Origin of the sequence: Nocardia sp. NBC_01730 (genome assembly GCF_035920445.1) — a bacterium.
Lineage (GTDB): Bacteria > Actinomycetota > Actinomycetes > Mycobacteriales > Mycobacteriaceae > Nocardia.
This window is the reverse complement of record NZ_CP109162.1, coordinates 57672-115342: the sequence shown is the minus strand read 5'-3', so window position 1 is coordinate 115342 and position 57671 is coordinate 57672. Positions and strand designations below refer to the sequence as shown.

Sequence of the window (57671 nt, the reverse complement as noted above, 5' to 3'; positions counted from 1 at the left end):
GTCGTCGTCGCAGGTCACTTGCCGCGTCGGAGTGGGCCGACGGGCGAGTTATCGACCGATGAACGAGGCATCATGCGCACCGGTTCGCATTCGACTGACAGACCCGGAACGCCACGGAACTACACATGTATCGCCGGCGCCGCGTTGGCGGCCTCCGGGTTCTTCGCCTTGGTCCGCGGCAGGAAGAATGCGGGGACCAAGGTGAGCACGATCAGCACCAACGCCACGATGTAGGTGTGACTGAACGCATGCGCGGCCTGCTGCAGACCCGCTTCGACCGCACCCAGCGGCAGCTTGCTCGCCAGCGAGGGGTCGAAGTTCGCCGCGATCGCCGGGCGGGCGAGCGGCTCGTTGTTCAGCAGGTTGGTCAGTACGACCGACATCGTCGCGGTGCCGATCGACCCCGCGGTCTGGTTGACAATGTTCATCAGCGTCGAGCCACGGGCGACCTGCTGGTGGGTCAGGGTCTGGATCGCGGCGGTCATGATCGGCATCATCGTGCAGCCCATGCCCATACCCATCACGAACAGGGCGGTGAGCAGGAGGACGTAGGAGCTGTCCGCGTCGAGCTGCACGAAGTAGGCCGTACCGATCGCGATCAGCGCTATACCGAAGATCACGATCTTGCCGGGACCGATCTTGTCGACCAGGCGACCGGCGATCGGCATGGTGAGCATCGCGCCCAAGCCCTGCGGCGCGATCAGCAGGCCGGCCTGCAGCGCCGATTCACCGCGCACCTGCTGCAGATAGGTCGGCAGTAGCAGACCCGCGCCGAAGAACGCGACCGCGAACAGCACCATGGTGAGCACCGCGAAGGTCAGTGCGCGGTTGCGGAACAGGTGCAGATCGATCAGCGGATGCTCGGTGCGCAGCGCGTGGAACACGAACGCGATCATGAGCAGTGCGCCGATAATCGCGGGAATCAGTACCTTCGCCGCCGCAACCGTCCCCTCGCCCGGGATGGAGGAGACACCGAACAGGAACAGTGCGAGGCCGGGTGAGGCCAGCAGCATTCCGAGGAAGTCGAACGATTCCGACGGCTCTGGCTTGTCGGCGGGGAACACGATGACCGCGAGCACCAGCGCGACCGCGCCGATCGGCACGTTGATCAGGAAGATCCAGTGCCAACTGAAGTTCTCGATCAGCCAGCCGCCCAGGATGGGACCGCCGATCGGGCCGAGCAGCATCGGAACACCAAGCACCGCCATCACCCGGCCAACCCGTTGCGGGCCCGCCGCGTGCGTCATGATGGTCATGCCGAGCGGCATGAGCATGCCGCCGCCGATGCCCTGTATCACGCGAAACGCGATGAGCGACTCGATGTTCCACGCCGTGCTGCACAGCACCGAGCCGAGCACGAAGAAGGTCAACGCCATGATGTACAGGCGTTTGGTGCCGAAACGGTCGGCGGCCCAGCCGGTCAGCGGGATCACGCTGGCCAGCGCCAGCGTGTAGCCCGTCATCGTCCACGCCGCGATGGCGTAGCTCGTGTCGAACTCGCGCTGGAAGGTGGGGATCGCGACGCTGACGACGGTGATGTCGAGGATGGACATGATCGCGCCGAGCACGACTACGCCCGCCACCTTGAAGACGGCCGCGTCCAGCTTGTCGGCCGACGGGTCAGGCCGAACTGCCTGGGTATCCGGAGGTTGTGTCACCGCTTCAGCGTTGCATCTCGGCGGTCTTCGCACCAGCTGTTTGCGGTTCCTCGTGCCGAGAATTCATCGAGTGCGGCGAGGGCAGTCGCGCCCACGCCCACGCTCGCGGGTAGGAGAGCTCGCGGGTAGGAGAGGCAGTCGGACTGCGGAACTTGGAATGCGACCCTGCGCCGCGAGGACCGATGTTCGACAGACCCGGCGAACGCACCAGCGGAGCGACGACCCCGTACGAAGCGCAAGCCACGTTGAAGACGAGGCGCCGCAAGCATGCGCCACTCATTCACCTGCGACTCAGCCAACTCCTTGCGGCGTCGGAGGCCGTGATCGGGCCGACCGGCGGTGCGGATCCGCGCCATGACCAGTGGTCAGTTCTGGATCAGGTCGGCAGTCGATGTTCGGGTCCGAGGCGGACCGATGGGCCATGACGTCGGCCCACCATGGGCTGAGCGGGCTCGGGTCGGGCCAGACCACGGGATCTCGTTCCTGATCGGCGGTACGCACACTCGGGTTCTCGATCATGATGCCGTTCCTCTGCGGTGGAGCAGATGCCGCGGAGGACCCTCGTGTTCCTGGGTGTCGGCCGTTCGCGACGTGTCGCCACCGAATTTCGGCGTCTCGTCGAGCAGCGCGGGTTCTCGCGGTTCCGGGCGGTACGACCGCGCTGTCGGCCCGATATGTACGGCGGGTACCACCGGAAAGGCAGAACAAACATATCGGTCGGTAAATGACTTCCCGGTGACGCACCTCCTCACCCGCACCGACAGCGTCTTCCCCCCGCCGCGGCCTGCGCGCCCGGGCGCAGCCAGACACCCCGCAACGAGGAAAGCGGGCGTTTCTCGTCCACTACGCAGGGCAATCAGTCCCATGCACGCAACGGGTAGGAATCGATAACCAGGTAGCCGACCCATGGAGGGCGCAAGATGGAACAGCACACCCAAGTCACCACCGACGATCTTCGCCGGCTGCTCGGCGCCGGGCCTACCGCCCGCCTCGTCCTTGTCGAGGGACACGTCTCCATCGCCCCTGGCGCAGATGATGGGGGCGGCCTCATCATCGTGACCCGCGAAGAGCTGGCAGACACTACGCGGGACGACTCAGGCGATCGGGCGCTCGCGGAAAAGGCCGCCATTTTTAATGCCGATATTCGCCTCCGAGGCGCCTGAGTGGCTTCCGCCGTAGTCGGCGAAAAGCCGGTCATGCGATGTTCGCACGCCGCCGGCCCGAGGCCGGATGGTTGTCCTGGGTGGTCGGTCGGGTCTACCACGGGTAGCTCAGGAAGGGATCGAAAAGAATCGCATTGCGACAAACCGTACGGTCCGACGGGTGAATACTCGGGATCATGACGAACGACGGCGATCTCTCGACAGACGAAGTAGTGGAACTCGAGCGTGCGATCGGCGTAGGTAGTCCGCAGGAGATCGGCAGCTTCCGCTTCTGGTTCGCGACCAAGCGCTGGGAGTGGTCCGCGGAGGTCGCGCGTCTGCACGGTTATGAGCCCGATGCGGTCGAGCCCACCACCGAGCTGCTGCTTTCGCACAAGCATCCCGAGGATCGCGATCGGTTGGAGGCGATGATCACCTCGGTCGAAGACGGCGGTCCGTTCTCCAGCCGCCACCGCATCATCGACACCGGTGGTCGCGTGCATGAGGTTATGGTGGTCTCCGATCGGATGACCGACGACAACGGTGACGTCATCGGCACGTGGGGCTACTACGTCGATCTGACCGACACGCTCGCCGAATGTCGCCGGGAAACTCTCGACGACACCTTGCCGCAGTTGGTCGAAGCCCGGGACGTGATCGAGCAGGCCAAGGGAGCACTCATGCTGGCCTATGGCATCAACGCCGAGCAGGCGTTCCGGGTACTCAAATGGCGCTCCCAAGACACCAACACCAAACTGCGAACACTCGCCGTCCGGGTGATCACCGGGTTACCCACAGTCGCCCGTGACGAGATAGGACTTCGGACACGACTCGACCACCTGCTGCTGACCGCACATGAAAGCAACGAACCAGTGGCGGGGCATGGAAGTCGGTAATCCGGTTCCCGGGTGCGGAATGACCCGTTTCATCGCGCCGAAACACAAACAGGCTGGACACCCGGGCGTAGGCCTTTTCAATCCGGTTTGACGCCAACTGGACCGGGTAGTCGCGCCGGGGAACACCCCTACCAGTGGAGAGGTTCCACACCATGATGATTACCCGCGGTGCGAAGCTCATCCGACTCGACAACAACGACGTGGCAATTCAAGTCGCGGCGATCCGGCGCGGCCCAGTCCCCTACGCGGAGATCGAGCCCCGTGGCGGAGGACGTCGCCGCGCGATCTTGCTGCAGGAACTCGAACGGGACTATCGGCTCGAACCCGGGCTGGCAAGGGATATGTAGCTGCCGGCGGTCCCGAGGGACTGGTTCAGCGGTTCGGGCCCGGGTACTGCGTGAGTGTGGGGCCGAGCGGGAACTCCCGCTCGGCCCAGGTGGTGCCGTCAGGCAACTGCGGTGGGCCTTCGCGCGGGTTCGGCCGAGACTTGCTGACGCAGCATGGCCAGCGTCCGAGACAAGATACGGGAAATCTGCATCTGCGATACCCCCAGTAACTCCGCGATCTGGGACTGGGTCTTGGACTCGAAGAACCGCCAGATCAGCACTCGGCGTTCACGGTCGGGCAGCGCCGCGATCAACGGACGCACCGCCATGGCGTCTTCCATCAGCCGATAGCACGGTTCGTCGGCGCCGAGGCGGTCGAGGACCGACGGTGGCGTGTCGTCCTCCTCGTCGCCGAACACCGCATCGAATGAGTTCGCCTGGTAAGCGTTGCGAGCGATGAACGCTCGGGTGACTTCGTCCAGATCGAGGTCGAGCTCGGCAGCGATCTCACGAGCGGTGGGCACATGTCCGAGCCGATGCGACAGCATTTCGGTGGCCGGGCCGATCAGCGCTTGTACCTCTTTCGCGCGCCGCGGCACCTGGACCGCCCACGTGTGGTCTCGAAAATGGCGACGGACCTCGCCCATGATCGTCGGAATCGCGAAGCCCAGGAATGGCGCACCCAAGGAGACGTCGAAGCGGTCCACCGCGTGCACCAACCCGAGCCGCGCGCTCTGAAGCAGGTCATCCACCGGCTCGCCGCGGCCACTGAATCGATGCGCGATATGGTCGGCCAGCGGCAAGCACATCCCGATGATGTCATCGCGCACCAGTCGCCGGTGCGAATCATCGGCTTCGAGGGTAGACAGCTTCTCGAACCACGGCTCGATGTCGTCGTAGGTCTCCCCGGGGCAGGGCCGATGTGGGGACTGTCGCTTCCAGGCCGCGGACTCGCTCATCAAGGACCTCCTCGCTGCCGACCAGCTTGCCAATGCACCCGCGGTACCCGACCGGTAGTGGCCGAAACCCGAAGACTCGGGGCGACCAAGAACGGTGCCGGGGCGTTTCTGCAGCTCGGCGCCATCGTTCCTGCTGAGAGTGGAATCCGCCGTCGGCTCCTTCCCGTGATTGGTTTCGAGCAACTGCCTACGGGTAGGCGGCATACGCCGTACGGGTTTTCGGCACTCGCGATCTCAGCTGCTTGCCCCGCGGACAAGCAATTCGCGCTGGTGCCGCGCAATCGGAAATCGTCTATACGAGAGGGACGCAGCAATGAGCGAACCGCATGACACCTACGACCCACCCCAGGACACCGGGCCCCCCGACTCCGTCGAGACCGACCCGGCGGCGCTCAGCAGCGCCGAGGACCTCGACGAAGACCGACTGTGCGAGGACCCACTCGAGCGAGGAATGGATCCGCCCGAACACTGGTCCGGGGCAACGAAGTACGGCATGACCCCCTGGGAGGAAGGACATCCGCGGCCACTCGACGAGCGTCTCGCTGAGGAAGAGCCCGACACTCCGATCGAGCCTTCGCAGCCGAAGCCGCCTTCCGACCGTTACGAGGAAGGACTCGGGATCTTCGCCGACATCGCGGGCGCCTCGGTGCCCCAGGATGCACGCACGCCGGAACCACCCGAGTGAGACACCGCGCACCGAACCGACAGCCGCGAGCACGATGGGCCACCGGGCGGGCAGCTGATGGCTGCCCGCGCTGCATGGTGCGCTACTGCGCCGCGAATTCGCCGATGCTGTGACCGATCAGCCATGCGGGTCGGACACCCGCCTCGGCGAGTGCCTCGGCGAGCGCGTACTCCATCGCGAAGATCGCGGGTTGCGCGAGTTCGGTGCGATCGATGTCGATACTTCCGTCGCGCAGCAGGTCGCGCACCGAGCGGCCGAGGTGGGCCGTCATGGTGTGGTCGACCCTCCCGAGGGCGCGCCGGAACGATGGGCTCGCCGAGTCCAACGCCCGTGCCATTCCGGTGCCACGGCATCCGCGGCCGCGGGTCATCGAGGCGCACGGCACCGGAACGGTGCTCGGCGACATGATCGAGGTCAAGGCGCTCGGCCGGCTGCACGCGAACAACCGTGTGCGCCCCTGTGGAATCGGTTCCATCAAGGGCAATCTCGGCCAGAGTCGACGTCCTCGGGCCGTACCCCAGCCCGCTCGCACGCCTCCCCGATCACCTGCTGCTGCGCCCACCGGTTCGGTGCGGTGATGCCGTTGCTCCGCCCATCGGAGTTGACCGCGCTGCCCTTGATCACCGCGTAGATCGGCAGGCCCGCGGCCTGCGCGTCGGCCAGGCGCCGCAGCACGATCACGGCGACACCCTCGCCGCGGACGATTCCGTCGGCGTTGCCGCTGAACGGTTTGCACCGGGCATCCGGCGCGGAGAGACCGGCCCGGGTGTAGAACACGCCGACAGCCGGGGCAGCACGAGGTTCACACCACCGGCGACGGCTTGGTCGCACTCGCCGGAAGCCAGTGCGGCACAGGCGAGGTGGATCGCGACCAGCGAGGACGAGCAGGCGGTGTCGACCGCCATGCTCGGGCCCTTCAGGTCGAACTGGTAGGACAGCCGGTTGGCGGTCATGAAGTATCCGTTGCCCGAGCCGTGCTGCGGTGTGATCGCGGCATAGTCGCTCATCTGCAGGTTGGCCCATTCATTGGCCATCACGCCGACGAAAACTCCGGTCCGCGAACCGGACTAGGCGCGCGGGTCGAGCGTGGCGTCCTCGAAGGCACGCCAGGTGGTTTGCAGCAGCATCCGCTGTTGCGGATCCATCGCCTCCGCCTCGCGCGGGGTGATACCGAAGAGCTCGGCGTCGAACGCATCCGCATCGTCGATGAACCCGCCGCTGCGGGTGTTGATCGTGCCGGGTGCACCGGCCGGGTCGTGGAAATCGTCGGCGTTCCAGCGATTCGCCGGAACCTCCGAAATGACGTCTCGTCCGTCGATCAGCAGCTGCCACAGCGCAGCTGGATCGGTTGCCTGCGGAAATCGGCAGTCCAAGCCGACGATGGCGATATCGGTCAGGCGGCGAGGGCGGACTCGGCGGCGAGGTAGCCGGCGATATCGACGATGGTGGGGTAATCGAAGACCTGCGTCGGATCGATGTCGAGCGACCACCGGTCCTCGATCTCGCCGCACAGGTTCACCGCCGACACGGAGTCGAGGCCGAGCTCGGCGAGCGGTACCGCCGGATCCACCTGGTGCGGTGCACGTTCGGTGTAGTCGGCGACTCGGCCCACGAGCCATCCCTGGATCGTCGTCGGGCAGATGACGGCTGTGCTGAACATGTTCGGCTCCTCGGCTGGTACAGGTCGGTCAGACGGTTATCGATCGGCTCAGTGCCGGTTCGAGATCCTCGTGCAGGACACCCTCGACGCGATCGTGCAGGAACGACTCCCGCATCGAGCACGGCCCCACCCTTGGTGTGCGATCGACACGGTCAGCGGACCAGCATGACGTCCACGACTGCCAATGCAGGCAGCCACAGCCGGGCGTTGCCCGGCGTCGAGTGCGTAGGCGGTGTTGCCGGTCCCACAGGCAGGTGCCCCGACGTTCGCTGCGCGAGCGCCGGGGCACCGGATTGTTCGGTTGTCGGTTCTGCTATCCGGTCGGCCGAAGCCCGGCTTCGGCTTCCATTTCCGCCAGGTGCAGGCGTTTGACGGGCCCGACGACGAACACGTAGGAGACCACCGACGCCAATGCGCACCCTCCGACGAAGACGAGCGCCCAGTCGTAGGAACCGGTGGAGTCGACGAGGTAACCGATGATGATCGGTGTGGTAATTGCCGCGACGGCGCCGAACGTGTTGAAGACACCGCCGCCGAGGCCGGATATTTCCTTGGGCACGGCATCGGACATGACTGCCCATCCGAGAGCGCCGAATCCCTTGCCGAAGAAAGAGAGTGACATCAGCGCGACGACCACCCAGGAAGCGTCGACGTAGTTGCAGAGAATGATCGAGCTGGCGAGCAGCAGTCCGACGATTATCGGGATCTTGCGGGCCGCGGTCAGCGACACTCCGCGGCGCAGCAGAAAATCGGAGACCACGCCGCCACCGAGGCCGCCGACGAACGCGCAGATGGCGGGAAGCACCGCGATGAAACCCGCTTTGAGAATGGACATTCCGCGTTCCTGGACGAGATATACCGGAAACCAAGTCAGGAAGAACCAGGTAATGGTGGTGATGAAGAACTGCCCGAAGAAGACACCGAGGAGCATGCGGTTGGACAGCAGCAGCGTCATGTAGCGCAGTTGGTCGCCACCACCCGCCTGAGGCGCGGCATCGGGCTGGTCCATGTCGACCAGAGCGCCGCCGTCCTCGATATAGGCGAGTTCTTCTTCGGACAGGCGGGGGTGCTGTTTGGGGCTGTAGACGACCTTGGTCCAGATCAACGCGAACAGGATGCCGATCCCGCCGATCACGGTGAACACGTGTTCCCAACCAAGGGCTGTGACCAGCCAACCCATGAGTGGTGCGAAGACGATGGTCGAGAAGTACTGAGCGGAGTTGAACACCGAAGAGGCGAAGCCGCGCTCCTCGGCGGGAAACCACGCAGCGACGACGCGAGCATTACCGGGAAACGCGGGCGCTTCGGTGAGACCGACCATGAACCGCAGGAAGAAGAGCAGCCCGATGGCCGTGCCCATCGAGAAGTTGCCGAGAAAGCCTTGCAAGAATGTGAAGGTCGACCACGTGAGAACTGCGTAGCCGTAGACCTTCTTGGAGCCGTAGCGATCCAGCAGCCAGCCACCCGGGATCTGCCCGATCAGGTATGACCAGCCGAAGGCCGAGAAAACGTAACCGAGTGCGATGGAGCTGATTCCGAACTCGGACTGAATGGCGTCGCCGGCAATCGAGATGGTGGCACGGTCGGCGTAGTTGATCACGGTAACCGCGAAGATCATCGCAAGGATCGTGTATCGAACTTTGCCTGTCTTCACGATCGAGGCGCTGGTCGGTGTGGCGACCGTCGGGGCGGTAGTCATGGACTGGTCTCCTTGAAGCATTTGGTGCCGCGCGTGCAGTGGTTCAAGTCACAACGGCGAACAAAAGCGACTGTACGCACGCCCATATATGCGAGTCCAAGCCCGATTTCGGATCATACGATACCGAATAGGAATTGATCAGCTGGTTGCCGCACAGGTCTATCCGCAGCACGCGGCAATGACGGATCAGTCCGGATACAGCGCTGGTAGCAGTCGGTCCCAAGGAGGGCTACGCGGTCAGCATCATCAAAGGCGGTATGAAAGTCATCGGCCGCGATGCCGGCCCGGTCCGGTCCCCCTTGACCGACCTCGAGGATGTCGAACTCGCCGAACTGGCCGATCTCGTGAAGAAGGTGAGCTGAATGACCATCACACCGACCGTCGAGATCACCGGCGCCAATCTCATCGGCGGCGACGACGTCATCGCCACCGGCGCAGCGTTTCAAGCGACCGATCCGACACAGGGAGCCACCCTCGAGCCCGTCTACCATCAGGCCACCGCCGCCGACGTCGACCGCGCCGCCGCGCTCGCATGGGAGGCGTTCGCCACCTACCGGCACACCGACCTCGACCGGCGAGCCGCGTTTCTCGACTCCATCGCCGAGGAAATCGAAGCACTCGGTTCGGTATTGACCGAGCGGGTACACGCCGAAACCGGGATTCCAATCGGCCGCGTCCAGGGTGAAACCGCCCGCACTACAGGACAATTGCGGATGTTTGCCGATGTGGTGCGCGAGGGTGGTTGGATCCGTGCACGCCTGGACACCGCCGACCCCGGCCGCACGCCCGTGCCGAAGCCCGACCTGCGTCAACGCGAAGTTCCGCTCGGACCGGTCGCCGTGTTCGCGGCCAGTAATTTTCCACTCGCGTTCTCCGTCGCCGGCGGCGACACAGCCTCTGCTCTGGCCGCCGGAGCACCGGTGATCGTCAAAGCACACCCTGCCCACCCGGGCACTTCCGAGCTGGTCGGCCGCGCAGTCCGCAACGCTGTCCGCACCCACGGGCTTCCTGAAGGAACATTCTCCCTGATCCATGGGCCCGGAAACGAAGTCGGCACCGCCCTGGTCACCGACCCGCGGGTTCGTGCCGTCGGCTTCACCGGTTCCCGGCAAGGTGGGCTCGCGTTGCTGTCGGCCGCGGCAGCCCGGCCGGTTCCGATCCCGGTCTATGCGGAGATGTCGAGCATCAATCCGGTCTTCGTGCTGCCGGGATCGCTCGCCGAGCATGGCAGCGAACTCGGCGTGGCGTACATCGCATCGATGAACACCGGCGTCGGGCAGCTGTGCACCAGTCCGGGACTGCTGTTCCTCGTCGACGGCCCGGGTGCGGACGACTTCATCCGCGCCGCCACCGACGCCGTTACCGCTACCGCGGCCGCTACGATGCTCTCCCCCGGCCTCGCTGCGTCATTCGCGAAGGGCGTCGATCGCCGAACCGACGACACCAATGTCACCATTGCTGCCCGCGGCTCAGACGACGATTCCCTTGCCTACCGAGGCATCGCGCAACTGTTCGTCACGACCGCCGACCGCTTCCTGGACGATCAGGGCTTGCAGGACGAAATGTTCGGACCGGCTTCGGTGATTGTGCGAGTCGATGACGCGGCGCTGCTCTCGCGGATAGTCGATCACTTGGAAGGTCAGTTGACCGCGACCGTGCACGCCGCACCGTCCGACTACCCGGTGGCGCGGCCGCTCGTCGACAAGCTCGAATTGCTCGCGGGCCGAGTGCTGTTCAACGGTTGGCCGACCGGCGTAGAGGTCGGCCATGCGGTGATCCACGGCGGCCCGTTCCCCGCCACATCGGCGCCGGCGACCACCTCGGTGGGAAGTCGCGCCATCGAACGCTTCCTTCGGCCGGTCGCCTACCAGAACGTTCCCGAAGAACTGCTGCCCGTCGAGCTCCGCACCGACAACCCTCTCGGAATCTGGCGCCGAGTCGACGGCTCGCTGCGCAGAACCGACTAGTCTCATGCCCCCGCAAGCGCCCTCGTGCCATCGCGCGGCATCGACGCCGACCAACCAGGAGCACACCATGCCCTCCTCGACCCTCTCGACAAAGCCGACCAGCGCGCTGTCGGCACCCGACGCAGCACTGAAGGCAGTGGCGGCGGGCGCGGCAACGATCGACCGGATCGCCCATGTGAAGCTGTCCTCGATCGTGCTCCCGCTCTCGAACCCGATCAGCGATGCGAAAGTGCTTGCCGGCCGCCAGAAACCGATGACCGAGGTGGTGTTCCTTTTCGCCGAGATCCACACCGACGGCGGCCACGAAGGCATCGGATTCAGCTACTCCAAACGCGCCGGTGGGCCCGCACAGTTCGCCCACGCCAACGAGATCGCGCCCGTCCTGATCGGCGAGGATCCCAGCGATATCGGCAAAATCTGGACCAAACTCCAGTGGGCAGGCGCCTCGGTGGGCCGCAGCGGGGTCGCCACACAAGCCATCGCCGCCATGGATATCGCACTCTGGGATCTCAAAGCCAAGCGTGCCGGTCTGCCGATGGCGAAATTGCTCGGCTCCCACCGCGACTCGGTCAAGACCTACAACACCTCCGGCGGATTTCTGCACACCCCGATCGAACAGGTCATCGAAAACGCCGCACGTTCGCTCGCAGAGGGCATCGGCGGCATCAAACTCAAAGTCGGTCAGCCCGACTGGAAACTCGACATCGCCAGAGTGACCGCGGTTCGCGAGCATCTCGGTGACAACGTGCCACTGATGATCGACGCCAACCAGCAATGGGATCGCCCCACCGCACAGCGGATGGGCCGGATCTTCGAGGAGTTCAACCTCGTCTGGATCGAAGAACCCCTCGACGCCTACGACGCCGAAGGACACGCCCAACTCGCCCGCAGCCTCGACACCTCGATCGCGACCGGGGAGATGCTGGCCAGCGTCGGCGAGCATGTCCGGCTGATCGAGGCGGGCTCGGTCGACATCATCCAGCCCGACGCACCCCGCATCGGCGGGTTCACCCAGTTCATCGAGCTCGCGGCACTCGCCAAGCACAACCACCTCCAGCTCGCTCCGCACTTCGCGATGGAAATCCATCTGCACCTGGCCGCCGCCTACCCGCTCGAAGCATGGGTCGAGCACTTCGACTGGCTCGACCCGCTGTTCGACGAACACCTCGAGACCCGCGACGGACGCATGCACGTGTCCAACCGTCCAGGACTCGGCTTCACCCTCAGCGACCAAGCCCGCGCCTGGACCGTTGCGACGGCCGAGTTCCACGGCTAGAACATTGGGTCCGCCGATCGGTGGGGAGTCCGGAGAGCCGGTCTGCCAGTTCCGCAAGCGGCCTCCGATGGACGCGGCAGATGACGGCGGCCGAATCCGGACAGCAAGTCGCGACTCTTCGACGTCGTCGCGCAGTCATCTCGGTCACCGCAGGCCAGAAAGTCCCGACGGATCTACAAACCTGGCGAAATAGCCTCCGAGCTCGGCGCGACCAACTGCGGGGCCTGGCTTCCACGGCGGCAAGGCGACCAGCCGGATCGATCCCGACATTCACACTTGTCGAGTTCGCCGATCGTGTCGGACGACGCCACCAGTCCGGTCAGTAGCTGCGGCCGCTCGGGCTCCCGCGCTGACCAACCTGCAGACGCGGCGGAACCCGCTGGTTTGGCCGCAGCCCGCGCGGCAATGCTCGAAGACGACGCTCCGTCAGGTGACCGGGACAGCCGCCGAATCCCACCCCTCGGAGCGGCGAAAGGAAATGTCCACACCGCGATCGACAGGAGCAATCATGCCAGATCCTGGCAGCCACCGCGACGACGTGCGCCGAACCCGCCTGCGCACGGAGGACGACGACACTGGGGTGCCCGATCAGCCCGCCCACCGAGGCGGGAACGAAGACCTACAGCAGCGACACCCGCCGTCCGCGGCGGGCGACCCCGAGCGCGCCGCGGGCACCCATGACCCCAGCCGGGGCGACCCTGCGCCCGGCGAATCGCCCACCGCGAAATCCGGAAGTCCGATCGAACTGCACAGCACCGCCTTCAGCGACCGCACCCTCATCCCGAAGCGTCACTCCTACGACGGCGAGAATATCGCTCCACCGCTCGACTGGAGCGGAATCCCCAGTGGCACCGAGGAAATCGTCCTGCTCTGCGAGGACCCGGACGCCCCGACCGGGCTGTTCACCCACTGGGTACTCACGGGCATGGCGCCGACCGCGACCGGAGTCAGCGCGGACGCAACACCCCCGGGAGCTGTCGCCAGCCGAAACGACTTCGGCGAGGTTGGGTGGAGCGGCCCGCGCCCACCGGTCGGGGACGACCCGCACAGATACTTCTTCCGGCTCTACGCGATCGACCGACGACTGGGATGCCGCGAGGCAGCGACGGGCGACGAGGTCCGCAACGTGCTCTCCAACCATGTTCTAGCAACCGGCACCCTCGTAGGACTGTTCCGTCGCTGACCCACCCGGTGTGCCCCGATCCACGACGCCGTGTTCCTCGTGACCCACAGGAGTAGCCGAGGACGGAATCCGGAGACCGATGATGCTAAGTCATCCGAACGCCGCATGCCCGGGTATACCGGGCGTAGAAGCTCGGCGGACCTGCCCGCACGCCCGAACTCGGCGCCGCGCCCGGCCCCGCATACTCGGCGAGAGGACGTTCACCACGATTCGCCTCTCCCGCACTGCATCCGCGACCGGGCGCCCTCGCCGCTCACCCCTCCCCACCACGCCCTGACTAGGCGATTAGCTCCCTCGCAGGATCGTGCGGTAATCTCTTCGAGCGCCCGCACGACGGACGCAATCGGGCTGTGGCGCAGTTTGGTAGCGCACTTGACTGGGGGTCAAGTGGTCGCAGGTTCAAATCCTGTCAGCCCGACCATCAAGAAAGCCCCTCCGACCAGCACCGGAGGGGCTTTCTTCATCATCCGACTACACGCAGAGCGGGACCAGAACGGGACCGCAAGTGCTCAGAGAGCTTGTCACCAGCCCCGGTGATCTCCCGGCGGTCCGGGTGCAGGTACCGCTCCGTGGTTCGGCTATCGGCGTGCCCGGCGATCTTCTGAAGCACGTGCAGGCTCACCCCGGCATCGGCCATCCAGGTGAGTCCGGTATGCCGGAGATCGTGCCGCCGCAGGTGCTCGTAACCGAGCTTCGTGACGACCTCGTCCCAGTGGGTCGCATCGCGCAACACACCCGTAGCGATCCGTCCGCCACGCGGACCCCGAAACAATCGCGCGCCCGGGTTGTCGCGGCCGACGATGTCGAGGCGCTGTGTGACCAGTTGCCGAACTTCTTCGATCAGCGGCACGTACCGAGCCCGTTGCCCTTGGTGCCCTTATCGGCCATACCGCCCGGTGAGGGTGTTGTCTGCCAACGTACTTCCCACGTCCATGTCTTGGTGTCGATGTCACCGACCCGGCAGCCGGATACCTCGCCGATGCGCGAGGCTGTGCACGCGGCGAAGATCACCACATCGCCCCAGCCCTGATAGCGATCCGCCGAACGTTTCACCAGGGCATCGGCGAGGGTGACCAACGCCGACCAGTCGGACAGTGCCAGCGATCGCGGGTCGTCGAGTTCGTCTTCGATCTGCTGATACAGCTTCTGCCAGCCACGCACCCGAGCCGGGTTCGATTGCCGAATATCCTCGCGCACAGCTTGTTCCATCACCCGAACCAAGACCGCGAGACTGTTCTTGACCGTCGATTTCCCGGCACCGTCGCTGATCCAGCCGACCACCGCTCGGTCCACTGCGCCATTGGTCAACATCGCCACCGGCAGATGCCCCAGCGTCGGCACCACCCGTTTGCGCCAACCCGCCATATAGGGATCGGTGGTCTTCTTCTCCAAGCCGCGCAGCGCCAAGTCCATATTCGCATCGCCGTACTCGACCAACCGCATCGTCGCAGTCTTCGGGTCGATCCCCTGCGCGGCTTTGCGTTCCAGACGCGCTATCCACGCTTCGGCTTCCTCACGGGTCTCGAACGGCATCGACACCGAAGGCCGCTTCTTCGTACCCGGTTCGGTCCACCGCACCCGCGCCTTGAACGGCCGCCGACCGTAGTCTGAGCGTTCCTCGATATCCGACGAAAGACGCACGCCCACAGGACGCCGTAATCGCCTGTTGCACCCCGGCGCGCAACTGCGGTCCACCGACCGCGACGGTCTGCGGTTGACCGCGTTCGCCACCAACGCCCGCACCGGTCAGCTCCCGGACCTGGAGCTGCGCCACCGCCGCCGCGCCCGCTGTGAAGACCGCATCCGCACCGCGAAGGACACCGGGCTGACCAACCTGCCGCTGCAAGGCTTCGACCAGAATCGGATCTGGATCGAGATCGTCTGCCTGGCAACAGAACTCACCGCCTGTATGCAGATGCTCGCGCTTGCTGATCACGAAGCGCGCCGCTGGGAACCCAAACGGCTGCGCATGCGCCTGTTCTCCGCCGCGGCCCGCATCGCACGCCACGCCCGCAGAACCTACCTCCGATTCTCCGCCCACTGGCCTCACACCGACCTGATCCTCACCGCCCTGGCCCGCCTGCAACCAGGCTGACCAGCGTAAACCCACCCCGAAGACCGAAAGGGCAACCACTCCCGGGCCCCTGGAACCCGGCAGCCAACCCGCTGAACGGGCCACACCGTCACACCATTTTGCGGCCGGAACGGCCGCAAAACACCAACCCGAACCCGATCAGGCCAGCATCTCAGCCGCACGAAATATCTGGGTTAGGGCGTCCGGATCCTGCATCGCCCGATCCCACAGCTGTAGCAGAGTCGACTCCGCATTTGCGTCGCTGCTCTCGCGGTTGGCACGAATCATCTCCACGAGTTCCCGAATAGGCCCGAGCAGTGGGATTAATACCGCTGGTGGAAGAGCTTTCGCTGCGTTTTGTGCCGATGGCGATGGTACGCTTCCCTTCCTCGCGGTTACGGCGATCCGTGGGCGTTCATGGGCGTCGCCGGATACAACTCGAAGTAACCTGTCGCGCCCGACCAGGAAGGAATGCGAATGAGGACCCACGATGCCGCCATCAATGTCCACGTGTTCGTCAACGATTATCACAAGATCCTCTTTGAGAACTACTTCATCAAGAGCCTGCAAGACCCCTGGCGGGTGGTTCCGCACATTCTGCCCGAGCTTGGTAGGGAGGGCGGGAACTTTGGAACAACCGAATTCAAGGCTCTGATCCGGCACAAAATCGAAGGCCTCGTGCGCGAGATACTGCCCCGCGAGACAGACCTCTTCATCTTGAGCGACGTGGATATCCAGTTCTTTGCTCCATGCGACGAGACCGTCCGGAGCGCCATGCGCGAGCATGACATCGTGTTTCAGAGCGAGTGGGGTGGGGCGCGGCGGGTGAACACTGGGTTTATCGCCATGAGGCCGGGGCCCGGAGTGCTCGAGCTCTGGAGTGAGGTGTATGACGCACTCGTCGAATCCGCCGATTCTGCGGAGCACCTTGACGAACAGATGGTGATGAACACGCTGCTGCACGCCAGCCCCCGAGAGGGGTTGTCCTGGGACGTCTTCCCTCGCGAGATCTGGGCATTCAGCAATCAGGAATTGATGCCGCAGCGGCCGGAATTCGCCTCGGTCATGCTCCATCATGCAAACTGCACGGTCCCGCGCGACGGCAGGTCCAGCCTCGAGCTGAAGCTCGAGCAGATGGAGATGGTCAAGGCCTCCGTGCAGTCCCTTCGCACTAGACGCCCCTGATCCACGTCCGGAGCTGACGCGATCCGCTCCTGGCTCCAGCGCAGGGTCGGGGTCATCCGGACTCTCCGGATTGCCCGCACGAGCGGGCGCAGCTCCTCGCCATCGTTGGTGCTGGCGGACGAAATGCCCACGGCCAGAGGGATTCCCGCCCGGTCCGGCAACACGTGCAGCTTGGAGCCGGGTTTGCCGCGATCCACCGGGCTCGGCCCGGTCATATCGCCCCCTATTTTTCGCCCTGCCACTTGCTGCGTCGATCACCGCCCGCGACCAGTCGATCAAGCCCTGGCTGCCGAGCTCGTCGAGCACGGCACGGTGTAGTCGTCGCCATACTCAGGGCCTTGGTCCATACGGTGAACCGTCTATGCGCCGTCGGTACCGTGATGCCGAACGGCGGCGGCAACATCCGCCACGCACATCCACTGGTCAGCACGTACACCACCGCCGTGAGCACCGCCCGCTGGTTCACCGGCGCCCGGCCTCCTCCCTGGGTACGCGAAGCAAACTCCGGCAGGAACCGCTCCATCAGTTCCCAACGCTCGTCCGGTACAAGATGTTTCGACAGCGCGTCCACCTCGATCGAACATCATGCAGCACAACCAGAGCCGACGCACTGGAGTCAAATCACATCTATGCGAGACACGGTCTAAATATAAAGGAGCACAACGTGTCTGGAGACACTGTAATCACAGTCACGGGTTCTGTTGACTGCACTAACTGACCTTGGTCGGATGAATTATGTCGGGGGCCGAGCAATTCGGCTCCCGGCCGGGTGTGGCAGGTTGTCCGCTCGTGTCTGTTGATCGTTGGACCCTGGCCGAGAGCCGGGATGTGCACTCGCTTGTGGTGGCGCAGGTTGGCTCGGTGGTAGTCACCGCTGATCCGCTGGAGCCTGCCCGCTTGGTTGATGTCGATGGCCGCGTTGATGAGCATATGTGCCAGTTCGTCCGCCACCTCGTAGCGTGCGACTACCCCGCGACCACCTGTCGGTCGTATTTGTTGAGCTTGCTGCGTTGGTTCCGGTTCCTCGCCGCAGTGGAGGTGACGCGGAATTAGGCTGCGCGACATGATGTTCGGGACTTCGTGTTGTGGTCGCGGGTCGCGAAGAATCGGCAGCGGCGGGCTCGTCGCCGCGACGGCAGTCTGGCCGGGTCGGTGAATCCGGTGACTGGTAAGCGGACGTTTCCGGAAGGCTATGCGGCCTCGACGATCAATCACTCGCTGTCGGCGGTGAAGATGTTCTATGACTATCACCTGCTGACCGGGTTCGGTCCGGTGGTCAATCCTGTTCCCCTGCAACGTAGTCACGATATGGATCGGGCGGGGTCTCATCGCAGCCCGATCGAGCCGGCGCCGCCGAATGGGCGGGCTCCATATCGGCAGCGCGCCCGCACCAAAGCACCCCGGGCGTTGCCGGATGCGGTGTTCGACGATTTCTTCGCGGCTCTGCCGAGCAATCGGAATCGGGCGATCGTGTCGATCGCGGTGAGCTCGGGTCCGCGGGCGGATGAGTTGTTGCGAATGCGGTTGGAGGACATCGACATCGGCCGCCAGCTGGTCGCGCTCGAAGGCAAAGGCCATCGTGAGCTGGAATGGGTTCCCGCGCCGCCGGACGCGTTCTTGTGGTTGGCGACCTATCTGGCCGAGACTGAGCATCTAGGTTCCGAGGGGGTCACCGGGCTGTGGTGGACGATCCGGCGCCCGACGCGTCCTTCGACGTATTGGGCATTGCGTCAGGTACTCAACCGCGCCAACGAGCGGCTCGGTGCGAACGTGACATTCCACGACCTGCGACACACCTACGCGATGCGGCTCATGGACGACCCGAACCTGCTGATCACCGACATCCAACGATTGATGCGGCACCGATCCCTCGCAAGCACCCAAATCCACGCACGGGCACGCATCGATAATCTGGTCCGCAAGATGCGCGAGCACTACGCTCGCCCGGCACCGGCCGAGCCAGCTCCCGATCCTTCATACGACCCGGCCGCGATGGCTGTGCTGTTCCCGGGGCTGGCATGACCGACTCCACCGCCACCCACGCCCGCGCTCCCGGAAGAGCGGTCAAGACCACCGCCGGATCCACGGGCGGTCACCTCGTTCCCGCTCACCCGTTCTACGAGCACCCGATCACTCCAGCCCACCGCAGGCGCCTGTTCGATCAATCTCTGGGCATACTCGCCGTCCGGCTGCCCGCGAGCCTGGCCCGCCTGAATCCGGTCAACTACTACACACCGGTGCTGCACGACTGGTTCGACTGGGTCGATCAGTTCCCCGGGGACACCGACCAGGCCCGGTGGCTGGCCACCGGCACGCCGACGGAGGCGGCTGGCTCGACGATTTCGCGTCGAATCACCACCAGCGCAACCAGTTCAGCGCCGCGCTGAGTGCGATGGTGTGTTGCGGCGCGATCCGACCGAGCTATGCGTTCCTGCTGAGCGTGTGGACCAAACGGCTCTGGTCAACTTGGCGCGAGGAGCACGACACCCGAGCTGTTCACCCAACTCGCGGCGGCCTCCCACAGCCTGGGCCGCAAGGCCGAAAAGACCGGCACCACATTGATCGACTTCTGCCGCATGTCGATCCGCACCGGGAAACCGCTGCCGGAGTTGACCTATGGTGATCTGCTGGACTATCGCGCCGCGGTCATCGAGGCCAAAGGCACGAACAACACGGTCTCCTGCGCCACGGCCTACCACTGTGGTCGGGCAATCGGCCTGTTCAGTGACGGGCCCGCCGAGTTCCAGGCGTTGCTCACCATAAAGCCGCGCACGCCGGTCGAGATCGTCGCCCAGTATCAGATCGCCAGCGCGTCGATGCGTTGGCTGCTAACCGAATATCTGATCGAGCGGCGTCCGGACATGGACTACACGTCGTTCACTCAACTCGCCCATCGGCTTTGCCGATTGTTCTGGGGTGATATCGAAGCCCACCATCCCGGCATCGACACCCACCACCTGACCCGAGCCCAGATCGAAGCATGGAAACAACGGCTGATGACGTCGCCGGACGGCACGCTCCGCAAGAGACCCGGTGAGATAGTTCTGGCGGTGCGATGCTTCTACCTCGACATCAACCACTGGGCCACCGACGAGCCGCAGCGGTGGGCCACGCCGTCACCAGTGACCCGCCGAGACGCCCGGGTCCTGCCGCGGGAACGCCGCTCGGAAACCGCACGCATCCATGCCCGCATCCGCGAACTCGCGCCCGTGTTGCCGACACTCGTCCGCCAGCATTACGACGCCGCAACAGAATTACTGCGCCTAGCCCGCGCCAGCGCACCCGGCGAACAGTTCGAGGTCCACGGGTGTGCACCTACACGCGGCCATCTACCGCTTACGGCTCCAGCAGTCGCCCGCGGCTGCAGACCGACAACGGCGCGACCATCTACCCGGAATCGGCTGAGCACGACGCGTTCTGGTCCTGGGCGACGGTCGAGGTGCTGCGCCACACCGGCATCCGCATCGAGGAGCTGCTCGAGCTGCCCCACCACTCGATCCAGCCCTACCGTCAACCCAACGGCACCATCGTGCCGCTGCTGCAGATCGCGCCGTCCAAGACCGACACCGAGCGTGTCATCCCGGCAGGCCCCGAGCTCGCCTCCGTGCTGGCGAAGGTCATCGCGCGCGTCGCCGGCGACGATGGCGCGATCGCGTTGGTCAGCTGCCGCGACGAGCACGAACGCTCCTGGAGCCAGCCGATGCCTTACCTGTTTCATACCGGCTGGCCGGACGCCCGCGCACCTTCAACTCCGGCACACTGCGCGAATACCTCGGCCACGCCGTCGAACGCGCCGGACTCGCCGCGCAGATCACTCCGCACGACTTCCGACGTCTTTTCACCACCGACGCGGTCAACAACGGCCTGCCCGTCCACATCGCGGCCCAACTGCTCGGACACCAAGACCTCAATACCACCATGAGCTACACCGCGATCTATCCCCACGAAGTGTTCGCTCGCTACCAGCAATTCATCCAACGCAGGCGAGCCGAACGGCCCACCGAGGAATACCGCGCACCCACCGCCGCCGAACTCGCCGATTTCGCAGAGCATTTCGGTCGGCGCCGCATCGAGCTCGGCAGCTGCGTCCGCCCCTATGGCACACCCTGTATCCACGAGCACGCCTGCTTCTCTGAACTACTGGTAAGGCTGGTGACGTGCGAAAAGTATTGCTTGCGAAGCTTTCTCTTCCGGGGCGAGCAGCATGTGAGCCTCGACCTTGAATCCGGCATCACGCAGCCAGGTCGTCATGAGGTCCGGCTGCCGACGGTGGACATGGACATTCATCGGGTGACCGCCATAGCCTTGGGTCTTCAACTGCGACTCGGTGCCGACGTGGAACAGTAATTGCAGTGGTCCGCCGGGACGCAGTACTCGATGAAAGTGCCTCAGCACGGCCGGGACCTCGTCGTCGGGGACGTGGATCAACGACTGCCAAGCCAGCATGCCGGCCATCGAGGCTGCCGGGAAGTCCAGCTCCGTCATAGAACCCACCTCGAACCGCAGTCCAGGGTGGTCACGCCGAGCTGCCTCGATCATCCCAGGGGAGAGATCGACACCGAAGGCATCAACACCCAGCTCGTGTAAGTAGGCGGTAACGTGTCCGGGACCGCACCCGACATCGGCTACGAGCCCGCCGCCAGCGGCCCGCACGCTGTCCGCGAACAATGCCAGAGCTGCACGGAGGTATGGGTGTCCAGCCAAGGCATCGCGCACCTGGTCGGCATAGCTCAGCGCGACAGTGTCGTAGGAGATTCGGGTATCGGTCAACCAGTCGTCTGCGCTCATCACCGGCAGGGTAGTCCGTAACCATCAATCGCCATTGACCGACGCTGCGGCGGCCGGATTGAGGAGCATCTGAGCTAATTTCTATGGGGCAGCAGTCCTTCCGAAAGTGGCATCGAATCCGGGGATGCCGAGTTCGGTCCCTGCTGTGGTTCGCTGGAGCGTGGCGTCGATCTGGGCGAGTTTGTCGTTGACGCCGCTGTAGCTGACCTGCAGGCCCTCGATTTCGCCGAGCCAGCCCTCGCGTCTGGCCTCGACGATGCGGGCTTCGAGGTTGTCGCGGATCTCTTCGAGCCTGGCTCGTTGGGCCGGGTCCGGTCTCAGGAGTGAACATCGGACGCATGCGTGCTCATGAATGCAGGGCGTCGAAAATGCCCGCGCGCATGTCCCGACCGACACTTTCCGCTTCTCGAAGTGAGACAGGAACGCATCCCACTCTTCGTTGGTCGGCGTGCGGTATTCTTCGCCGGGCCGAACCGACCGGCGCCGTGCGATGAAGGCTCGGTGTGCCTCAATGGTTTCCGCAGGGTAGACGGCCTTGTAGCCCATGGTTGTATCGATGCTTTTGTGCCCGCAAATGACCTGTGCGATGTGCGGTGGCAGGCCGTTCATGATGGCGTCGGTGACGAAGATCCGCCGGAAATCGTGAGGGCTGAAGATCAGCGGGTCGCCGTTGGGGTCGGTGAGGTCGGTCGCGGCGAGCGCGTTGATGAGCAGTTTCCGGATCGCGGTTGGGGTGAAGGCGCGGCGTTCGTTGCCGATCCCGCGCTGGAACAGCACCGGCATGGGCGGGTTCCAGATTCTCTCCCTGACGTCGTAGGAGACGACCAGCGGGATGGAGCCGTCCGGGTTGCGTAAGCGTTGGACGATGGTGCTGAGAATGTCGGCCAGTTCGGGGCTGACCAGCAGGAGGCGCTCAGTGTCGGTTTTCGAGGGTGCAATCTGCAGCAGCGGGACGAGTTCGCCTGTGCTAGGCAGCCGGTATTCGGTGATGCTGTGGTGAGACAGTTCGAGTAGTTCCTCGCAGCGGATGCCGGTCAGGCGCAGGACCTCGATGGTCGCGAACGCCCAGAACGCTTCCTCTTCTTCATAGGACAGGTTGCGCCGTTTACCAGTCGTGACTTCCTCAGCCCAGATGAATCGCCCGATCGCTTTGGGAACTATGGCGTTTCGAAGTTTCCCGCCTGTTCCGTCGATGATCGCTCCGGGTTGTGCCGCTTGTGCTGCAGCCAGGAGCCCAGCCGTTGCGAGACGCCGGTCGTTGACGGTGGCCACGAGGGCAGGCAAGACGGGCAGCCGTTCGCGGGTACGCTGGTCCATGCGGGCTTTGCGGTGGTTGCGTTCCTTGGCCTTCTGAATTTCGGCGCTGGTGATCGGGCAGGGCGCGACCCACGGCCCCCAACGAGCGGGGTCCTCGACAGCCCAGTGCGCGATGTCGAGGTAGAGGGCCCGCACCCGGATTAGTTCGTCTTTCAGGCTCAGCCGCGGCACCGGCACTTTGATCCGCTCGCCAGTGCTGCTGATGGTGGTGCGTTCGACGGTGCCGAGACCGTCTTTCCAATCGCGCATCACCTCCGTCGGGATCTGCAGAGTGTCGATGCCGGGGGACAGTGCCTCGATGCGGGCCCAGAACAGGCCGGCCAGCGTCCTCGAGACCGTGTCGAGGCTGGAGAAGTCCAGAGACGGCTGTCGTTCACGCAGGTAGTCGATGAGCAGGTCTCGGATCGGTCGGCATTGGATGCGGTAGCGGTCGACCAGTTGCTCGATCGTCAGCCGTCCACCGGCCAACCCGAACGCGCGGATGCTGTGCGGCGAGTGTCCGCCGAAGATGCCCATAGCGCGCAACCGGAGATAGAAGTCGACTTTCTTCTGTCCGCCGCGGGTCTGGACTCGGCGCATGGTGTCGACCAGTTCCGCGCAGTCACCGACGACGATGTCAGCGATGGTCCCGCCTTTGCAGGCAAGGATCACGGCGATGCGAGTCGCCGAGATCTTCGCGTCAGCCCGGGAACTGGCCGGTTCAGCGGCGGCCAGTTCTGCCAGCCGGGCGAACCCGTTCGGATCCCTGACCTGCGCCATCATCGTCGTGAGATATCGGTGCGTGCGGGTAAGCATCCAACCCATGCCGGGGCGGAGCACATCTCCGCAGATCAGCATGAGCAGCCCGGACGTCAGATCGGTCGAGTCGTAGGAGGTGGTTCCGCCGTGTGCTGCCAGCCACGCCATCGGCAGCTCGATCCATCCTGCTCCCGGATGCTCCTCGGCGCCGCTGACCTGCCAACGCTCCTGCCAGGTCTCACCTGGGAACGACGACAGCCAGCGCAGTATCTTGGCCACCCCGCGTCGTCGCCCGCCCCGAGTGGTTTTCGCTGTAGGGGCGAACGGTGGGGCCGTCAACCGCTGTTGCACCTGCTCGGTCGTGGCTGCCGTGTGCGGCCACCATCCCTCGATCGATCGTGGCGGAAATTCGGTGCGCAGCTGACCATTGCGCAGCCGCTGCTCGGCGGCTACCGACGCAGCGGCGGTCAGGGGTTTGCGGGTGCTGTGCTTGACGATGGAGTTCACAGGTTCCTTCCGAACAACACGCTCAACGTCTGCGGGTCGTAACCGGGCGCCGGTGGTGGTGGCGCCGGTTTGTCGCGCTGTTCGGCGGTGCGGGCATGATGGGCCAGGACTCCGGCGATCACCTCGTCGCTGTTCGGGGTCAGGTAGATTTCGGTGGTGGACAGGTGCGCATGTCCCATGACCAGCTGCACGTCGCTCAACGTCAGCTGCGGGTCGCGGGCCATTCTGGCCGCGGCCGAATGCCTGAGATCGTGCAAGGTCCAGTCCGAGCCGAGGACTGCGTTGGCGCGCTCGAACATCCGGTGCGCCGCGTGATATTTCAACGGCCGCCGAGGCCGCCGAAGCGTCCACCACACCGGCTGGATCCGACCTTGGGGGACCTGGCCGTGTAGTTGTTCCTGATACAACCGCAGCCAAACGAACGCATCCGCCGACGCCGGCACCTGCTGGCAAGCGCGAGTTCCCTTGCGCACTACGGTGATCAGTTGCTGGCCCGGGTCGACGTCGCAATGCCGAAGCCCCAGCAGCTCCGACGCTCGCACCCCCGTCGAGATCCAGAACGCCACCAACGCGCGGTCCCGATGCGACCCCAGCGCCGCGAACAACTCGTTGAACCGGTGATCAGGAATCGCGCGAGGAATCCGATGCCGAACCTTCGGCCGATAACGCCCCACTCGCTCGCGCGGCCACCCATCCATCGGATTGCGATGCGCATGCGCCCGACGGGACCGCCGCGACGGATCCAGCGGGAACGGATTCAGAATCGGCCCACTTCCGGCATCGCGGTGAAAATCGTAGAAAGTCCGCAGCACAGTCTCCGAATGCGCCACGGTCGCCGGGGCGTATCCGTCTCCTGGAGCGGGCTTACCGCTGACTGAATTGACTTCTGCTGCCCTATGCTTTGCCCAACCAGCCCCATCGGAACGATCGACCCGACGGCGCTGCTTCACCGTCAGCTGGATCCAGCAACTGAAATCGCGGGCCTCGACCCGAGTTGCGCGGTCCCAGCCAACATCGATGGCCTGTAGAAACCGCCACCACCGCAACAGATCCATGCCATATGAGCGCAGCGTCGGCGCCGCCCGTCCCGCTGCCAGCAACTCTCGCAGGAATACCTCCACCGGGGCGACCACCGCCCCGCGGCTGTCCAGCAGCCGATACGGCTCGGACTCCTCGCCGGTGGCTATCAACCGACCAGACCGGGGCACCACCAGACCCGCGAGATCGCGGGTGTTCTCCTCGGATTCGATCACGCGGGCAAGCTACCCACCGAGCCCGACCGCAGTGGCCCCGACCTGCCCCGATCATGGGGTTAGTTCAGTCAATAGGGCCTGCGCTGCCCCTTCCAGCAGATCGAGCCAGCCCAACTGCCACGTCTGGAGGAGATCCAAGCCGACATCACCAAACGCATCGACACCACCCGCACCCAACAATGGCTCGGCGACATCGACCAACTGCAAACCACCCTCACCCACATCGAGGCCAAACGAGACAACCTGCTCGAACTCCTCACCCACCCCAGCCCAGCCCCGGTCATCTCGACACCCGACGGCTGAGATCCGAACACATCCGCCAATGCCGGTTCGTATACATGGGTTCCATGTGGTCGGCCCCGAGCCGTGGTCGCGGGCGGCTGGCCGGTCAGCGGGGTGCCGAGGCGACGGTGGCGAGGTGTCCCAGTGTTTCATCGAGTAGTTCGGTGAAGTCGGCACCGGGATTGTCTTGGGCCGCGATGACAGCCGAGAATCCCGCACCGATGATGGCGCCGACAACCGCGCACACTGCCGGATCCGCTGAGCCGGTGCCTGACCGCTGGGTCACCAGATCCGACATCACGCGGGTTGCGCCGATGAGCTGGTCCAGCAGTGATGCGCGTAGCGGCGGTACGGACATCATCAGTCCGACTCTCTCCTGCAGATGTTGCCGTTGCGCCGTGGGTAGCTCGGTGAAGGTGTCGCGCATGGCCGTTCGCATAGCCTCGAACGAGTCCAGCGCGGTCGGCTGCGCCCGGAACCGCGCGGCGAACGAGAGATCCAGATCATCCCAGAGAACAACTTCTTCCTTGGTGGGAAAGTAACGGAAGAAGGTGCTCTCGGATACCTCCGCGGCGTCGGCGATCTGCCTGACCGTCGTGTTCTCGTACCCGTGTTTCCGGAACAGTCGCAACGCGTGGTACTGAATCGCCAGACGGGTCTGCGCTTTCTTCCTCTCCCGCAGTCCGCTCATCGGTTACATCCCCAGCAGGCGTTCGGCATTGCCGTGCGCGATGCGTTCGCTGTCGGAGCGGCTGACGGGAAGTCGATCCAGGAAGGACCGCGCGTTTTCCATCGAGCCGTACGGGTGATCGGTCGCGAACAGGATGCGGTCGGCGCCGACCTGCAGGAGCAGGTTGAGGAACGTGGGCGTCCAGTTGAACGCGGCGAACGTGTAGTGCAGATTGTCCGAGAAGTAGGCGCCGACCGGACGTTCCAGCTTCACGACGTGGGACATGATCTGCTCGAATCGCGGCATCATGAACGAGAGCCCTTCGCCCATGTGACCGACCACGAACTGTAATCCGGGATAGCGGTCTAAGGCCCCGCTGAGCACGATGCGGAGCATGTGGGTCGCGGTCTCGATATGCCAACCCCACGCACTGGTCGCGAGGACATCGGCCACCTCGGAGGGGTAGTTTCCGACATAAGATGCCTCGATCACCTCCCGCGGCGGTGGTGTCGGGTGCAGATAGATCGGCACACCCAGTGCCTCGGCCCGTTCCAGGATAGGCCAGAAGAACTCGTCGTCCAGATAGCGACCGCGGGTATGGCCGTTGATCAACACCCCCTTGAACCCGTATGCACGCACCACCCGTTCCAACTCCTCGGCGGCCGTTTCCGGCGCGGCGGCCGCCACGGTGGCGAACGCGGCGAACCGATCGGGATACCGACGAACAGCCTCGGCCAGGTAGTCGTTGGTGTCCCTGGCCATCACAACGGCATCGCTCGGTTCCATCTGCTCGACCCCGGGCGCGGTCAACGACAGCACCTGCACATCAATTCCAGCCCGATCCATCGCCGCGATCCGACCCTCACCGAGATCACCCAGCATGTCGATGATCCGGCCGCCGCCGGCCGCCCGCGCCTGCTCAGCCATCGCATGCCCTGGCCCGGACAGGAACGCGGGGGTTGCGAAATGCTCCTCGAGCGCGATCGTGCGCATCGAACCTCCAATATGACAGTCAACATTCATTTGAATGCATACTGTCACATTCCTGCCGGTTCGCGCCATAGGGTCCGTAGGAACGCCGATCTCTGTGAACCGAACCAGGCCCCGTCCAGTCGCAGCATGGGTCCCTGATACAGCCACGCATCCGAAGCATCTGCACGAGCCAGCGCAGAAGCCGATGCATGGTTGGAGTGGGAGTCGATCTGGCCCTCAGGGCGGCAGACCGCGATAGGGTCCGCGCCGATGAACCCGGGCCACACGGGCGGGACAAGCCTCCGCTGCGCTGCGGTCGCCTGACAGCGATCCCACCCGGCGGCCCCGGAACACCCACCGCCCCTGCAGGCCCCACCACCGTCTGCTGGGCACTCCCCACACCCGACCAAGCCACGGTCGAGGAGACTGGGGTCTTTCGGGTGGTTCAACGGCCACCGGCCGCTGCCGAACCGCTCAGTCGTGGTTGTGGGGCGGCTGGTGCAGCGCTCGTATGAAACCCAGCAGGGCGAGAAGCGCACTGTGGTCGAGGTTCAGGCGAACGACGTTGGTGCCTCGTTGGCGTTCGCGACCGCGAAGGTCAACCGGGTCAACAGCAACGGCGGCGGAAGCGGTAATAATGGCTTCGGTAGCAGTATCACCAGTGACGATCCGTGGGGTTTTGCCGCTGTCGGGGAGACTGCGTTCGATGGCGCTGCCGCGGGTACCTTCGGCGGCAACCGCGGCGATGGCGAGCCGCCGTTCTGACACTCTCGGGATCGCTCCGGCCGAGCGTTCGGCCAAGGTCAAGCAACCTGGAACCGATCGCCGATACCGCTGGCCAGCAGGTCGAAGGCGCGCTCTGCCTCGGTAACCGCGACCGGATGCCGTTGCGCGGCGGTGTGGCCGGTGGCCAGTGCGCGCCAGTTGGCCTCGCTGAGGTTGCGCTGCACCGCGATGACCGCGCTGGCTGCCAGCCGCGCGTCCAACTCCCCCGGCGGGCCGAGTGCCTCGGCGAGTGCCACCTCGCCGCTGGTGAGGAACTGGGCGAGCCGCGCGGTCAGTGTCGGGGTGTCCAGCACCAACCGGTAGCAGGCCAGCACCTCGGGCACGTCACACAGGCCTGTGCTGGGTTCGTGGTTGTCCAGGCCGGCGCGAAACGCGGCGTGCAGCGCGGCCAGCGGCGCCTGCCCGCGCGCCCGGTCCCGCACCACACGGGCCGCCTCGTCGACGTGGTCGGCGAACCGGTGCACGACCAGGTCCTCCTTGGAGGGGAAGTACTTGAACAGGGTGCGCTTGGACACCTCCGCGGCAGCTGCGATCTCCACCACCGACACCGCGTCGAACCCGTCGGCCAGGAACAACCGGATGGCGGCATCGGAGATGGCTGCGCGGGTATGCCGCTTCTTGCGCTCACGCAGGCCCAACTCGGGTGTCATGTCGAGCAGCATAGCGGAAATGTAAACCTGGTAGATAAGTATACTTGGTGTACATTTGTCGATATGCGAATCGGCGTTGCCCTGCCCACCGACTACTACGAACAGCTCACCCCCGGTGTGAACCCCGTCGACTACCTGCTCGACCAGGCCCGCAAGCTGGCCGAACTCGGCGTGCCCGCGGTCTGGCTGACCCAGCGGTTCGACTACGACGCTCTGGCCGTCGCCGCGCTGATCGGACGCGAGCTGCCCGACATCACGGTCGGCACTGCTGTCGTGCCCGTCCACCCACGCCACCCCAACGCGCTGGCCATGCAGGCGCAAACAGCACAGGCGGCCAGCGGAGGCCGATTCGAACTCGGCCTCGGCTTGTCCTTGCCAGAGATCGCTGCAGGCTATGGCAACACCCACCCACGCATCCGATACCTACGCGAATACCTCACCGCCCTGCACGAGCTGCTCCACGCCGGCGCAGTCGACCACGCCGACGAGACACTGGTGGCCAGGTCTCCGGCACGCAGCATGATGCCGACACTCCACTCGCCGGTGCCAATATTGCTGGCCACCTCCGGCCCGCTGACCCTGCGGGTCGCGGCCGAGCTCACTGACGGCGCCCTCCCTTTGCTCACCGGCCCGAACACGCTGGCGGACTTCACAATCCCCACACTGGCCCGACACGCCGCGGCAGCCGGTCGACCGACGCCCCGGGTGATCGGCATGGTGGGTGGCGTAGTCACCGCCGACGTGGCAGGCGCACGCGACCGCGCGGCGCAACAGATGGACAGATACGGCGAGATGCCGGCATATCGGGCGCTGCTGGACCGGGAAAACATATCCGACCCGGCGGAACTGGCCGTGATCGGCGACGAGCAGACCATGGCCGACGCAGTAGCTCGCTATGCCGAGGCCGGCGCCGACGAGCTGATCTTCGCACTTACCGCCCTGGGATCGGCACGCGACGAGGAGCGAACCTGGGCGTTGCTCGGCGAACTGAGCAGAACCGGACACAACTGAAGACGAGCAGCGACCGGGGCAACCAGGCTGGCGTGTGCGGATACTCGAAGCCAGTGGTGGCAGTGCCGTCAGTCATGCCCGGCTGCGGAGGTAATAGCGGCGGGGTATCCCATGGCGAACGCTTCCAACTCAAAGCCGACTACCGTCGCACCCGACCTCCGCATCGGAAGCGTCGTGTAATCGGAATTGCCGAACGTTGGGACTCGTCCCTGCGCGAACGTAATACCTGAGACAACGCGCGGGATACCTCGGATCTACGAGACTGCCTCAAGTTCAACGAGACGGGATACCCCTCGGGTCATCACGGCTGAGCGTTACGTAGGGCTCGGATTTCGCCGTATGCGGTTTCGAGTTGGGCGGTCAGCTGCGTGACTTGCTGGCGCAACTGTTTGCTGCGTTCGTTCGCTGCTTCTAGCCTGGTCTGCAACGACTGCACTGTCGCCGAGGTCGGCGTCATCTGACCCGTCGTCGGATTCCGTTGTTGCAGAGTGGATATCGCGTCAACGAGGTCGGATTGTGTATAGATCCAGGATCGTGAAACGCCTGCGGTCTTGGCGATCCCCGCGACGGTGATGCGGTGGTGGCCGCGGGTCGCCGTCGTGATCGCGGCTTCGGCTCGTTTGCGTGCGTCCTCGCTGCGCCGTTGGGTGGCTTCGAGCAGGAACCGGGTGTTGTCAGCCAGCGGCATCGAGTTCTTCGACCCTTCCTCCGGCCACGATCCGGCCGTCCCGCACGGATTCGAGTGCTCCGACAATGGTGTCGAGCTTGATCAGGGTGCGAGTATTCTTCTCGGCGACCCTCCTGTGCCCGGCGGCTTCGGCATCGGCGATCATGCGCGCGGTGTCGTCGCGTTGGCGGCGACGCTGGCCGAGGAATTCGGTGGTGGTGATGAAGAATCGGCAGTCCAGACACGGGTTGGCGTATTCGCAGTCGGTTTGGACCGGGGCGCCGCAGTATCCGTTCGGCAGAGTCACTTTCGCGCGGACCATGCTCAGCTTCGCCCAAGCCGCGTCGGCGAGTGGATGATCGGCAGTGATCGTGGCGGGTTCGCCGTCGGCATTGACCTTCACCGCCTTGAGCCAGTGCTCACGCAGTGTTTCGTTGTGCAAGCGAGCGTAGATCGCGGTCATGTCCGGGGACATATGGTCGAGCAACGCCGGGACCACCGGTTGCGGGACATCGGCGTTGATCAGCCTGGTCCCAAGCGTGTGCCGGAATTGGTGGAACGTGACCCGGATCGGCCGGTCGTGCTCATCGAGGAGGTCCAATTCTTCGAGCCATCGCTCCAACTGCTGACGCAGTCGGGTGCCACTGGCGTATCGGCTGCCGTCGATGTTGCTGTGGATCGCCGGGAACAACCACGGCGATCCCCCGGGGAACCGGTCGAGCACCGCTCGCTGCTGGGTGAGGATCTTCTCGGCCAACTCTTCCGAGAGCGGGAAGAACGCTGGGCGATCGGCCATCTTGCGGTTGAGCCAGGCCAAATAGGGATTGTTGTCGGCATCGCGGACAACGCAGTCGAACGGCAGGGTGCGGGCGTCCTTGAGCCGCAGTCCGCAGGCGATGAGGATTTCCACGATCAGCTTCCCAGCCGGTGCCGCTTCGGGTGCAGCGGTTGCGGTCACCGGATTCGGGGCGGCGACCTGGCTCAGCGATCGCGGGATCACCGGACTGGCTCAGGCAACCACAGAAGTCCTCGCCGACTACGGAAATTACCTGGTCAAGACCCGCAAGGTCTCGCGCAACACCAACGGGAACCACCTCTCCGCGCTGACCCACCTGAGCGCCTTCACGCCCCACCTGCCGCCGGGGTCGCGCATCGGGTCCCGTCCTGGGAGATCGAAGGGTCGACGACTACCTACCCCGCGGCCACTGCCGCCAGGGAGAACGCCACCGAACCGATCAGCCCGGCCACCATGGGGCCGCTGTTGATCTGGGCGTTGGAGTTCGTCGAAGAGTTCGCCGACGACATCCTCGCTGCCCGGAAAGAGGAACAGCGGCTGCGGCGCATCGTCGCCCAGAACCCGTCACCGACACCCCCGAGGGCGCTCCACCGGCGTTGATCGCCTATCTCGAAGACCTGGAAGCAACCGGGAAACCCCTGCCCACGCACACCACCCTCCGATCAGGGCCGCGGCGACCTACATCGCCGCGATCACCGGCACTCCGCGAGAGAAGGTTCACCGCATCCTCAAAACCCCGCGATGGCAGCACTACCGCGACACCAATCCCGGAGGTTGTCCGCTCGATATCCCGATCACCGGCGCGATCGTGGGCCAACCTGGGGTCAGCAGATCCTGACGGCAATATCGGCACCGCCCGGTTCCGGCGAAGGTTGGCATGGCACATCGCCCGTCGACCCGGTGGCCTGGTCGCCCTCGCGGTCCAATACGGCCATCTGCGGACCCTGGTCAGCGAGGGCTACGCCACTCGTCAGCGCGGCGGCATTCACCAGCTCCTGGACATGGAGACCGACACCGCAGACGGGGTGCCGTTGCGGATCGTGTCACCAGGTACATGAAGACTGATGCGATATCACTGGTGGGCATCGAGGTCCCCTGGACGAAGCGGCCCCGGATTCGCGATCAGAACCACCCTTGCCGTTCCCAGGCCCGGATCGTGTCGGAGATCGACGTTACCGTGCCCCGTATGGATCTCCGAATGAGTTGGATCGGCACCGACCTCGGCCTGTATCGCCCGTGCGTCGGCACCTACCGCAGCTTCCCGGTCGGCGAGCTTCCGGCATTGCCCGATCATCTTTTCGACGGCACGTTCAGCTGGCTGGTACCGGGCGAGGTCCGTGCAAGCATGGGCGTCGACCCTCTGCCGGAAGCACTGCGGCACCAGGTCCCGGCCGCTTTCGCCGCCTTCTTCGACCGACCCGAGTTGCAGCAGGCCGTCCCGTCGTGCACCGGCTGCTACTGGGACGTGAGCGCCTCGGTGATCCCCGGTCCGTTCGGCAACGGTGACCGCCTCGTGCGGATTCTCGCCGACTCACAGGACTGCGTTCTGTGGTACCTGCACATTTTGTCCGACGGAACCCACCAGGTCGTCGCCGCAGGCGAACGGTACGGCGACGACGAACCCCTGCCGCCCGTTGCGCAGCTGAACTCCGCACTGACCCTCGTAGCCGACGACTTCGAGCGGTTCCTGTACCGGTTCTGGGTCGAGAACACCGCGTGGTTCGAAGCCGTCTCCGAGGAGCGGGACGAGAGGAATTTCTCCCCGGCGGTCCGCGACTATCTGGCCGCCCTACCGAAAGTCTTCTCGACTGCCGACGAGGCTCCCACCGAGCTCTGCGCGGATCCCCTGGCGGAATTCTTCGCGGAGCTCGCCGCGGACGAACACGGAGACGAGCACAACGTGGAGGCCTCGGAATCCTGAAGCCCAGACGGAGATTTCAGGCGGCTCAGTCGCCGCCTCGGTCCCTCATCACTCCGGTTCCGCAACACCCAGACTTGACAGGGAACGCCGCTGTCACGGCTGGCTGGTGTCGCCGCAATCGGTCACCCAAGGCATCGGACCGACCTGCGCGATCCGTGAACGTGAAGAACTGCGCGCCACTGCTTCACGACAGCCACGAGAGCTGACCCTGTTCGATATCGCAGCATGAAATGACCGCGAACTCGACCCGTTGTTACCGACATCCCTCAGTGTTTCGCCGGCTGCGGGGGCTTACGGCGCGGTAGGCGCCGGTTCGTCGGCCGGGAGGTAGATCTCACGGCGCAAGCGTTCCAAGTCCGGTGCTGCGGAAGCTGAGGTTTGCGTGTACCGATCGGTCTGAGGTGCTCGGTGCACCACGTTTGTCATCATCTCGAAGATCGGTACGTATTCCTTTCCGTGGCCAGACAGGCCGGGGATCATGCGGAAGAGGGCGGGGAGGTAGCGGATCATCTCGTCGATCTGGGCGCGTTGCTCGGCCACTTGGCGCTGCACCTGCTCGATGGCTTCGCGGCGGGTGCAGCCGGTCTCGTGACGGATTGCCCTGACCAGGTTGTAGGGGACTTGGTCTGCCTCGTCCTGATCCAACCCTGCGAGGTCGTTCTCCGCGAGAGCCATTGAGAAGGCCAGTTCCTCGAGACGGCGGATCACGGGGTGTCTGCGCAGCATCGATGGCAGTTCCCGGTCCTGGCGCACCTCCACGCAGGCGATGTTGAGCTCGAGCGCACCGATCGCCATCCGCAGCGACAGGCAGTCGGCCGTGGAGGGGATGTAGCCGTTGATGCGATGGTGCGCTTCGCGTTCGGCGGCTTCGAACCACTCCTCGATGTGGTCGCGGAACCGCTCCTGCCAGCGGGTGCTGCGGCCCTGGCACACGCGCGGCCATAGACTCGCCCACGCCGTCGGGATCGCGCCCGGCCTCGACGGTGTCCGCGGGTCCTGGCGCAGCATTGCCACCAGACCACGCCTCAGCGCGGTCACGGCTTCCGGGTCCCTCAGCTGCGGATCCTCGAAGAGGTCGTCCCACACAAGGGCCAGCACGGTCATACCGAAGGCGGTCTGTTCACGGGCCGTGTCCGCCGGGGCGAAGATCTGTGCCGGGAGCTGGACCGCTCCTATCCACCGGTGGTAGTCGGCCTCGGCCGGGGTGCGGGCAAGGCCGGTGTCCACCAGCCAGTTCCGCACCCATTGCGTGAGCTGCGGCGGGAGTCCATCACCGTGGGCTCGAGATGGCCGCGTCGACTGCCGGGAGACCGCGGTACCAGGAGTTCGCCGGTCGAGTATGGACCGGGCGTAGGCGGTGATCGCGTGGCGGACGCGTGGGTCAACGGGCAGGGCGGCGAGTTGACCAGCGGCCTCGTCCATGAATTCCTCGGCCACCGCTTGTGCTTCGTCCACGGCGCCGGAGGCGATGACGAGTTCGTGGGCACGTGCGGCTTGCTCACGCGTCATTCTGCCACGCAGCAGGTTGGCAAGGTCCCGGTCGCGGGCAGCCGCGCGGATCACGGGAAGGGTGTAGATGCCCTCGCGCAGATCCGCGTTGACGGGCTTGCCCATTTCTTCGGCGGTCGAGGTCAGATCGAGGATGTCGTCATACAGCTGGTAGGCAAGCCCGAAGTAGCGACCGAACAGGGCCACCGCCTCTTCTTCACCCTCGGGTCGTCCTGCTTGCATCGCGCCCACCCGACATGCCAGCGAGAGCAGCGCCGCCGTTTTGCCGTCGATCGCGTCGAGGTAGGACTGCTCGCTGCGGGAGGCCACGTAGAGGTCGGCGGCTTCGATCACCATGCCCGCGCACATCTGCGCACCCGCGGTCGTCCCCGCGAGCCCTTCGCACTGGCCGAGTTCGATCAGTATGCGCATGCCCTCGGTCGTCACGGCGTCTCCACCCAGTACGGCCATGTGCGATCCCCATACTGCGTTGGCGTTGGGGCGGCCTCGGCGCTGGTAGGCGTGATCGATGACGTCGTCGTGGTAGAGCGAGCCCAGATGCAGCAACTCCACCCCAGCAGCGGCGCGCACGGTACGGTCGTCGGCCGGGGCCGCTGGATCGGTGAGCAGGTAGAACGACAGCAACGTCAACATGGGCCGGACCAGCCGGCGAGAGGTGTCAGGCCCTTCGTCGGTGAGTGCGGTCAGCTCTGGCCTGTCCTCGAACCGTACGGGTCCGAGAACGTCACGGACGCGGTCCAGGTCCGCCTCCAGATGCGGGAAGACAGCCGAATCGATTTCACCTGACACGCGCTCGCTCCTGATTGGGTACGTCGGGTCATCTACACACCGTTGATCAGTGAAATTTGATACCACCCGCACGCGAAAAATGTTGGTATCGGCCCATTTTGACGTCACCGTCACAGCGGTAAGGATCGCGCGACCCGGCGCTGCTTTGGGGTGTACCTCAGACTGGCATTCAGTGGCTGCTCTTCGGCGACGGGCATGTCCACTCAGCGTGGAAAGACGCTTTGCCATCCATGGGAGTCGGCGCGTCCGCCGCAGCACGGAAGCTCGGTGTTGCCGCGAACGCCCGCTCACCGGCACGCGATGGATCGGAGAACACCGCGTAGGTGCCCGCGCTTATCCTGAGCGAATACCCCGCCTTCGAACCGGCTCGCCGGTCCAGACCGACGAGGTCCGGGGAGCCGGCGAAGCACTGATGGTGGATCGGCTGCGGGAGAGTTCGAGACTCTGTCGGTGTGGGCGACTCTTGCGTCCATTCATCCACTGAGTGACAGCGGCCATAGCCGAAGCCAGCGAAATCGCGCCGGCGAGGAACGCATACCAAGTGAGACTGGCGGTGGCCCAGGAAACCGTGCGAAGCCCTGGTACCGGATAGGTGCCATGGCCCCGAGCCCAGCGGAGCAGCAATCCGACTTGCGTGCCCGGATCTCGGGCCGTCCCGAACGAGACCATTTGGGTCAGTTCGTCGCCTCTACTGCGGAGGTGGACCACGGTGGCGATCGTGAAAACCGCAACGAGGACCGTGGCGACGGTCGCCACGCGAACGAGCGCCTCGGTGCGGACCATGCTATTGACCGCAACGCTGCAGACCACAACGACGATCGCGACGCTGGTGAGGATGCCCCACACCCCGCTGACCGTCGAGGCGGGCGGTGGTGATTGCGCCCAGAGCTCTACCAAGGAGGTAGTCACGTGGAGCCGCCCGAAGGCGTTCACGTGAATCGAACCGTCGGTCCCGCCGGTGTCTGTGGTCAGCCATGGTTGGAACAACAGGACGAATGTAATGATGCAGCCGACCGCAGCGCAAAGGTAACCCCACTTTCCGCCGAGCGCGCTCTGCAGCCGCTTTCCGCCGAGCACTGCCCGCGGCCGTGCGTCATCCCATCGACGTCGCGACACCCCACCGGATGAGTCGACCTGCTCATGTGGAGCTTCTCTTTTCTGCCAGGGAGTAGGCCGCACAATTCGCTAGCCTATGAGTTCGGCTGTATGGATTCCGTCAAGGATTAATGTCGTACACGACAAGGTTTCGTCAAATTTTCAGCGGGAACCGAGCCGATTCGAAACCGGGTCGTCGCCACCGGCGAAACCACGCCAGGCCAGCCCATGACGCACGCGCAGAATGCGGCTCACCGCCGTAGAGATTCTGTCAATAATCGCGCGGCGAACCGCAAAATAACATCAAGAACAGCTCGATCAGCGAATGCGCCGCTATTGTCCACACCCGACTTGCGCCATGGCCGAACACGAAGGCCTCGATAGTCCGGATCGAGCATGATCAGCTCCGGATGGCGATGGGTGGCGGCGCAGCGCGGTGGACGCGGCGGCGGCCAGATGGGTTTCGTACCGGACCATCTCGCCCGGATTCGACGAGTCACCCCCGTCGGCAAGGCTCTGGTGCTATCACGGAGGAGACGATTCATCGCGTGAGGAGGCCGACATGGACGTCCGGTTCATCTCCGACGACGGTGTGCGTGCATATCCGGCTACCGACCTGAAGGGGTTGCTCGACCGGCCTGACGGACTGGTCTGGGTAGACGTCCCGACCTGGGACGATCAGGCCGCCCACGCGTTGACCGACGTCTTCGGATTTCATCCCCTCGCCATCCGGGACTCGATGAACCGCAACCAGGTGCCCAAGGTGCACCGGTACGCGGACCACATGTTTTTGGTGCTGCACGCGCCGCAGCCGGGGACACACGGGCACGTGCACTACGTCGAACTCGACCAGTTCATCGGCGACCGTTACCTCGTGACGGTGCACGGACCGCTGAATCCAGCGATCGATCAATCGACCGCGATGGTCGAGGTGAACGCTGTGCTGGGCCGACTGGAATCGGGCAGGCTCCAGCGCGCCAACGCATTCGAACTGTCCCACGCCCTGCTCGCCGCGCTGACCGCGCGAATGCGGACCTACACCGCCGAGGTGACCAAGGAAGTCTGGAAGCTCGAGCAGCAAGTCACCGCCGGACATCTCGGCGATCCGGAAACCTTCCTCGACGAGATGTTTCGGGCCCGGCACGGCCTGCTGACGGTCCGCACCATGGCCGCGCTGAGCCACGCACTATACGGCCGGATGGTCACCATCGAGGCGTTCGGCACCGGCACGGGTCAGCAGCTACTGCTCGACGCAGTCGATCAGTTCGACCACCTGATGGTGATGGCCGACAGCCAAAAGGATTATCTGCAGGGCACGATCGAGTTCTATCAGGCACGCACGAACACCAAGATGACCATCGCGGCCGAGCGACTCGCCGTCATCGCGGCCGTCACGCTGCCGATCACGGCTCTGTCGTCCATTCTCGGCATGAACGTGATCGTGAACGAACGAACCCGATGGATCTGGCTAGCCCTGGCCCTGCTCGTGATGCTCGCGATATCGACGTGCCTGCTCATCTGGGCGAAACGCAAAGGCTGGTTCTGACCGTCGCTCGAACGGCGCGGGCGGCGGGCGCAGTCACTCACGGATGCTGTGCCCCGTACCTGAAGTGGGGCAGCTTGCGCCCGCGGCCCGTGTCGGGTCTCAGGTTCACTTCGTCGAACGAGAATCCGACATGATGGCGATCGGCAGTGTACTGAGGCTCGACGATCTACACATGCTTGCCATGTGCACCGAAGGCAAGCAACAGATTGACGAGAGGGCGGCACACGGGGCCGAGGCCAGGTGATGAGTGCAGGGCCGGGATAGTCAGTAGCGCACCAGATTTCGGATCACGGCCCGTGACCTAACCGGTACGATGGCCGCTGTCAGACCAGATTCCCCGCCCACACGAATCCCGGGCGGACGCTCGAGCGGTCATCGACCGGGCGTTACGCCTCGAGTGAGGAAGCACCCATGAGCAAGAACGCGCACCACAACCACGGACGGTCCCGCCGCGCGCTGGCGCGCGTCGGGATCGCGGCCGCGCTCGCGCTGACGCCGGCGACTGCCCTGGCGGTCCCCGTGCTCGCCGCCCCGCTGGCGCTCGAGCCCGCGGGTCCGACCGAGACGGCGGGTCCGACCGAGACGGCGCCCAGCGAAGGCGAGCCCATTCACCGCGGCGGGCGCGGCGGGCGCGGCGGGCGCGGCGGGCGCGGCGGCGGTAGTCACCGCCTGTCGCATGGCCTGCCGTCCACCGGAAGCGCCTTCTGAGCCAGCTGCATTTCCCCTGTGCGGACCGGGTTTCGGAGCGTCTTGGTGGTGCGATGCAGCAGTCCGAACACGATATCGCTTCGAAAAAGGGGCGACTTCGAGCTACTGCACTCCGCCACCATCGCCGTGGTGGGCCAAGTCCCATCGAGCGGCTCTGGCGCTCCGTTCCCCGCTTCCGAAACAATCACCGAAGTACGGCTACGGCTGCTCGAGGCGTACCGAGACGCTGAACGAACCGCTGCCACATAGAAGTCCGCAAGGCGCTTCGCGCGCGGCTGGTCGGCCATCGGATAGCCCGATGGCCGCTATCGAAGAGGGACTAGGCCGTGAAGACGAACGGGTCGCGTCATACTGTCGGCAGCGGCTCGAGTCCACAATTACCGTAGAGCAGGGGCCTCCATGCGTGGAACGCGGATGAAATTGCCAACGGCTTTTCGGGAAATTGAATGAAACATTGTGGTGAAGGAAAAATTCGTCGTAACGAGAGCGAAATGATGCTGATCACTGCAAATAGGCATGGCTCCGCGGCATGTCCTCATCGGTGACAAAGGAGTAAGCTCATTCTTTTCGGTGTCAGTAGCATCGAAATGCTGCTGAGCAGGTAGTAGCAGGCGACGGTGACTAGATGCCATGGCGACCGAACGCCCCGCGCCAGGTGATTGTCTACTGAACAATGCAACCGAGGAGCAGCATCATGACAGTGGTCCAGAACTTCATCGACGGCAAGCTCGTGGACTCGGTCGGCGGTGCGACGATGGCGCTCGTCGACCCCACCACTGGCGATCAGTACGGCACCGCCCCGGCGTCCAACGAACAGGATATCGACAACGCGTACGCAGCGGCGGCCAGGGCGTTCTGCGACTGGAAGCGTACGACGCCGTCGCACCGCCAGAAGGCGCTGCTCGATTTCGCAGACGAGTTGGAGAATGCCGCCAACGCGCTTGTCGAGGCCGAGGGCCGCAACACCGGCAAGCCGAACCACCTCACCTCGGCCGCAGAGATCCCGCAGATGCTGGACCAGACCCGGTTCTTCGCGGGGGCGGCACGGGTTCTCGAGGGCAAGTCGGCCTGCGAGTACCTTGCGGGCCATACATCGTGGATCCGCCGGGAGCCGGTCGGCGTCATCGGGCAGGTGACGCCCTGGAATTACCCGATGATGATGGCAATCTGGAAGTTTGTTCCCGCGATCGCGGCGGGCAACACCGTGGTGATCAAGCCGAGCGACACCACCCCGGTGACGACGGTAATGCTGGCCGAACTGGCCTCCGAGCACCTGCCGCCAGGCGTGCTCAATGTGGTCACCGGTGACCGTGTGACCGGCGCGGCGGTGGTGGCGCATCCGACCCCGAAGATGGTGTCGATCACCGGTTCGGTTGCCGCGGGCCGTGCGGTCGCGGAGTCGGCAGGAGGCCGCCTCAAGCGCACGCATCTGGAATTGGGCGGCAAGGCGCCGGCAATCGTGTTCCCCGACGCCGATATCGCTGCTGCCGCAGAGGGTATCGCGGCCTCGGGCTATTTCAACGCCGGGCAGGATTGCACGGCAGCCACCCGGGTGCTCGGTCACGCGTCGGTGGCCGATGATTTGACCGCGGCGCTGGCTGAGCAGGCCAGCAGTGCAACAACGACCTTCGGCAAGGCCGCCGATGACGAGGACGCCTGGGTGCCACCGGTCAACAACGCCGATCAACTACAGCGGGTGCTCGCCTTCCTCGATGAAGTGCCCGATCACGCTTCGGTCGTGGTCGGCGGGCACCGGCAGGGCGATCACGGGTATTACGTCGAGCCGACGGTCATCGGCGGGCTGCGGCAGGTTGACCGGCTGAGCCAGAACGAGATCTTCGGCCCGGTGATCACCGTGCAGTCTTTCATCGACGAAGACGAGGCGATCCGATGGGCCAACGGCGTCGAATACGGGCTGGCGTCCTCGTTGTGGACCAAGGATGTATCGAGGGCGCTTCGCGTGTCGGCCGCGCTCGACTTCGGCTGCGTGTGGATCAACACCCACACCGTGCTGATCGCCGAGATGCCGCACGGCGGGTTCAAGTCGTCCGGGCACGGCAAGGATCTGTCGATGTACGGGCTGGAGGACTACACCCGTGTCAAGCATGTGATGGCGAAGATCGACTAACTGGCGCTCTGGTGGCGGACCCGTTCCGATGGATAGATTGATTCCCAATTTCGGTGTTCGGAGGATCGCGGGCCGGCAATGTCGGTCCCCGCGACTATTCAATCGGTTTGAGCGGAAAGTGCTGGCAAACGTCCGGAAGATCGCCGATCGGACCTCGAATCTCATACGCCCCACGGTCGACTACGCCATCGCAGTCGACACAGACGAGTCACCCATCGTCGACGGAGTAGTACTCGGTCCCGCCTACAAGGAGGCGCATATGACCTGCACTACTACAGAAGATCTGCCGGTGGCGTTCCGTCCTCGAAGGTGGTGGTGCACGCCGATTCCAGCTACCGACAGATGAGTTGTTCGCCGGACTCGTGCGGACATCGTCGAGGCCAAAACACAAGTCCGTCATCGGAAGCCGCTGATTCGAGTCCCAGGAATCTTTTTCGAGTCGACGTTCGATGCAGTCACAGCGCCACTTCCAGCCTCGACCGTCCGATCCATTTCGGCATTCTCACGGCGTACTTGTCGACTACATTTACATTCGAGGGAGCATCCGATGACCGACTCCAGCCCCATCGATCTCAAGGCAAAGCATCGCGCAATGTGGGCACTCGGCGACTACCCCACCGTTGCCACCGAGGTGATCCCCGAACTGGGCCGACGCCTCGTTCAGGCATGCCGCATCGGTCCCGGTCAGCGGGTGCTCGACATCGCGGCCGGATCCGGGAACGCTGCGATCCCGGCTGCCGAGGCCGGTGCCGACGTCGTGGCGAGTGACCTCACCCCGGAGCTGTTCGAGGCTGGCCGGCGTCTCGCCGCCGCACGGGGCGTCAACCTGCAGTGGCAGATAGCCGACGCCGAAGCATTGCCGTTCGCCGACGCGGAGTTCGACGCGGTCATCTCCTGTGTAGGTGTCATGTTCGCACCGTTCCATCAGACCGCCGCGGACGAACTGGTGCGAGTCACCAAGCGGGGCGGGACGATCGGGCTTATCAACTGGACACTCACCGGGTTCATCGGGCAGATGTTCGCCGCGATGAAACCGTTCGCTCCGCCGCCCCCGCCCGGTGCGCAGCCACCACCACTGTGGGGCGACGAGGCACATGTCCGGTCGCTATTGGGCGATCGTGTCACCGATCTGGAGCTACGGCACGAGAAAGCGGTCATCGATCGTTTTGCCGACGGCATCGAGTTCCGCGACTTCTTCAAGACCAACTACGGGCCGACGGTCGCCGTGTACAAGGCCATCGCCGCCGAGCCCGGCCGCATCGCAGTTTTGGACCGGAAACTCGCTGATCTCGCTGTCCGGCATGACCTCGGCAACGGGCGGATGGAGTGGGAGTACCTCTTGGTCACCGCACGCCGACGCACGTCGACCTGAGCTGCTGTTGCAGACATACGCGGTGCTCCTCCACTGGCTTGCGAGGCGGCCGGATTTCGAACGAACCACTGCAACACCCCTCAGGGGCAGATCGTGTGAGCTCAGCTCACCGCCATCAGCGAAAATGCCGATCCTGGCCTCAGTACGACGTGGAGTGGCAGGTCACCAGGCGGTACAGGTCGACCGCGTGCCGACGGGTGAGCAGCAGCTCAACACTCGATTACATGTCGTCGAGTCTTCGTTCAACGGCGGCCCGCATCCGCTGCGAGTTGGTGCAGGACTGCGACCATCCGGTCCACCTCCGCACAGGTGTTGTAGAACGCCAGCGACGGCCGCACGGTGGCCGCTACACCGAGCCGCCGCAGGATCGGCTTGCACAGTGATGTCCGGCGCGTACCGCGATGCCCTTCGATTTCAGCGTCTTACCCACCTCGAGAGGGTCGTACCCGTCGAGTACGAACGAGATCACACTCGCCTTCTCTGGTGCGGTACCGAGCGGGTGCAACCCGGGAACGTTCGCCAGTCCCGCGGTCGCGCACTCCAGCAGGAAATGCTCGTACCGGGCGATGTTCTCGATTCCGAGCCGTTCCACGTAGTCGATCGCCGCACCCAACCCCACGGCGTCGGCGATGTTGCCGGTGCCTGCTTCGAACCGTCCCGGCGGCGGCTGGAAGGTCGAACGTTCGATCGTGACATCGACGATCCTGTTGCCGCCGCCCTGCCAGGGCGGAGTGTCCTCCAACACAGTGGATTTCCCGTACAGGACACCGATCCCGGTCGGCCCATAGATCTTGTGACCGGAGAAGACGAAGAAATCCACACCCATCGACTGCATGTCCACGCGGGTATGCTGGGCCGACTGCGCGCCGTCGATCAACACCACCGCCCCCGCTCGATTCGCCTGCGAGACGATCTGATGCACCGGCGTGATCGTGCCCAGCGTGTTCGACACGTGGGTCACCGACACGAGTTTCGTGCGGTCCGACAACAGCTTGGTGTACTCGCCCATCAGCAACTGCCCCGAGTCGTCGACCGGGATCACCCGGATCACCGCGCCCAGCATTTGCCACGGCACGATATCGGCGTGATGCTCGAGATGCGAGAGCAGGATCTCGTCGCCCTCGTGAATGTTCTTGCGCCCCCAGGTTTGCGCCACCAGGTTGATCGCCTCGGTGGAGCCACGGACGAACACGATCTCCTCGGCCGATGACGCACCGATGAACCGCGCCACCGTGTCACACGCCTGTTCGTATGCATCGGTCGACCGTGCAGCCAATTCGTGCGCGGCGCGATGGTGTTGGAGTTCTCGTGCTCGTAGAAGTAGCTGAGCCGGTCGATCACCGCCTGTGGCTTCTGCGTCATGGCGGCATTGTCGAACCACACCAGAGGGTAGCCGTTCACTCGTTCGCCCAGGATGGGGAAGTCACGGCGGACCACATCCACCCCGCCGCGGCCCTCCGGTGCTTCCGCTGAAGCGACTTAGTCGACGACTACGGCAATGAGATCCCAGTCGCCGATCCGGATGCGCCGCGCGACGTCGTCGGGCCGCTCATCGATCAGCCTGGACGGTGGACGGAACCGTGTGAATGCGGGCATCAGCGCTCCGCCGAATACGGCGCGCCGCGCGTCGTGTCCGGATCTTCTTGGTCAAAGTCCTTGTCAGCCTGGGCTTTCCGGCGTTGTAGAGCCGCTTGATAGATGGTCTGGTAGCTCTGCGGTCGTACCAAAGGAAATCGTCCGTGACACCTTCTTCGGCCATGCCGGGTCGTTCACGGACGTTCCATACACGATGCTCTGCTCCGATCGGGACCTCACATGTGCACCACGGGCACTGCGTCGGGGTCCTGGGTGGGCGTACCGCGCCGGTAGAGGAGGAAGCCGACGATGAGGCCGACAGCGAAGAAGGCGGCCGGCTTCTGCGAGGACGGTGGGGTCCTTGGGGCTTTTCCCGGCGAGGTTGTCGGTGGCGGCGCTGGTGGCGAGGGTGTTGAGCAGTCCCCAGGATGAGGAGCCGCGGCTGTACGTTCTGGTGTCCGTACCGGAGGGCGGCGACCCCGCCGAAGTAGGCGAGCCGGTCTCCGACACCACCCACAGCCGTGACCGAGTTCCGCCCCTCCTGTCGGCGCCTGCGGGTGTGCGACCGGGAGTTGGCGCAGGCCCACGGCGGCACGAGGGTCACGGACGTGGGGTTCCGGTGGGCTTCAACGATGTGGCGCAATTCAGCAACCGGCCGGACAGGTGAGATCCTCCTGTCTCGCCGGTTAGGGCCATTTGTCCCTATCGGGCACCGCGGTTGTCCTGCTGAAGTGAGTACCGAACGATGCGTACACCCGAGTTACGTCGCGGAACCGTGCCCCGAAACCCATTCCGCGGGTCGAAGGCGCCGTTCAACGTTTCGCTGAGGAGGAATCACAGGACATGCAAGCTATGACGACTACCGCGTTGACTCCGCGTGAGGTGCTGCGGTCCACCGGAGCCTCGTGGGATTCGGTGAGCAGACGTGGACCGCGCTCTATCAACGCCGACGCGGTTGCCGCGGTCTGCGACCCGAGCACGGGTCGCATCGCCTGCGTCGTCGCCGACGGTGTCGGAGACCATCTGCTGGCCGCGCGAGCGGCGCGTGCTTGTGTCGCGGTCGCCGCGCGAGTTGGCGCCCGCGCTGGAGCGCGAGCCGCAATCCTCGCCGCACAAACAGAATTGCTACGTGAATTCCCGCAGCCTGAAGCGGACAGTGTCCTCGTCGTCGCGGTGCTTCCTGCATCGGACCAGCCCGACGGGCCATGCGACATCGCCTGGGTCGGTGACTGTCGCGCCTACCGATGGAACGGGCGAGTATTGCAGCAGATCACCACCGACCACACCGTCGCGGAGTTCTGGCGAGCCCGTGGGCGTAGGCCCGACCCTCGGATGGACCACATGGTCACCACGTCGACGCGCACCACGCGTCCGTCCGACATCGGACACGCTGCGACGGGGTCGAGCGGCGGCAGGCTGCTGCTGTGCACCGATGGTGTGCACAGGCGTCTCGGTATCGCCACGATCAAATCGACGCTCGCGGACAACGCAACAGCAGGGCTCGCCGCGGACGCCTTGGTGGACAACGCACTGCGGATGGGAGGAACCGACAACGCCACCGCACTGATCGCGGAGGGTAGACCGCCTGTTGCCGGCCTGGACAGCGATCTGCTCGAAACCCACCGATAGAATGCATTCGGCGAGCGTGGGCGATTTCGTCGCTTCGGGCTCATAACTGTCGCGGAACATCGGGCCGGGCTCGTCGTCGCCCCAGGGCTCGCCCTGCTGGGCGAGCGTGGCCTGCAGGGACCGCAGCTGCTTCCGTAGCGTCTCGGCGACCATGCGAAGTCGCGGGGTCATCGCCCGCAACTCGTCCATATCGACCCGCAACTCTTGAGCCATGACCGAGAAACCTCAATTCTGTCAGTCGAACCGAGTAGCGCGATTGTGCCCATCGAGGTACCGCCTCCGTACAACCGGACGACCTGCCTTACCTCGGGCCGCTGGAAGGCGAACTGGCGGGATGGCTCAGTGCGGACCCAGGCCTGCGACGCAGCAAAGAATCTCCAGCAACGCCACCCGCGTCGCCGACTCGCGCACGCAGGAATGGCTCCGCCAACCGCAGCGAGATCCTCATCGACCGACACACGACGGGCAGTCAGCACGCAGAACATCACGAGGCTCGGCCGAAGTAGACGACCAGGCTCAGAAGCCGTAGCGGTGGTACTGGGCGATCATCCGGACCGCCGGAACCAGCGACATGACCTTCCCCATCAGCTGGTAGCCGCCGGACATCCCCTGATGGAAAGCATCAGCGTCGAATACCGATAGTGCGGCGAGCTGCCGAATTCCGGGCACCGCGGACACGATGTCATCGGGACCGTCGATCGCCCAGTGCAGCGTCGACCCTGAGCGCCGAACGACAGCGTTGATTTTCTGCGCCTTGATACCCAGAGCATTGAATGCGTCGAATTGCAGCTCACCGGAGGGAAAGTGCTCGACCGTTCGACGCAGTAGGGCGACGCCGGCGTCTTCGGTGAGGTACATGGTCAGGCCCTCGGCGATCAGCAGCACGGGGCGGTCGGCTGGAATCGCCTGCAGCCACGCGGGATCCGTCACGGACGCGGGCACACGGTGATGGTGCTCACGGGACGGGTAGAGCCGTTCGTGCAGTTCGATCACCTCGGGGTAGTCGACGTCATACCACTCGACTTCGGGGCCGGGGTCCAGCCGGAACACACGACTGTCCAGCCCGCAACCGAGATGCAATACCGTGGCACGGTCGTGCAGGGCGAGGAATTCACCTGCCCATGCGTCGAAGTGGACCGTGCGAAACGTCACTCCGGACGCGTTGCGTGGCGTGATGCTGGTGCTGGGCCAGTCGTAGTCGATGCGCCGTACCGCGTCTTTGGCCCATGTGTCACCCAGGAATGGGGTTTCGGCATCGGCATCCAGCGCCCTGGCGTACAGCGTCGCGAGCATCGTCTGCGGCGCCCCGGTGAGGTCGACGTGAATCTTCGCAGGTTCAGGCAGATCACCATATGAACACATGTTCAGTATGTTAAACATGTGTTCAACGTAGGTCAAAGTGCTTGGCGGTCAGGGATCTACATCGGCGACAACCGCGACCACGATTCCGACGACCCCCTGACAGCATGCGTTGGTGAGATGTCACCATGCTTATGTGAGATATCACCATACGTAGGTGGGATGCCTAGAGCTCAATGGCGAGCCGACCGGTGCCGATAACAAGGAGGAAGACGGTTTGACCGAAGCGCCGACGGATCCGAGTGGACCGGCGGCCGAACAACCGCTCGCTCGCGCACTGGGGGATGTTCGTCCGTGCGGCTCCGGAGTGCCCGACCCCGTCGGCGGCGCTTTCCACATACAGACAGCGCAAGCGCTCCTCGGCGCTGGCGTGGTCACTCTCATGGCTCCTCCCTTTCCGGCACCGGTGCGATCGTCGCACCGGCCGACAGCAGTCTCTCCGCCAGCGCACGGCAGCGCCTCCCGAGCTCTGGAGGGTCGAGTACCTCGAAGTCGTGCCCCAGCAGGAGCACGTGCATGAGCACGAAGTCGAGGCTGCCAGCGCCGCTGAGCACCTCGCAGAGCTCGCTCCCTCGTCGTCGTACGACGGCCGCCGAGGCCGGAATCTGCGCGCGCACAGTGTCGGCAGAAGCGTGTACGAGGAAGCGCGCCTGGTGCGGGTAGACCCGACTCGCCACACCCTCCTGCACGTACATCGCCGCGTCGGGCGCCGCGCGCGGGCGGAAGCGCCAGGTCCGTGCAGACACATCGGTCATCCGGTCGACTCGGAAGCTGCGCCAGTCGTCACGATCGAGGTCGTAGGCGAGAAAGTACCAGCGCCGATCGGAGGCGACCAGGCGGTAGGGCTCGACTCGCCGCCGTCGCACCTCGGTCCCGGACGGGTAGTCGAAGCCCGCTTCGACTACGTCGCGGCAGGCTCTGGCCAGTGTCATGAGCACCTCGGGGTCGACCGGCGCGGGACCTGCGCCAAAGGACTCCACCGAGCCCGAGAGCGCGCGCACCTCATGGCGTAACCGGGTGGGCAGCACCCGGTCGAGCTTGGTCAGCGCCCGGAGTGCGGCGTCGCCCACGCCGGCAACCGCGCCACCCACGCCGACGAGCAGCGAGACCGCGGTGACGATCGCCTCCTCGTCGTCGAGAAGCAGCGGCGGCAGGTCCTGCCCCGGGCCGAGCTGGTAGCCGCCGCCGAGACCCTGGCTGGCATGCACCGGATAGCCGAGCGTGCGCAGCCGATCGACATCGCGCCGTATGGTGCGCGGCGTGACCCCGAGCCGGTCGGCGAGTTCGGGGCCGGTCCAGACCTGTCGCTGCTGCAGCAGTCCGAGCAGGGTGAGCACCCGCTCCGTCGTACCCCGCTCGTCACCGCTCGCCACGTCCACGTCGCCACCCTGCCAGATAGCGGACCGATCCTGTCCGCTAGGAGTGTCAGGGTGGTTCCATGGATGCAGACGAACTCGACTGGAACCGGACGCTGCGCGAGCAGTGGGAGTACCACTGGAACCATCAGCTCCGAGCCCGGCTCGACGGCCTCACCGACGACGAGTACTTCTGTTCGCCGGTGCCGGACGCCTGGACCGTGCGGCCGCGCGGAAGCTCGACGACGCCCGCGCAGTTCGGTGCCGGGGACTTCACGATCGACTACGCCTTCCCCGAGCCGGTCCCCGCGGCCTTCACCACGATCGCTTGGCGACTCGGTCACGTCATCGTCGGCGTGCTCGCCGCGCGCAACGCGGCGCACTTCGGCGCGCCGGCCGCGTCGTACGAGACCTGGGAATACGCCGGCAGCGCGGCGACCGCGCTCGACCAGCTCGAGGCCCAGCTCGATGTCTGGCTGGCCGGGGTGCGCGGCCTCGGCGAGGCCGGGCTCCGGGTCCCGGTCGGTGCGAAGGAGCCCTTCCCCGAGCTGCCCATGGCCGATCTGGTGCTGCACATCCACCGTGAGCTGATTCACCACCTGTCCGAGGTCTGCCTGCTGCGCGACCTATACCTGCACACGAAACCCAGCACCCCGAGGAAGCAGCTCATGACCGCAAAGACGACACACCTCGACCCCGAAGAACTTCACAGCAACCCGGCCTTCACGCAGGGTGTGATCGCACCCGCTGCCCGGACGCTCTACGTTGGTGGCCAGCTCGGCACCGATGGCACCGGAAATCTGCTCGACGGTATCGAGGCGCAAACCACTCAGGCAATGCAAAACGTGCTGACCGTGCTCGCTGCCGCGGGTACCGGTCCCGAGCATGTCGTCAAACTCAACATCTACCTCGTCAACGGGGTCGACGCACAGGTGGGATACGCGGCGTCGCGATCAGTGTGGGGAAGTCACCGCACAGCCATCACGGTCGTTTCCACCGCAGGACACGCTCGCCCAGGCGCGCTCGTGGAGATCGACGCAGTAGCGATCGTCCCCGAATAGGGCGAACCCACGAATCGAGGCTCGCAGGGCGCAATTCGGCGCGTGACCGATACAGAATCGGCTGACGGGACGTGTCCGGCCCTGACGCGCGGCCAGAACAGCTCCTCCGCGCCGACCAGCCGAGCACACGATATCCGGCCGCGGTCATCGCGCGGGTGCTCGGCATCGACCGCACCCGTGCCGCGACGCTGATCAGCGCCCGCGGCTGACGCAGCGTTTCGCCGCCGAAACGCTCACCCTCACGAGACCGGGCCCTATGGGGATCAGCCGAAGCAGGCCCACCCGCCTCGGGCAGCTGCTGGACAGGTGAAACCCGAGAACGGGGCCGAGCCGGCCGATCCCTGTCCCGCGCAGATCCGTTCGGTCAGCTGCTGCCGAACGAGCCGCCGCCACCCCAACCCCGGTCGCCCCAACCGCCACCGTCACCCCAGCCACCGCCGCCCCAAGGGGGATCAACCTGTATCACACCGGGTACGGGCGTCGGCGCGGCCATGGCAGGAACGGCCGCCGTCATCGGAACGGCTATCGCGGCGCAACGAGCGCGACCTTCGCGAGCAACTGGCACGTGCCGACTCGGCGCGTCTTGTCGGTCATCATCGTCACCTTCTTACGGCGAGTTCGCCGCACGGACCTGACTCGCCGATTATCGAGTTCGTTGACATTCCCCGACACTTCTGATGGTAGGCCCGCACCCCCTGTCGCCACCATCACGCGAACAGTCCGGACTGCACGAGAGAAGGGCGTGTCGGTTCAGTGTAAACTCAAGCGGCTCGAGAGCCGGTTCGAGCTGCGGCAACCGAGCTGATCCTGATGTGCGGCGGACGAATCTTTTCCCGGCGGCGTGAATCGCTCGAGGCCGACGCCACCCGATAAGCGAGCGCGGCCGTCATGAGCCGGGCCGGGCTGCCTGATGGCGCGCCGCATCGTACTGCTCGAAATATGCCTCGCCCACGACGAACATTCCGCGTTGCGGCAGCCAGAAGTCACCCAACTTCGCCTGCTCGGCCAGCGGCCCCGGAGGACCGATATCGATTCCATCGATCCGTGCACCACTCTTCTCGACGGTCCACAGCATCCGCGGACTGGCCCGGAACCATTGACCATTCGGGGAAGTGCCGCTGAGCCGCACCCGCCCGACGCCCAGCGCCGGACCCGCAACCCGCGACATGAGCGACAGGACGCCTGGGCGTCGCCACAAAGCCGCAGGCAGCATGCGACCGAGACCCGTCATCGCCGCCGTCGCCGCCGATCGTCCCAGCTCGAGATCCCACACGAGCCTGTCGCGCACCTCGACCGTTAACGCGGACGGACCCGTCCAGGTCACCGAGATGTGTTCAACCCGTGCGTCTTCGAGCGCCGAGCCGAAATAGCGGGCGCAGCTGGCCTCCGCGGAAACACTGCTGTAGATCACCCATTCGCCGACCGGGTCTCGATGCCACACCGAGTCGTACCCTTCACCGATCGAGCTGGCAGGGAAATGCCGAAACGCCAAGTAGTGGCCGCTGGCGAATGGCATCCCCATCAACCCGTAGCCGGAAAATCGCTCCTGACCCACACCCGATGGGAGCGTTTTGTCGATTTCGGCGATCGATCGTGGGCTGTCGGTCATCGCCAGCCTCCTCGACGAGTACACCCGTACCGGTCATCTTAGTGATGCAAAGGCCGGGCGACTGACACAAAAATCCTGCGATTCGATGCCATTCCGACTTACCTGCGACCCCGACCACCGTCCGTTCCCGGGGTTGATGCCGCATACGCTTCGGCACTCCTACTGTGCGTCGAGTTTATTGACCCTCGTCGTCGAGCCCCTGGACCTCGAAGCCGGAGACTCCGCGCAGACATTAGGTTAGCCTGACCTTAGTCAGGTAAGATGTGCCTCTTGTGCGCGGTAGACGCTCGGCCGGCGACGTGAGTACACCGAATGCCTCGATGCGACCGCGCACAGTGTCGACGCAGTCGCGCTGACGGTGCGACTCAGCACATCGGGCTGCAACCACGGAGGCAATTGCATGGTACGGGAACATCTATTCCGGGATCCTGCTCGGTGGCAACTACGCAAGGTCATCCGGCGTCTGCACGCTCGAGCCACCGCGACTCGCTGTCGTCGCCGTGTCGTATGGTTCCTGGCCCTGACCTTCGCGCTGCTTGTTCTTCCAGGCGGTATCGGTGCGGTAGCGACAGCGCAGAGCAATACGACCAGAGCGGGTGGGACGAGGATCTCGGCTCTGAGCTGGATGGAGATCCGGGACTCGTCGGGAGTGCCGTTGACCGATTACCTCTTCGCTACCGGCCACGGCAGTCTGCTGAATCCGTTGGAGACAGCGGTGGCAATGGTTCTCGGCCTGGAATTCATCGGATACATGGTTCTGGTGACCTCGACGGTGTGGGTGATCGGCTTTGCGATGAGCTTCCGGTGGCTGGATCCGTTCGGCAGCGCGTTGAACGGGGTTGCGGATGCCCTCACCGAACAGATCGCCACCCCCCTTGTGCTGATGGTGGCGGCCTCGATCGGCGGATTCTTCGTGGCGTGGTTCGTGGTGCGCGGACATCACGCCAAGGCGGCGATGCAGGTCGTGACGATGATCGGGGTGGGTCTGCTCGGCCCGATCGTGCTGGCGGAGCCGCTGGCCGACGTCCTGTCGTCGGATGGCCTGCTGGCCACGGGCCGCAATCTGGGTATCTCGGTCGCCGCCGGATTGCACGGTCACCGGCGTCCGGATCCCGATCAGCTGGTGGCCACCATGCAGGCCGATATGGCCGACAACTTCGCACGGCACCCGGTGCAAGTGTGGAACTTCGGACATGTAGTCGACAACTCGCCCAACTGCCGCGCCGCGTGGTCGGCGGGCGTGCGAGCCGGCGACGACACCCGAGTGCTGAACAGCATGCGGACCTGCGGCGACTCGGCAGCCTACGCCGAGGCCGACCATCCCGGGATGGGGCAGATCGGCTCCGGGCTGGTGCTACTGGCCTGCGGGACCATCGTGCTGTGCTTCGGGACCTATCTGGGATTGAAGGTCATCTGGGCCGCGCTGGATGCGATCTATCACGCGTTCATGACCATATTCGGTTTCGCCGCAGGCGGATTCGTCTACGGGCCCACGCAAACCTTCCTGGTCCGCAATCTCGTCGACAGCTTCGTCGCGGCGGCGCGCATGACGATCTTCACCCTTTTCCTGGGCGTCTACACGTTGTTTCTGGGCAATCTCTTTGCACAGGCTCATGACCAAGTCATGGTCGTGCTCGTCCTCGGCGCCATCGTGGAGGTCGTCGCCATCGTCCAACTCAGGCGGCTCAGCGCCAATCTCACCAACGGCACCGACTGGATCACCAACAGGTTCAGCCTCGCCATCCAAGGTGCCGGGACCTCTGCCCGTGACGGCTCGAGCGGTAGCGCCCTGGGAATGGGCTATGCCGGTGCCCGGCACGCCATGACCAGCCCGCACGGCGGACACGGCGGAGGACACGGCGGGCTCCTTGCCGGGATGTACGCACTCAATTCCATCAACACCAGCCCGCTGACCTCGTGGCTGTTCCTGCGGGATCACCCTCTCGACCCATATTCGAGGATGAAGAACAGGGCGCAACGGGAACTGTGGCAAGCCCAAGCCACCCCGATCGGCTCGTCCACGATCTATGGACGAGACGGATTGTTCACACACAATTTCCGGGACAAACAGAGCCTTGTGCACGCTGCCCGTGCCGGCGTCACCGCGGCCGAACGAGCCGGTCGCGGCGGCATCAATACCGCTCGTGGCGCCGCGGCGGCCATCGAGGAGGCGGTGACGCAACGCGGCGCGAGCCTCTCCCAACTGAGTTCCGCCTTGCGCGGCGCAGGTTTCACCGACGACGATCTGGTCCACCGAGCCGTGGAGGCCCGCAGCCGAGTCACGCGATACAGTGCGGCCGATTCGCTGGCCGACAAGAACCTGTCGGCAGTCGTCGCCGCTGCCGCCTACACCAATGCGGCCCAAACCCCCGCCGCCATCGCCGAGATCGAACGCGCGGCACTCTCCTACCGACACCACATGCCAGGCACAGTCACTCTGCACGGCAGCACAACCGACACCCACACCGCACTGGGGTACGTGCACGACTACATGGCCGCCCCTACCAAGGCAAAACTGACTGCTCTGCAGAAAGTCGCGGACGGGGAGGAAACGGCCCCATACAGCCGGGAGGAAGCGCTGCTCATGATGAGGTGGATCGGCACCGAACACGCACAGCGAACCGCAGGCGCCGTCGAAAGATTCGTCGCTGACCCGGCCGATAGGGCCCACATACGTGCCGTCCAAGCCCAACTCAGCGCCGCGATCGACACCGACCGCTGGGCCGCAGGCGCCAAAAGAACGCCAACCAACATCGTCCTCTCACCCGCCATCCGGTGATCGCATCGCTTGCCGCCACTCGGGAGAGTGTCATCGCTCATCGGCGACGTGGACCGGTGGCGTAGTAGTGGCGGCGGTACCGCGCGAAGTCGTCCACCCTCGGCACCGGCGGCAGGGCACGGGAGTACGCAGCAATGCGCGCACAGTGGTGACGCGACAACTGGACGGCCAGAGCCGACAGTGGCCGAGATCGCGGCGCGGGGTGTCTGTGACCCAACTCGCGCCGGCCTGGTTGCTACGACCCGAAACCTCGTGAGTGACAGTTGTGTCAGTGCGCTCCGAGCGCATCCAGGATCATCGGACGCGCCGTCGCGAGCGCTTGCTGCCAGTAGGGCCAGGTGTGCGTTCCGTTGACGATGTCGATGCGAGCGGCAATTCCCAACGCCGCGATTCGATCACCGAACATCTGGGCGGCAGCCATCGTCATCGCCTCGAGGCTCATCGCGTTCACCGTGTTGCCGATTCCGTACGGCAGGTCGAGCGGACCAGGCACGCCATTGCCCGTCGAGACGTATACCGGCAGTCCGCGCAGCAATTCTGCCTGCACAGTGGCATCGTTGCGGCTCCATGCGGGGTCCCCGGCCGGACCCCACATGTCGTCCACATTGAAGTTGCCCTCGTCCCACATGGCAGCGCGCATCGCTTCGCTCCAGAGCGGAAACGTCGGGTGCACGAATCCTGAAAAGGATCCGGCGAACTTGAACTGGTCGCGATGGTGTCCGGCCAGCATCAGGGCGGCGTTGCCCCCCATAGAGGCCCCCACGATGGCGTTGTTGGTTCGCGACACGCCGTACCGTTGCAGGAAGGCAGGCAGCTCCTGGGTGAGGAAGGCCTCCCATTTGTACGTCGACGCCTGACGGTTGGTACTACTCGGTCGGTACCAGTCGGTGTAGAAGCTCGAGCGACCACCGACCGGGAACACCAACGTGACGTTATCGCCTGCGAACTGGCGCAGCGCGTCGGTATCGGTCGTCCACTGACTGTGGTCGGCAGGCGCACGGAGACCGTCGAGCACGTAGAGAGCCGCGCTCCCGCCGCGGGCCGCCCACTGCACCTGGACTTTGATCGGCCCCATGCTGGACGGCACGAAGAGTTCCTCGAAACCGCCTACCGGTGCGCGCAATATCGGTGCATAGATCGGTGCGGCGGTAGCCACCGCCACGCCGATCGACGGCACCAGCACAGCGGTTGCTATGACTGCACCGGTCTTCCACAGCCAACCACGAATTACCCGCTGGTCCCCAGATCGCGCTGCCACGCCCACCCCGCATACCTCCTGCCTTCTTCCCCGGTCGGTGACCGAGGAGACCCGAATTCGGCTGTCGCTCAGACCGAGTCGCTTCCCGTGCGCTTGCGGCCCGCCGCGCCCGGAATCGGAAAGACCCATCATAGATCGTGCCGCGGTCGCTCTCGCGCCACCGTGAACGCCGTGACCGTGCAGCGCACGGGGTGAACTGCCGTCAGTGAGCACGCCATCTCGGCGTGACGAGTCCGCGGCTGACACGGCAACTCGCGCTCGTGTCAGCGACGAGAGCGGCGCTATCGTCGGATCCGACCTCGCGGGCCATTTGTTCACCCTGGTACCGACGGCAGTCTGATCCGCCGCCCTCGGACCACGAAAGCCGTTGCACACCTGTGACAACGGCTTTTCGTGTCGGCGCTCGTGCTACGCGGCAGGCGCCGGGACAGTGTCACCGAGGTTGGTGTCCTTTGTCTCCTCCGCCCATGCCAGGCAGGCGACGAAGCCCACGACGGTCAACCCGGCGCCGATCAGCATGGTCGGACCCACACCGATCTCATCCAGCGAGACCGGCAGCAGGAACGTTCCGACGGCCGCCCCGATGCGGCTGATGCCGGTGGAGATTCCGATCGCGGTAGCCCGGACCTCGGTGGGAAACAGTTCGCTCGGGTACGTCCAGTCCAGGACGTTCGGTCCGCCGGAGAACAGTGCGTACAGGCAGAAGCAGGTCACGATGACGACGATCGGGGCCGTGGGCGCGATACCGAGCACTGCCAGCGGGATCGCCATCAGGCCGAAGGACCACACAATCAGCGGGCGCCGCCCCCAGCTGTCGACCCATCGCAGCGCCGGCACACAGCCGATCAGGAACAGCAGGCTGATCAGCGCGGAACCGACATATGCCATGACGCCCTCGTTCAGGCCGAACGCCTCGAGGATGACCGGGCCGAAGGTGTAGATCGCGAACAGAGGGGTCACCTGGCACAGGAAGAAGAGGCCGCAGAACGTAATGCGGCGCAGGTTTCGGCCCTGGAATACCGTGCGCAGCGAGGCGCGCTGCTCGGGGTTGCCTGCCGCGATGACCTCCGTTGCGACGGCGGCGTCGGCGTCGACGGTGTCGCCGAAAACCTTGCTGATCACCTGACGCGCCGCGTCTTTGCGGTCACGCTGGACCAGCCACCGCGGCGATTCCGGGGTGCCTATCCGCATCAGCAGGACGACTACGCCAGGAATTGCCGAACTGACCAGGATCCACCGCCACAGGTTGTCGCCCCCGAAGTGGATGATGGCCAGGCCGACCACGTAGGCGGCGGTTGCCCCGATGTACCAGAACACGATCAATGCGCCGAGCATGCGGCCTCGCTTCTGTCTGGGCAGCCATTCGGCCAGCAGCGAGGTGGCGATGGGGTAGTCGGCGCCGATGGCCAGGCCGATAACGAAGCGGAGCACCAGGACCTGCCAGCTGGTTGCCGCGAACGCGGACAGTAGCGATGCTCCGACGAGCACCACCACGTCCAGGATGTACATGACTTCACGGCCGATCTTGTCGGTGATAGGGCCGAAAACCGCCGCCCCGACCAAGATCCCGACCAGGGCCGCTGCCCCGATCGCGCTGAGCATGAACACGCTCAGATGTAGGTCGTCCGTCATCCCGGCGACGGCGACGCTGACGATGCTCAGTACGTAGCCGTCGAGGAACGGCCCGCCGGCACAGCGATACATCAGGCGGCGGTGAAATGAGGTCACCGGCGCATCATCGAGGCTGGTCACGATGGCTGCCGGAGTGGTTGTCGTCATTACGAATCCCTTATCGCCAGCGACACTCGGAGAATGCGCGAAGTCGAAGAGTGCCTGAAGAAATATCTGATTTGCCCGGCTAACACATCAGCGTGCTGTGACTGTATTTCAGAGGTTCGGGCCGGTCAAGGGGTGCATCACGAGGAAGCACCTGATTGCCGCCGAATGGTTCGAATCGCCAACCCGTTCGAGAGCGGGCGGGGCAGGTCCGGGGCGATCGCCAATGCTCCGAAGTGGCACGCGAACTCAGCTCCGGGGCCTGCCGGGCGGGCGTATCCCGCCCGCCCGAAGCACCACCCCGACCTGCAGTGGCATTCACTTGGGCTTGACCCCGCCGCGACTCCGACTTATCTTTTGATATATCAGTTGTCGACATACTGACCTGCAAGACGGTCACATTCACCACGGAGGCGACCGTTTCGGCGCTGCTCCGGCCCCGTGACGCTGCGATGTCGTTATTCGGTAACGCGGCAGCCGTACCTGGGCACACCTGTGAAATCTAGGAGGACCATCATGGGGTCACCGCGCGTAGTGATCATCGGAGCAGGCATCGTCGGTGCCAATCTGGCTGACGAGCTGACCGCCCGAGGCTGGGATCGGATCACCGTCGTTGACCAGGGGCCGCTGCCCCTGACCGGAGGATCGACCTCCCATGCGCCCGGCCTGGTCTTCCAGACGAACGCATCGAAGACGATGACCGAGTTCGCCAGGTACACAGTCGAGAAGTTCGTCGGCATGGACGTCGACGGCGAATGGTGCTTCAGTCAGCTCGGCGGTCTCGAGGTGGCCACCACCCCCGAACGTCTGGCCGACCTTCACCGCAAGCAGGGCTGGGCGACGTCATGGGGGATCGAGGGATCCGTCCTCGATCCGCAGGAATGTGTGCAGCTGCATCCGCTCGTCGACGAGAACCAGATACTCGGGGGGCTCTACGTGCCGACCGACGGACTCGCGAAGGCGTCGCGTGCCGTTGTCGCTCTTGCCCGGCGCTCGGAGGCTCGGGGTGCGGTTTTCCGGGGGCTGACCAAGGTCACAGGCATCGAACAGTGCAG

The 57671-nt window shown here is 65.0% G+C and carries 49 protein-coding genes, 1 tRNA gene and 8 pseudogenes (1 of these 58 only partly in view); 32 read left to right on the top strand and 26 right to left on the bottom strand.

Annotated features, from left to right (window positions below):
- Positions 1-119: 119 nt before the first annotated feature.
- Positions 120-1658: a DHA2 family efflux MFS transporter permease subunit gene (locus OHB12_RS00555; protein WP_327115107.1), complete on the bottom strand. Its 1539-nt coding sequence runs from the start codon at positions 1656-1658 to the stop codon at positions 120-122.
- Positions 1659-2578: 920 nt separating this feature from the next.
- Between OHB12_RS00555 and OHB12_RS00550 the strand changes: the two genes are divergently transcribed.
- The 3 genes from OHB12_RS00550 to OHB12_RS00540 all read left to right on the top strand — a co-directional run bounded on the left by OHB12_RS00550 (position 2579) and on the right by OHB12_RS00540 (position 4043).
- Complete coding sequence (locus OHB12_RS00550; protein ID WP_327115105.1) at positions 2579-2821, top strand: hypothetical protein; 243 nt, start codon at positions 2579-2581, stop codon at positions 2819-2821.
- A 176-nt stretch (positions 2822-2997) separates the two neighbouring features.
- Positions 2998-3696 carry a PAS and ANTAR domain-containing protein gene (locus tag OHB12_RS00545; protein WP_327115103.1) on the top strand — a complete coding sequence of 233 codons (699 nt, stop codon included), beginning with the start codon at positions 2998-3000 and terminating at the stop codon, positions 3694-3696.
- A 152-nt stretch (positions 3697-3848) separates the two neighbouring features.
- Positions 3849-4043: a hypothetical protein gene (locus OHB12_RS00540; RefSeq protein ID WP_327115101.1), complete on the top strand. Its 195-nt coding sequence runs from the start codon at positions 3849-3851 to the stop codon at positions 4041-4043.
- Between the two features lie 98 nt (positions 4044-4141).
- Here OHB12_RS00540 and OHB12_RS00535 read toward each other — a convergent pair whose 3' ends face one another.
- Entirely contained in the window at positions 4142-4981 is an 840-nt protein-coding gene (locus OHB12_RS00535; protein WP_327115098.1) for an RNA polymerase sigma factor SigF, read from the bottom strand.
- Positions 4982-5294: 313 nt separating this feature from the next.
- Between OHB12_RS00535 and OHB12_RS00530 the strand changes: the two genes are divergently transcribed.
- A complete protein-coding gene (locus OHB12_RS00530; RefSeq protein WP_327115096.1) occupies positions 5295-5666 on the top strand; it encodes a hypothetical protein in 372 nt (123 codons plus the stop codon).
- 82 nt (positions 5667-5748) lie between these two features.
- Here the strand turns inward: OHB12_RS00530 and OHB12_RS00525 are convergent, their stop codons facing one another.
- Complete coding sequence (locus tag OHB12_RS00525; protein WP_327115094.1) at positions 5749-6141, bottom strand: acyltransferase domain-containing protein; 393 nt, start codon at positions 6139-6141, stop codon at positions 5749-5751.
- Between OHB12_RS00525 and OHB12_RS00520 the strand changes: the two genes are divergently transcribed.
- A complete protein-coding gene (locus OHB12_RS00520; protein ID WP_327115092.1) occupies positions 6071-6244 on the top strand; it encodes a hypothetical protein in 174 nt (57 codons plus the stop codon). The genes OHB12_RS00525 and OHB12_RS00520 overlap by 71 nt on opposite strands.
- On the opposite strand, the pseudogene OHB12_RS00515 reads toward OHB12_RS00520, so the two are convergent.
- The 3 genes and pseudogenes from OHB12_RS00515 to OHB12_RS00505 form a co-directional block, all read right to left on the bottom strand.
- A pseudogene (locus tag OHB12_RS00515) lies at positions 6165-7063 on the bottom strand (polyketide synthase); the annotation flags it as partial. The gene OHB12_RS00520 and the pseudogene OHB12_RS00515 overlap by 80 nt on opposite strands.
- Complete coding sequence (locus OHB12_RS00510; protein ID WP_327115090.1) at positions 7060-7326, bottom strand: acyl carrier protein; 267 nt, start codon at positions 7324-7326, stop codon at positions 7060-7062. The pseudogene OHB12_RS00515 and the gene OHB12_RS00510, both read right to left, overlap by 4 nt.
- Before the next feature lie 313 nt (positions 7327-7639).
- Positions 7640-9025, bottom strand: coding sequence for an MFS transporter (locus OHB12_RS00505; protein WP_327115088.1), 1386 nt, complete (start codon positions 9023-9025; stop codon positions 7640-7642).
- Positions 9026-9246: 221 nt separating this feature from the next.
- On the opposite strand from OHB12_RS00505, the pseudogene OHB12_RS00500 reads away from it, so the two are divergent.
- The 5 genes and pseudogenes from OHB12_RS00500 to OHB12_RS00480 form a co-directional block, all read left to right on the top strand.
- Positions 9247-9387 (top strand): annotated as a pseudogene (locus OHB12_RS00500) (5-dehydro-4-deoxyglucarate dehydratase); the annotation flags it as partial.
- Positions 9388-10992: an aldehyde dehydrogenase (NADP(+)) gene (locus tag OHB12_RS00495; protein ID WP_327115086.1), complete on the top strand. Its 1605-nt coding sequence runs from the start codon at positions 9388-9390 to the stop codon at positions 10990-10992.
- A gap of 67 nt (positions 10993-11059) precedes the next feature.
- Entirely contained in the window at positions 11060-12268 is a 1209-nt protein-coding gene (locus tag OHB12_RS00490) for an L-talarate/galactarate dehydratase (RefSeq protein ID WP_327115084.1), read from the top strand.
- 508 nt (positions 12269-12776) lie between these two features.
- Positions 12777-13451: a YbhB/YbcL family Raf kinase inhibitor-like protein gene (locus OHB12_RS00485; RefSeq protein WP_327115082.1), complete on the top strand. Its 675-nt coding sequence runs from the start codon at positions 12777-12779 to the stop codon at positions 13449-13451.
- 344 nt (positions 13452-13795) lie between these two features.
- Positions 13796-13872, top strand: a tRNA-Pro gene (locus OHB12_RS00480).
- A 42-nt stretch (positions 13873-13914) separates the two neighbouring features.
- Here the strand turns inward: OHB12_RS00480 and OHB12_RS00475 are convergent.
- Entirely contained in the window at positions 13915-14301 is a 387-nt protein-coding gene (locus tag OHB12_RS00475) for a tyrosine-type recombinase/integrase (protein WP_327115080.1), read from the bottom strand.
- Entirely contained in the window at positions 14292-14990 is a 699-nt protein-coding gene (locus OHB12_RS00470; protein WP_327115078.1) for a hypothetical protein, read from the bottom strand. Before OHB12_RS00470 ends, OHB12_RS00475 begins: the two co-directional genes overlap by 10 nt.
- 130 nt (positions 14991-15120) lie before the next feature.
- On the opposite strand from OHB12_RS00470, the pseudogene OHB12_RS00465 reads away from it, so the two are divergent.
- Both OHB12_RS00465 and OHB12_RS00460 read left to right on the top strand, forming a co-directional pair.
- Positions 15121-15546: pseudogene (locus OHB12_RS00465) on the top strand (transposase); the annotation flags it as partial.
- A gap of 456 nt (positions 15547-16002) precedes the next feature.
- A complete protein-coding gene (locus OHB12_RS00460; RefSeq protein ID WP_327115076.1) occupies positions 16003-16710 on the top strand; it encodes a putative nucleotide-diphospho-sugar transferase in 708 nt (235 codons plus the stop codon).
- A gap of 68 nt (positions 16711-16778) precedes the next feature.
- Here OHB12_RS00460 and OHB12_RS00455 read toward each other — a convergent pair.
- Positions 16779-17233, bottom strand: a pseudogene (locus tag OHB12_RS00455) (IS5 family transposase); the annotation flags it as partial.
- Positions 17234-17499: 266 nt separating this feature from the next.
- Here OHB12_RS00455 and OHB12_RS00450 point away from each other — a divergent pair.
- The 3 genes from OHB12_RS00450 to OHB12_RS00440 are packed head-to-tail and all read left to right on the top strand — an operon-like array spanning position 17500 to position 19097.
- Positions 17500-17763, top strand: a complete 264-nt coding sequence (locus OHB12_RS00450) for a hypothetical protein (RefSeq protein ID WP_327115074.1) — start codon at positions 17500-17502, stop codon at positions 17761-17763.
- A gap of 27 nt (positions 17764-17790) precedes the next feature.
- Entirely contained in the window at positions 17791-18732 is a 942-nt protein-coding gene (locus OHB12_RS00445) for a tyrosine-type recombinase/integrase (protein WP_327115072.1), read from the top strand.
- On the top strand, positions 18729-19097 hold the full coding sequence (locus tag OHB12_RS00440; protein WP_327115070.1) for a hypothetical protein: 369 nt from the start codon (positions 18729-18731) through the stop codon (positions 19095-19097). Before OHB12_RS00445 ends, OHB12_RS00440 begins: the two co-directional genes overlap by 4 nt.
- A 441-nt stretch (positions 19098-19538) precedes the next feature.
- Here OHB12_RS00440 and OHB12_RS00435 read toward each other — a convergent pair whose 3' ends face one another.
- Positions 19539-19790: a hypothetical protein gene (locus OHB12_RS00435; protein ID WP_327115068.1), complete on the bottom strand. Its 252-nt coding sequence runs from the start codon at positions 19788-19790 to the stop codon at positions 19539-19541.
- Between the two features lie 337 nt (positions 19791-20127).
- On the opposite strand from OHB12_RS00435, the pseudogene OHB12_RS00430 reads away from it, so the two are divergent.
- Positions 20128-20589 (top strand): annotated as a pseudogene (locus tag OHB12_RS00430) (hypothetical protein); the annotation flags it as partial.
- Positions 20590-20847: 258 nt separating this feature from the next.
- Here OHB12_RS00430 and OHB12_RS00425 read toward each other — a convergent pair.
- From OHB12_RS00425 to OHB12_RS00400, 6 genes are all read right to left on the bottom strand, one after another.
- Positions 20848-21498 (bottom strand): class I SAM-dependent methyltransferase, encoded by a 651-nt coding sequence (locus tag OHB12_RS00425; protein WP_327113384.1) that lies wholly within the window; start codon positions 21496-21498, stop codon positions 20848-20850.
- A gap of 81 nt (positions 21499-21579) precedes the next feature.
- Positions 21580-24060, bottom strand: coding sequence for a site-specific integrase (locus OHB12_RS00420; protein WP_327113382.1), 2481 nt, complete (start codon positions 24058-24060; stop codon positions 21580-21582).
- Complete coding sequence (locus OHB12_RS00415) at positions 24057-25313, bottom strand: tyrosine-type recombinase/integrase (RefSeq protein ID WP_327113380.1); 1257 nt, start codon at positions 25311-25313, stop codon at positions 24057-24059. Before OHB12_RS00415 ends, OHB12_RS00420 begins: the two co-directional genes overlap by 4 nt.
- 51 nt (positions 25314-25364) lie before the next feature.
- Positions 25365-25577 (bottom strand): hypothetical protein, encoded by a 213-nt coding sequence (locus OHB12_RS00410; RefSeq protein ID WP_327115064.1) that lies wholly within the window; start codon positions 25575-25577, stop codon positions 25365-25367.
- Positions 25578-25701: 124 nt separating this feature from the next.
- A complete protein-coding gene (locus OHB12_RS00405) occupies positions 25702-26286 on the bottom strand; it encodes an acyl-CoA-like ligand-binding transcription factor (protein ID WP_327115062.1) in 585 nt (194 codons plus the stop codon).
- A 3-nt stretch (positions 26287-26289) separates the two neighbouring features.
- Positions 26290-27258 carry an amidohydrolase family protein gene (locus OHB12_RS00400; RefSeq protein WP_327115060.1) on the bottom strand — a complete coding sequence of 323 codons (969 nt, stop codon included), beginning with the start codon at positions 27256-27258 and terminating at the stop codon, positions 26290-26292.
- A gap of 456 nt (positions 27259-27714) precedes the next feature.
- Here OHB12_RS00400 and OHB12_RS00395 point away from each other — a divergent pair.
- Positions 27715-28002: pseudogene (locus OHB12_RS00395) on the top strand (single-stranded DNA-binding protein); the annotation flags it as partial.
- A 38-nt stretch (positions 28003-28040) separates the two neighbouring features.
- Here OHB12_RS00395 and OHB12_RS00390 read toward each other — a convergent pair.
- Positions 28041-28673, bottom strand: a complete 633-nt coding sequence (locus OHB12_RS00390; RefSeq protein ID WP_327115058.1) for a TetR family transcriptional regulator — start codon at positions 28671-28673, stop codon at positions 28041-28043.
- A 63-nt stretch (positions 28674-28736) separates the two neighbouring features.
- On the opposite strand from OHB12_RS00390, the gene OHB12_RS00385 reads away from it, so the two are divergent.
- Positions 28737-29684 carry a TIGR03564 family F420-dependent LLM class oxidoreductase gene (locus OHB12_RS00385; RefSeq protein WP_327115056.1) on the top strand — a complete coding sequence of 316 codons (948 nt, stop codon included), beginning with the start codon at positions 28737-28739 and terminating at the stop codon, positions 29682-29684.
- A 301-nt stretch (positions 29685-29985) separates the two neighbouring features.
- Here OHB12_RS00385 and OHB12_RS00380 read toward each other — a convergent pair whose 3' ends face one another.
- Together OHB12_RS00380 and OHB12_RS00375 are read right to left on the bottom strand one after the other, a co-directional pair.
- Positions 29986-30372, bottom strand: a complete 387-nt coding sequence (locus OHB12_RS00380) for a DUF6262 family protein (RefSeq protein WP_327115054.1) — start codon at positions 30370-30372, stop codon at positions 29986-29988.
- Positions 30359-31351, bottom strand: a complete 993-nt coding sequence (locus OHB12_RS00375; protein ID WP_327115052.1) for a tyrosine-type recombinase/integrase — start codon at positions 31349-31351, stop codon at positions 30359-30361. The genes OHB12_RS00380 and OHB12_RS00375 overlap by 14 nt, the downstream gene beginning before the upstream one ends.
- 249 nt (positions 31352-31600) lie before the next feature.
- On the opposite strand from OHB12_RS00375, the gene OHB12_RS00370 reads away from it, so the two are divergent.
- The 3 genes from OHB12_RS00370 to OHB12_RS00360 all read left to right on the top strand — a co-directional run bounded on the left by OHB12_RS00370 (position 31601) and on the right by OHB12_RS00360 (position 33068).
- Entirely contained in the window at positions 31601-31747 is a 147-nt protein-coding gene (locus OHB12_RS00370) for a hypothetical protein (RefSeq protein WP_327115050.1), read from the top strand.
- Positions 31748-32019: 272 nt separating this feature from the next.
- Positions 32020-32205: a hypothetical protein gene (locus OHB12_RS00365; protein WP_327115048.1), complete on the top strand. Its 186-nt coding sequence runs from the start codon at positions 32020-32022 to the stop codon at positions 32203-32205.
- A 140-nt stretch (positions 32206-32345) separates the two neighbouring features.
- Positions 32346-33068, top strand: coding sequence for a hypothetical protein (locus tag OHB12_RS00360; RefSeq protein WP_327115046.1), 723 nt, complete (start codon positions 32346-32348; stop codon positions 33066-33068).
- A gap of 291 nt (positions 33069-33359) precedes the next feature.
- Here the strand turns inward: OHB12_RS00360 and OHB12_RS00355 are convergent, their stop codons facing one another.
- Positions 33360-35366 (bottom strand): polyprenyl synthetase family protein, encoded by a 2007-nt coding sequence (locus OHB12_RS00355; protein ID WP_327115045.1) that lies wholly within the window; start codon positions 35364-35366, stop codon positions 33360-33362.
- 772 nt (positions 35367-36138) lie between these two features.
- Between OHB12_RS00355 and OHB12_RS00350 the strand changes: the two genes are divergently transcribed.
- From OHB12_RS00350 to OHB12_RS00330, 5 genes are all read left to right on the top strand, one after another.
- Complete coding sequence (locus OHB12_RS00350; protein WP_327115044.1) at positions 36139-36303, top strand: hypothetical protein; 165 nt, start codon at positions 36139-36141, stop codon at positions 36301-36303.
- Between the two features lie 720 nt (positions 36304-37023).
- Positions 37024-38007: a magnesium transporter CorA family protein gene (locus OHB12_RS00345; RefSeq protein ID WP_327115043.1), complete on the top strand. Its 984-nt coding sequence runs from the start codon at positions 37024-37026 to the stop codon at positions 38005-38007.
- Between the two features lie 411 nt (positions 38008-38418).
- Positions 38419-38715, top strand: coding sequence for a hypothetical protein (locus OHB12_RS00340; protein ID WP_327115042.1), 297 nt, complete (start codon positions 38419-38421; stop codon positions 38713-38715).
- A 694-nt stretch (positions 38716-39409) separates the two neighbouring features.
- A complete protein-coding gene (locus OHB12_RS00335) occupies positions 39410-40843 on the top strand; it encodes an aminobutyraldehyde dehydrogenase (protein ID WP_327115040.1) in 1434 nt (477 codons plus the stop codon).
- Positions 40844-41390: 547 nt separating this feature from the next.
- On the top strand, positions 41391-42215 hold the full coding sequence (locus OHB12_RS00330; RefSeq protein WP_327115038.1) for a class I SAM-dependent methyltransferase: 825 nt from the start codon (positions 41391-41393) through the stop codon (positions 42213-42215).
- 242 nt (positions 42216-42457) lie between these two features.
- Here the strand turns inward: OHB12_RS00330 and OHB12_RS00325 are convergent.
- Positions 42458-43658 (bottom strand): annotated as a pseudogene (locus OHB12_RS00325) (SufS family cysteine desulfurase); the annotation flags it as partial.
- 984 nt (positions 43659-44642) lie between these two features.
- On the opposite strand from OHB12_RS00325, the gene OHB12_RS00320 reads away from it, so the two are divergent.
- Positions 44643-45419 carry a PP2C family protein-serine/threonine phosphatase gene (locus tag OHB12_RS00320; RefSeq protein ID WP_327115036.1) on the top strand — a complete coding sequence of 259 codons (777 nt, stop codon included), beginning with the start codon at positions 44643-44645 and terminating at the stop codon, positions 45417-45419.
- A gap of 516 nt (positions 45420-45935) precedes the next feature.
- On the opposite strand, the gene OHB12_RS00315 is transcribed toward OHB12_RS00320, so the two are convergent.
- Together OHB12_RS00315 and OHB12_RS00310 are read right to left on the bottom strand one after the other, a co-directional pair.
- The gene (locus OHB12_RS00315; RefSeq protein ID WP_327115034.1) at positions 45936-46781 is read right to left on the bottom strand and encodes a class I SAM-dependent methyltransferase; all 846 of its coding nucleotides are present in this window, start codon (positions 46779-46781) and stop codon (positions 45936-45938) included.
- Positions 46782-47158: 377 nt separating this feature from the next.
- Positions 47159-48151: a helix-turn-helix transcriptional regulator gene (locus tag OHB12_RS00310; RefSeq protein ID WP_442800058.1), complete on the bottom strand. Its 993-nt coding sequence runs from the start codon at positions 48149-48151 to the stop codon at positions 47159-47161.
- 65 nt (positions 48152-48216) lie between these two features.
- Between OHB12_RS00310 and OHB12_RS00305 the strand changes: the two are divergent.
- The 3 genes and pseudogenes from OHB12_RS00305 to OHB12_RS00295 form a co-directional block, all read left to right on the top strand.
- A pseudogene (locus OHB12_RS00305) lies at positions 48217-48768 on the top strand (DinB family protein); the annotation flags it as partial.
- A gap of 33 nt (positions 48769-48801) precedes the next feature.
- Positions 48802-49194: a RidA family protein gene (locus tag OHB12_RS00300; RefSeq protein WP_327120812.1), complete on the top strand. Its 393-nt coding sequence runs from the start codon at positions 48802-48804 to the stop codon at positions 49192-49194.
- Positions 49195-49265: 71 nt separating this feature from the next.
- Entirely contained in the window at positions 49266-49403 is a 138-nt protein-coding gene (locus OHB12_RS00295) for a hypothetical protein (protein ID WP_327115030.1), read from the top strand.
- 677 nt (positions 49404-50080) lie between these two features.
- Here the strand turns inward: OHB12_RS00295 and OHB12_RS00290 are convergent.
- Positions 50081-50803 (bottom strand): hypothetical protein, encoded by a 723-nt coding sequence (locus OHB12_RS00290; protein ID WP_327115028.1) that lies wholly within the window; start codon positions 50801-50803, stop codon positions 50081-50083.
- A gap of 400 nt (positions 50804-51203) precedes the next feature.
- On the opposite strand from OHB12_RS00290, the gene OHB12_RS00285 reads away from it, so the two are divergent.
- Positions 51204-53582 (top strand): hypothetical protein, encoded by a 2379-nt coding sequence (locus tag OHB12_RS00285; RefSeq protein WP_327115024.1) that lies wholly within the window; start codon positions 51204-51206, stop codon positions 53580-53582.
- A gap of 268 nt (positions 53583-53850) precedes the next feature.
- Here OHB12_RS00285 and OHB12_RS00280 read toward each other — a convergent pair whose 3' ends face one another.
- Both OHB12_RS00280 and OHB12_RS00275 read right to left on the bottom strand, forming a co-directional pair.
- Entirely contained in the window at positions 53851-54840 is a 990-nt protein-coding gene (locus OHB12_RS00280) for an alpha/beta hydrolase (RefSeq protein WP_327115022.1), read from the bottom strand.
- 408 nt (positions 54841-55248) lie between these two features.
- Entirely contained in the window at positions 55249-56619 is a 1371-nt protein-coding gene (locus tag OHB12_RS00275; RefSeq protein WP_327115020.1) for an MFS transporter, read from the bottom strand.
- Positions 56620-57132: 513 nt separating this feature from the next.
- Between OHB12_RS00275 and OHB12_RS00270 the strand changes: the two genes are divergently transcribed.
- Positions 57133-57671: the start of a GcvT family protein gene (locus tag OHB12_RS00270; protein ID WP_327115018.1), read on the top strand. 1924 nt of this gene lie beyond the right edge of the window; the window shows 539 of its 2463 coding nt (coding positions 1-539); the start codon lies at positions 57133-57135; its stop codon lies beyond the right edge, outside the window.

Excerpts from the sequence above, each read along its gene's own strand:
- OHB12_RS00550 (WP_327115105.1), top strand. The coding sequence starts at position 2,579 with ATGGAACAGCACACCCAAGTCACCACCGACGATCTTCGCCGGCTGCTC.
- OHB12_RS00545 (WP_327115103.1), top strand. The coding sequence starts at position 2,998 with ATGACGAACGACGGCGATCTCTCGACAGACGAAGTAGTGGAACTCGAG.
- OHB12_RS00540 (WP_327115101.1), top strand. The coding sequence starts at position 3,849 with ATGATGATTACCCGCGGTGCGAAGCTCATCCGACTCGACAACAACGAC.
- OHB12_RS00535 (WP_327115098.1), bottom strand. The coding sequence starts at position 4,981 with ATGAGCGAGTCCGCGGCCTGGAAGCGACAGTCCCCACATCGGCCCTGC.
- OHB12_RS00530 (WP_327115096.1), top strand. The coding sequence starts at position 5,295 with ATGAGCGAACCGCATGACACCTACGACCCACCCCAGGACACCGGGCCC.
- OHB12_RS00520 (WP_327115092.1), top strand. The coding sequence starts at position 6,071 with ATGATCGAGGTCAAGGCGCTCGGCCGGCTGCACGCGAACAACCGTGTG.
- OHB12_RS00525 (WP_327115094.1), bottom strand. The coding sequence starts at position 6,141 with ATGGAACCGATTCCACAGGGGCGCACACGGTTGTTCGCGTGCAGCCGG.
- OHB12_RS00510 (WP_327115090.1), bottom strand. The coding sequence starts at position 7,326 with ATGTTCAGCACAGCCGTCATCTGCCCGACGACGATCCAGGGATGGCTC.
- OHB12_RS00505 (WP_327115088.1), bottom strand. The coding sequence starts at position 9,025 with ATGACTACCGCCCCGACGGTCGCCACACCGACCAGCGCCTCGATCGTG.
- OHB12_RS00495 (WP_327115086.1), top strand. The coding sequence starts at position 9,388 with ATGACCATCACACCGACCGTCGAGATCACCGGCGCCAATCTCATCGGC.
- OHB12_RS00490 (WP_327115084.1), top strand. The coding sequence starts at position 11,060 with ATGCCCTCCTCGACCCTCTCGACAAAGCCGACCAGCGCGCTGTCGGCA.
- OHB12_RS00485 (WP_327115082.1), top strand. The coding sequence starts at position 12,777 with ATGCCAGATCCTGGCAGCCACCGCGACGACGTGCGCCGAACCCGCCTG.
- OHB12_RS00460 (WP_327115076.1), top strand. The coding sequence starts at position 16,003 with ATGAGGACCCACGATGCCGCCATCAATGTCCACGTGTTCGTCAACGAT.
- OHB12_RS00440 (WP_327115070.1), top strand. The coding sequence starts at position 18,729 with ATGACCGACTCCACCGCCACCCACGCCCGCGCTCCCGGAAGAGCGGTC.
- OHB12_RS00425 (WP_327113384.1), bottom strand. The coding sequence starts at position 21,498 with ATGAGCGCAGACGACTGGTTGACCGATACCCGAATCTCCTACGACACT.
- OHB12_RS00405 (WP_327115062.1), bottom strand. The coding sequence starts at position 26,286 with ATGAGCGGACTGCGGGAGAGGAAGAAAGCGCAGACCCGTCTGGCGATT.
- OHB12_RS00400 (WP_327115060.1), bottom strand. The coding sequence starts at position 27,258 with ATGCGCACGATCGCGCTCGAGGAGCATTTCGCAACCCCCGCGTTCCTG.
- OHB12_RS00390 (WP_327115058.1), bottom strand. The coding sequence starts at position 28,673 with ATGACACCCGAGTTGGGCCTGCGTGAGCGCAAGAAGCGGCATACCCGC.
- OHB12_RS00385 (WP_327115056.1), top strand. The coding sequence starts at position 28,737 with ATGCGAATCGGCGTTGCCCTGCCCACCGACTACTACGAACAGCTCACC.
- OHB12_RS00380 (WP_327115054.1), bottom strand. The coding sequence starts at position 30,372 with ATGCCGCTGGCTGACAACACCCGGTTCCTGCTCGAAGCCACCCAACGG.
- OHB12_RS00370 (WP_327115050.1), top strand. The coding sequence starts at position 31,601 with ATGGGGCCGCTGTTGATCTGGGCGTTGGAGTTCGTCGAAGAGTTCGCC.
- OHB12_RS00360 (WP_327115046.1), top strand. The coding sequence starts at position 32,346 with ATGAGTTGGATCGGCACCGACCTCGGCCTGTATCGCCCGTGCGTCGGC.
- OHB12_RS00345 (WP_327115043.1), top strand. The coding sequence starts at position 37,024 with ATGGACGTCCGGTTCATCTCCGACGACGGTGTGCGTGCATATCCGGCT.
- OHB12_RS00340 (WP_327115042.1), top strand. The coding sequence starts at position 38,419 with ATGAGCAAGAACGCGCACCACAACCACGGACGGTCCCGCCGCGCGCTG.
- OHB12_RS00335 (WP_327115040.1), top strand. The coding sequence starts at position 39,410 with ATGACAGTGGTCCAGAACTTCATCGACGGCAAGCTCGTGGACTCGGTC.
- OHB12_RS00330 (WP_327115038.1), top strand. The coding sequence starts at position 41,391 with ATGACCGACTCCAGCCCCATCGATCTCAAGGCAAAGCATCGCGCAATG.
- OHB12_RS00320 (WP_327115036.1), top strand. The coding sequence starts at position 44,643 with ATGACGACTACCGCGTTGACTCCGCGTGAGGTGCTGCGGTCCACCGGA.
- OHB12_RS00315 (WP_327115034.1), bottom strand. The coding sequence starts at position 46,781 with ATGTGTTCATATGGTGATCTGCCTGAACCTGCGAAGATTCACGTCGAC.
- OHB12_RS00300 (WP_327120812.1), top strand. The coding sequence starts at position 48,802 with ATGACCGCAAAGACGACACACCTCGACCCCGAAGAACTTCACAGCAAC.
- OHB12_RS00290 (WP_327115028.1), bottom strand. The coding sequence starts at position 50,803 with ATGACCGACAGCCCACGATCGATCGCCGAAATCGACAAAACGCTCCCA.
- OHB12_RS00285 (WP_327115024.1), top strand. The coding sequence starts at position 51,204 with ATGGTACGGGAACATCTATTCCGGGATCCTGCTCGGTGGCAACTACGC.
- OHB12_RS00275 (WP_327115020.1), bottom strand. The coding sequence starts at position 56,619 with ATGACGACAACCACTCCGGCAGCCATCGTGACCAGCCTCGATGATGCG.